The sequence below is a fragment of the Streptomyces sp. NPDC046197 genome, assembly GCF_040646295.1.
GTDB lineage: Bacteria > Actinomycetota > Actinomycetes > Streptomycetales > Streptomycetaceae > Streptomyces.
Map to the genome: position 1 here is coordinate 1 of NZ_JBEYZY010000016.1, position 48,654 is coordinate 48,654.

The following is a 48,654-nucleotide window of genomic DNA, read 5'->3' on the forward strand; positions in this document are numbered from 1 at the left end:
AAACGCCCGGTTACATTCCGAACCCGGAAGCTAAGCCTCACAGCGCCGATGGTACTGCAGGGGGGACCCTGTGGGAGAGTAGGACACCGCCGAACAATTCTTGAAAGGGTTGGACCTCGAACTTCGGTTCCGGGTCCAACCCTTTTTTGTTTTCCGTCACTTGAAGTTCACGTTGCGCAACCAGCATCCGCGGCATGGGTACTGCTGCACTGCTCAGGGCCGCCGGCGTCGGAGTCGGTGACGAGGTCGTCGTGCCTGCGTTCGGCAACGTGGAAGTCGCCGAAGCCGTGACCCAGGTCGGCGCGTTGCCGCTGTTCGCCGACATAGACCCGGTGACCTACTGTCTGGACGCGTTGGCCGTGGAAGCGGCCGTGACTCCGCGGACCGCGGCGGTGGTCGTCGTACACCGCTTCGGCCGGTCCGCCGACGTCGCGCGGTTGCACGGGGTCGGGCAGCGGCACGGGCTCCTGGTGCTGGAACAGGCGGAGTCCGAGGCGCCGTACGAGGAGATAGCCCGGCGCCGGGAGCGTGCGTCCTATCTCGACGCCAAGCTGAGGGGTGTGCGCACGCCCGACGGTGGCGACGGGCACACCTACCAGCAGTATGTGGTGCGGGTGCCCGGCAATGGACGGCCCGACCGGGACGCCTTCGCACGGGCCGTACGCCACAGGGGAGTTGAGTGCCGGGTGCCGGTGAAGACCCCTGTGCACCGGCTGCCCGAATTCCGGCGGTGTGTGTCCCTGCCGGAGACCGAGCGGGCCGCCGAGGAGACGCTGGCACTGCCCGTGGACGCCACGTTGACGCGGCGTGAGATGCAGCGGATCGTCTCCGCGTGCAACTCGCTCGGCGGACTGCTGCAGCCCGCCTTCTGAATGGCCGCCGTGAATGGACCGGCAGCAACCGACCGGTCGTGGTTGGGAGCACGGTTCTGTTCGGGGTATGATCTATTCCGTTGCCGCGAGGGAAACCTCGGAAAGCGACAGGCCCCTATAGCTCAGTCGGCAGAGCGTCTCCATGGTAAGGAGAAGGTCAACGGTTCGATTCCGTTTGGGGGCTCCATCACAAAGGCCCCGCCCTTTCGGGCGGGGCCTTTCGTATGCCCGAGTGGCGGGTCAGACCTTCCTGACCTCCGGCATCCGCATCGCCAGGATCGCCATGTCGTCCGACGGCGCGTCCGAGGCGAAGCGCTCCACCGCGCGCATGATGCGGGCCGCTACCGCGCCGGCCGTAAGACCGGTGCAGGTGGTCAGAACATCCGCGAGGCCGTCGTCGCCCAGCATGCGGGTGCCTTCGCGGCGTTCGGTGACGCCGTCCGTGACGCACAGCAGCACGTCGCCCGGGTCCAGCGTGACCGTCTGCTCGTACAACTCCAGGTCCTCCAGCACGCCGAGCAGCGGCTGCGGCTCGGCTGCCGGCTCGACCGTGCCGTCCTGGCGCAGGCGCAGCGGGAGCGGATGACCGGCGCAGACGACCTTCAGGAGTGCGCTGCCGTCCTCCTGTGGCCACAACTCGCCGTACAGGAGCGTCAGGAAGCGGCTGCGGGCGCCCTCGTCGAGGATGGCGGAGTTCAGGCGCTCCAGGACCGCGGGGCCGCCGAAGCCCTCGCGGGCGAGCAGGCGGAGGGCGTGCCGGGCCAGGCCCGTGACCGCCGCCGCCTCCGGGCCCGTGCCGCAGACGTCACCGATGGCGAAGCCGTAGGCACCGTCGCGGATGGGGAAGAGGTCGTAGAAGTCGCCGCCCACCTCGTTGCCCTCGCCGGCCGCGCGGTAGATGACCTCGACCTCCACACCGTCGATCTGCGGCAGGCCGGGCGGCAGCAGGCTGCGCTGGAGGGACTGGCTGATGGCCGTGCGTTCCGAGTACAGGCGGGCGTTGTCCAGGGCGAGCGCGGCCCGGCGGCTCAAGTCCTCGGCGAGTTCGAGGATTTCCTGCCGGAAGTGCTCGTCTGTCGGCTTGCCGAGGGTCAGCATGCCGATCACTCGGTTGCGGGCGACCAGCGGCAGCACGACCGTCTCGCCGCCGACTGCGGAGGCCGTGGCGAGGGTCGGTCCGATGGTCGTACCGATCCGTTGGTGCGAGTCGCCCAGGCTGAGGCTGCGCATGGAGGTGCGCAGCGCGGCCTGGTGGGCCGCCTCCGCCGGGGCGGTCCAGATGCGGGCGCCGGGGGTGGGTACGGGGTCGGGCGGGGCGACCTTCGCCAGCAGGGACTTGATGCCGTCGATCAGTTCCTCGTCCTCGTGCAGGACGTAGGACAGGTAGGGCTCGGAGGCCTGGTCGGCGATCGTGTAGACGGCGCACCAGGTGGCCAGGGTCGGCACGGTCATCTGGGCCATCAGGGCGAGCGTCTGGTCGCGGTCCAGGGTGCCGGCCAGCAGGTCGGAGGCCTCGACCAGGAAGCTCAGGGAGCCGCGGCGCAGCCGTTCGAGTTCGCCGAGGCGGGCCGACTCGACGGCCAGGGCGATGCGGTCGGCGGCGAACTGCAGGCGCAGGGCCTCTTCGTTGGAGTACCGTCCGGGGGCCTCGGCGGCGACGCCGAGGGAGCCGGTGAGACGGCCTTCGACCTTCAGCGGGACCGTGACGACCGACCGCATGCCCGTGGCGTTGAGGAGGGGCACGGCGCCAGGGACGGCGGTGAGGTCGTCGTGAACGGCGGGCATGCGGGCCGAGCCGTAGCGGCCGGGGCCCGCCTCGACCGGGACCCGGGCGAAGCGCTGGCGGGCGGAGGGCAGGCCGGTGGAGGCACGGACCTCCAGCTCCGTCTCGTCGTCGGTGGCCAGCAGCAGGAAGGCCGCGTCGGCGTCGAGCATGTCGCGGGCGCGTTCCACCGTCCGTTGCAGCAGGCCGTCGAGATCGTCGGGGGCCGGGGAGCCGATGAAGACCTCGAAGGGATCGGCGCTTGCGCCGTCGGTGGCGGCGCTGGTGTCGGCGGATGCCGCGACGCGCAGGGGCGTCTGCAGGACGGCCCGTTCGTGGTCCCGCACCAGCAGGCAGACGGTGGAGGGCTCGCCGCCCGTGTCGCGGACGCGCAGGTGGGAGGCGTACACGGGGATGACCCGGCCGTGCGCCCCGCGGATGCCGTAGCTGCCCTCCCAGCGGGAGAGCTGGAGCGCTTCGGCGATGCCCGTGCTGGTGCCCGGAGTGTGCGGCCAGGCCGCGAGGTCGGTGAGCGGCTTGCCGGTGACCTGCTCGGCGGCGTACCCGAACAGGTCTTCGGCGTCCTCGTTCCAGGCCGCGATGGATCCGGCGGGATCGATCTGGACGACCGCGACCCTGACCCGGCCGTCGGCGAGCGGGAGGAGGTCGGCGGGCAGGGAGGGGCCGGCGGCGCGGGTGCCGACCGGACGCTCGGGCATGTCCAGCTGGAACCAGACATTCTTGTGTGTCGGTGTGTACTCCACGCCCCAACGGCCGGCCAGGGCCGCGCACAGCTGGAGGCCGCGGCCGCCCTCGCGGTCGGGGCTGCCCATGTTGAGGGCCGCGCTCTGCAGCGGGATCTCGCGCTCCGGGTAGCGGTCGGAAACCTCGATCCGTACCCCGTCGTCACTGCGCAGGCACAGGACGTCGGCGGCGGTGCCGGCGTGTACGACGGCGTTGGTGACCAGTTCACTGGTGAGGACCACGGCGTCGTCGACGATGTCGCCGAACCCCCACCCCTGGAGGGTGTCCCGGACGAAGGACCGGGCGGTCGCGACCGATCGTCCGACGGGCTCGAAGCTGGCAGCCGCGCGCGCGGTGATCAAAGCACTCCTAGTCCGGTTGTCGACGTGCAAGGCTCCGGGGCCGACCGGCTCGCGCCGCTGCTCGGGGAGCTTCGGGCCGTTCGGCCCTGGCTCCGGGGTCTGTCCCCCGGGGATCACTCCGGTGGTCATGTGTGCGGCCGCCCTCCGATGCCCGCTCGTTCCCGTGCCACCGCCCAGGCCGGACGGACCGGCGCGGCTGGACAGCCGCATGCAAGGTTACTTACCTTCGCCGTCCGTGCGGATGCCGGTCACGGGTGTTTCCGCCCTGAGGGTGTGCGGACGATGTGCGAAGCTGCCGAACTGTTATGGCCTGGTTGGGCCGGGGTGAAACACTGGGCAAGCTTCTGGTGAAGGTCCGCGCAGGCTGCGTGTCTTCTCTGCACAGGGGGCAGCAGCCGTTCGTGTGGCCTGATTACATCAGGCAGATATACCGAGCAGTAACTGGTACGCCGAGCAGTAGTACCACCCGAGCACAGCAGTATCGGTCGACCCCTGCGGGAGGGACACAGTGGAGTCTGGCGCAGCGACGCGTGGCACCAAGACGCGCGCAAAGGGCGGACAGTCCCTGGACAACCAACGCAAACCACGCAATGGGACCACCGCAGTGGACACCGCCGCCCTCAACCGACTGCTGGCCGCGCTCCTGGCGATGCGGGACGGGAACTTCCGCAAGCGGCTCACGGTGTCCGGGGACGGCGTGATGGCGGAGATCGCGGCGGTCTTCAACGAGGTGGCCGACCGCAATCTCCATCTGACGGGAGAGCTGGCGCGGGTGCGGCGCATGGTGGGGCGTGAGGGCAAGCTCACGGAGCGCCTGGAGACGGGCGCCTGCGAGGGATCCTGGGCGGCCGCCGTCGACAACTCCAACGCGCTGGTGGACGACCTCGTGCGGCCCGTCTCCGAGGTCGGCCGCGTGCTGACCGCGGTCGCGGAGGGCGACCTGTCGCCCCGGATGGAACTGCGCACCCAGGCGCCCGAAGGCGCCGGGCACCCGCTGCGCGGCGAGTTCCTCAAGGTCGGCCGGACCGTCAACAACCTGGTCGACCAGCTGTCGACGTTCACCGACGAGGTGACGCGCGTGGCCAGCGAGGTGGGCACCGAGGGCAAGCTCGGCGGGCAGGCCCGGGTGCGCGGGCTGTCCGGTTCCTGGAAGGACCTCACGGACTCCGTCAACACGATGGCGTCCCGGCTGACGGCCCAGGTGCGGGACATCGCGCTGGTGACCACGGCGGTCGCCAAGGGCGACCTGTCACGGAAGGTCACCGTTCATGTGGCCGGCGAGATGCTGGAGCTGAAGAACACCGTCAACACGATGGTCGACCAGCTCTCCGCCTTCTCCTCGGAGGTGACGCGGGTCGCGCGGGAGGTCGGCACCGACGGCATTCTCGGTGGCCAGGCCCACGTTCCGGGTGTCGACGGCACGTGGAAGGAACTCACCGATTCGGTGAACCTCATGGCCGGCAACCTGACGGCCCAGGTGCGTGGCATCGCCCAGGTCACCACGGCGGTCGCCAACGGCGACCTGTCGCAGAAGGTGACCGTGCCGGCCCGCGGTGAGGTCGCGCAGCTCGCCGACACGATCAACCAGATGACCGAGACGCTGCGGATCTTCGCCGACGAGGTCACGCGTGTGGCCAACGAGGTGGGTGCCGAGGGCCGCCTGGGCGGTCAGGCGACCGTGCCGGGCGTGGCCGGCACCTGGAAGGACCTCACCGACTCCGTCAACACGGTGTTCCGGAATCTCACCACTCAGGTACGGGACATCGCCGCGGTGACGACGGCCGTGGCCAGCGGTGACCTGTCGCAGAAGGTCACCGTGGACGTGGCCGGCGAGATGCTGGAGCTGAAGAACACCGTCAACGGCATGGTCGATCAGCTGTCGTCCTTCGGTGCCGAGGTCACACGCGTGGCGCGGGAGATCGGGGTCGAGGGCGAGCTGGGCGGCCAGGCGCAGGTGGCGGGCGCGGCGGGCACGTGGAAGGACTTGACGGACTCCGTCAACACAGCGTTCCGCAACCTCACCGGTCAGGTGCGCAACATCGCCCAGGTGACCACGGCCGTGGCCAACGGTGATCTGTCGCAGAAGGTCACCGTCGACGTGTCCGGCGAGATGCTCCAGCTGAAGAACACCGTGAACACGATGGTGGACCAGCTGTCCTCCTTCGCCGATCAGGTGACCCGGATGGCCCGGGACGTGGGCACCGAGGGCCGTCTCGGTGGTCAGGCCCGGGTGGACGGCGTGTCGGGCACCTGGAAGGAACTCACCGACTCCGTCAACTTCATGGCCGGAAACCTCACCTCGCAGGTGCGGCAGATCGCCCAGGTGACGACGGCGGTGGCCCGCGGTGACCTGTCCCAGAAGATCGACGTGGACGCGCGCGGGGAGATCCTGGAGCTGAAGAACACCATCAACACGATGGTCGACCAGCTCTCGGCCTTCGCCGACCAGGTGACCCGGGTGGCCCGTGAGGTGGGCACCGAGGGCCGTCTGGGCGGGCAGGCGCAGGTGCCCGGTGTCGCCGGTGTGTGGCGGGACCTGACGGACTCCGTGAACGGCATGGCCGGCAACCTGACCGCCCAGGTGCGCAACATCGCCCAGGTCGCCACCGCCGTGGCCCGCGGTGACCTCTCCCAGAAGATCACCGTGGACGCGCGCGGGGAGATCCTGGAGCTGAAGAACACCCTGAACACGATGGTCGACCAGCTGTCGTCGTTCGCCCAGGAGGTCACGCGGGTGGCCCGTGAGGTGGGTACGGAGGGCATCCTCGGCGGCCAGGCCGAGGTGCAGGGCGTCTCCGGCACCTGGAAGGACCTCACGCAGTCCGTGAACTTCATGGCGAACAACCTGACCAGCCAGGTCCGCAACATCGCCGAGGTCACGACCGCGGTCGCCAAGGGCGACCTGTCCAAGAAGATCACCGTCGACGCCAAGGGCGAGATCCTCGAACTCGTCACCACCGTCAACACGATGGTGGACCAGCTGTCGTCGTTCGCCGAGCAGGTGACCCGGGTGGCCCGTGAGGTGGGCACCGAGGGCATCCTGGGCGGGCAGGCGCACGTGCAGGGCGTCACGGGCATCTGGAAGGACCTCAGCGACAACGTCAACCTGATGGCCAACAACCTGACCATGCAGGTGCGCAACATCTCCCAGGTCGCGGCCGCGGTCGCCAACGGCGACCTGACCCGGACGGTGACGATCGAGGCGCGCGGCGAGGTGGCGCAGCTGGCCGACACCTTCAACACCATGGTGAAGACGCTGAGTTCGTTCGCCGATCAGGTCACCAAGGTGGCCCGGGAAGTGGGTACGGACGGCATCCTGGGCGGCCAGGCGTACGTCCCCGGGGTGGCCGGCACGTGGAAGGACCTCACCGAGTCGGTGAACCAGATGGCGTCCAACCTCACCGGCCAGGTGCGCAACATCGCCATGGTCACCACCGCCATCGCCAAGGGCGACCTGACCAAGAAGATCGACATTGACGCGCGCGGGGAGATCCTGGAGCTGAAGACGACCATCAACACGATGGTCGACCAGTTGTCCTCCTTCGCCGAGGAGGTCACCCGGGTGGCCCGTGAGGTGGGCACGGAGGGCCAGCTGGGTGGTCAGGCACGGGTGCGGGACGTCGACGGCACCTGGCGGGACCTGACGGAGTCCGTGAACGAGATGGCCGGGAACCTGACCCGTCAGGTGCGCGCCATCGCGCGCGTGGCGACCGCGGTGACCCGTGGCGATCTGAACCTGAAGATCGACGTCGACGCGTCCGGGGAAATCCAGGAGCTCCAGGACTACATCAACAAGATGATCGCCAACCTGCGGGACACCACGATCGCCAACAAGGAGCAGGACTGGCTCAAGGGCAACCTGGCCCGTATCTCCGCGCTGATGCAGGGCCGCCGCGATCTGGAGGACGTGGCCTCGCTGATCATGAGCGAGCTGACGCCGGTGGTCTCCGCCCAGCACGGCGCCTTCTTCGTCGCCACGCAGCCGGCCGACGGCAAGGACCTGGGCGGCGACAGCGAGGACCAGTACGAGCTGCGGATGCTCGGCTCGTACGGCTACTCGATGGGTTCCATGCCGACGTCGTTCCGCCCGGGTGAGGCGCTCATCGGCACGGCGGCCCAGGAGAAGCGCACGATTCTCGTGGAGAACGCGCCCAGCGGCTATCTGAAGATCTCCTCCGGGCTCGGTGAGGCGCCGCCCGCGCAGGTGATCGTGCTGCCGGTGCTCTTCGAGGGCAAGGTGCTGGGCGTGATCGAGCTGGCGTCCTTCACGCCGTTCACGCAGATCCAGAAGGACTTCCTCAACCAGATCGCGGAGATGATCGCCACCAGCGTCAACACCATCTCCGTCAACACCAAGACGGAGCAGCTGCTGAAGCAGTCGCAGGAGCTGACCGAGCAACTGCGTCTGCGCTCCGAGGAGTTGGAGCAGCGGCAGAAGGCCCTGCAGGCGTCCAACGCCGAACTGGAGGAGAAGGCGGAGCTGCTGGCCCAGCAGAACCGGGACATCGAGGCGAAGAACTCCGAGATCGAGGAGGCGCGGCAGGTCCTGGAGGAGCGTGCCGAACAGCTCGCCGTCTCCATGCGCTACCGCAGCGAGTTCCTCGCGAACATGTCGCACGAGCTGCGTACTCCGCTCAACTCGCTGCTGATTCTGGCCAAGTTGCTCGCCGACAACGCCGAGGGCAACCTCTCCCCGAAACAGGTCGAGTTCGCCGAAACGATCCACGGCGCCGGATCCGACCTGCTGCAGCTGATCAACGACATCCTCGACCTGTCGAAGGTCGAGGCGGGCAAGATGGACGTGTCCCCGACGCGTATCGCGCTGGTCCAGCTCATCGACTACGTGGAGGCCACCTTCCGGCCGCTGACCGCGGAGAAGGGCCTGGACCTGTCGGTGCGGGTGTCGCCGGAGCTGCCCGCGACCCTGCACACCGACGAGCAGCGGCTGCTGCAGGTGCTGCGGAACCTGCTGTCCAACGCGGTGAAGTTCACCGACTCCGGTTCGGTCGAGCTGGTCATCCGCCCCGCGCGGCAGGACGTCCCGCAGGCGATCCGGGAGCAGTTGCTGGAGGCGGGCTCGCTGACCGATCCGGACGCGGAGATGATCGCGTTCTCGGTCACCGACACCGGTATCGGTATTGCGGCCAGCAAGATGCGGGTGATCTTCGAGGCGTTCAAGCAGGCCGACGGCACCACCAGCCGCAAGTACGGCGGTACGGGCCTCGGGCTGTCCATCTCGCGGGAGATCGCCCAACTGCTCGGCGGCGAGATCCACGCACAGAGTGAGCCGGGCCGCGGCTCGACGTTCACCCTGTACCTGCCGCTGCACCCGGGGGAACTGCCGCCGCACGGCTACCAGCAGGGCGGCTCCGCCCTGGAAGCCGACGAGCTGATGGTGTCGGAGTCGCGCAGGGCCGCCCTGTCCGAGGCGTCCGGGCTGTCCGCCGCGGAGATCGAGACGCCGGCCGAGGTGAAGTCGTACCAGGAGACCCAGAACGGCGCCGCCGCGCTCTTCCGGCGCCGCCGCAGGGCGCTGCCCTCCGTCGGCCGGCGGCCCGCGCAGCAGGGGCAGCAGGTGCCGGAGCAGTGGTCGGCGGGCGAGGCGGACACGGTGCCGCAGGGGCATCACGGCGTCCGGTTCGGCGGGGAGAAGGTCCTGATCGTCGACGACGACATCCGCAATGTCTTCGCGCTGACCAGCGTCCTGGAGCAGCACGGCCTGTCCGTGCTGTACGCCGAGAACGGCCGGGAGGGCATCGAGGTCCTGGAGCAGCACGACGACGTGGCGGTCGTCCTGATGGACATCATGATGCCCGAGATGGACGGCTATGCGACGACCACGGCGATCCGCAGGATGCCGCAGTTCGCCGGTCTGCCGATCATCGCGCTGACCGCCAAGGCGATGAAGGGCGACCGGGAGAAGGCGATCGAGTCGGGCGCGTCGGACTATGTGACCAAGCCGGTCGACCCCGACCATTTGCTGGCTGTGATGGAGCAGTGGATGCGGGCCGAGTGACCGGCAGGGGAACGTCCGGTGTGTGCGTGGAGTTGCTGACTCAGTGTGGCCGGGACCGTGTAGAAGTGCGGGATTCGGGGAACCTTCTGGTCTCCCGCTACGTTTCTGCTACGTGCACAGTGACATCGCGGTGACAGGGTGTGGCGACGGGCGGGGTGCGGCTACGATGACCGGCACAAGGACGGGCGGCGCAAGGGAGTCGTCCCCTGGGGCGGCACCCGTCGGTGCTTCCCCGGTTCCTGCGGACAGGGGCGGCCCCAAGCCGGGGCGAGGAGGGCGGGCCATGGTGCAGAAGGCCAAGATCCTCCTGGTCGATGACCGGCCGGAGAATCTGTTGGCGCTGGAGGCCATCCTCTCTGCGCTGGATCAGACGCTGGTGCGGGCATCGTCCGGGGAGGAAGCGCTCAAAGCACTGCTCACGGACGACTTCGCGGTCATTCTGCTGGACGTCCAGATGCCGGGCATGGACGGTTTCGAAACAGCCGCGCACATCAAGCGGCGGGAGAGGACCCGGGACATTCCGATCATCTTCCTCACCGCGATCAACCACGGCCCGCACCACACCTTCCGGGGGTACGCGGCGGGTGCGGTGGACTACATCTCCAAGCCGTTCGACCCGTGGGTGCTGCGGGCGAAGGTCTCCGTCTTCGTCGACCTGTACATGAAGAACTGCCAGTTGAAGGAGCAGGCGGCGCTGCTGCGGCTCCAACTGGAGGGCGGCGGCAAGGGCGGGGTCGGCGAGGGCAAGGAGTCGGCCGGACTTCTCGCGGAGCTGTCCGCTCGGCTGGCGGCCGTCGAGGAGCAGGCCGAGGCGCTGTCGAAGCAACTCGACGACGAGTCGGCGGACGCGGCGGCGGTGGCCACGGCAGCCCATCTGGAACGCAAGCTGACGGGCCTGCGCCGGGCGCTGGACGCGTTGGAGCCGGGCACGGGCAACCCTTCCTCGGTGCCGTCGAAGAACTGACGGCCCGTCGGGTCGGGGGTGAACGTGAGGTCATGTCAGTTCCGGGTCCGCAAAGGCACGACACGAACGGGTGAAGCCCTGGGCACACGTGTCCACCGCCGCCTCCACCGGTAATCTCACACCTATGGCCTCACGTCCCTCCGCAGCCAAGAAGCAGCCCGCCAAGAAGGCGGCCGCTCCCGCGAAGGCTCCGGCGAAGAAGGCCGCTGCGAAGAAGGCTTCGGCGAGGAAGGCGCCCGCCAAGAAGGCCGCGGCCAAGGCGCCCGCGCCCAAACCGGCGCCGAGTCCGACCGGGGGCGTGTACCGACTCGTACGCGCCCTCTGGCTGGGTCTCGCCCACGCCATCGGCGCCGTCTTCCGCGGTATAGGGCAGGGCGCCAGGAACCTCGACCCCGCCCACCGCAAGGACGGTGTCGCCCTGCTGCTGCTCGCCGTCGCCCTGATCGTCGCCGCCGGCACCTGGGCCGATCTGCGCGGCCCGGTGGGCGGCCTGGTCGAGATCCTGGTGACCGGGGCCTTCGGCCGCCTGGATCTGCTGGTGCCGATCCTGCTGGCGGTCATCGCCGTGCGCTTCATCCGCCACCCGGAGAAGCCCGAGGCCAACGGCCGTATCGTCATCGGCCTGTCCGCGCTCGTCATCGGCGTGCTCGGCCAGGTCCACATCGCCTGCGGAGCCCCCGCCCGCAGCGACGGCATGCAGGCGATAAGGGATGCCGGCGGCCTCATCGGCTGGGGCGCGGCGACCCCGCTGACGTACGCCATGGGTGAGGTCCTCGCCGTCCCGCTGCTCGTGCTGCTCACGGTCTTCGGTCTGCTGGTCGTCACCGCCACTCCGGTCAACGCGATCCCGCAGCGGCTGCGGCTGCTCGGCGTCAGGCTGGGCATCCTCCACGACCCGGAGGACGAGGCCGCCGAGTACGGTGAGGACGAGGCGCGGTACGAGGAACAGTGGCGCGAGGCGCTGCCCGCGCGCCCGCGCAAGCGCCAGGGCGCCCCTCAGAACGCACCCGAGGCGTACGACCCCGACGGCACGGAGCAGGAGGCGCTCTCCAAGCGCCGTGGCCGTCCTCGGCGTTCGGCCGTCCCGCAGCCCGACATGGAACGGCAGATGGACGCCGTGGACGTCGCGGCGGCCGCAGCCGCGGCGCTCGACGGTGCCGTGCTGCACGGCATGCCCCCGTCGCCGATCGTCGCCGACCTCACGCAGGGCGTCAGCGTGGGCGACCGGGTGGAGACGACGCCGACGCCGGTGCCGGCCGCACGCCCCAACCAGGACGGCCCGGCCGCACGCCCCAAGGACGACGGCCCGGCTTCCGGCCCCAAGCAGGAGAAGCTGTCGGCGGTACCCGACCTGACCAAGACACCGCCGGCCGAGACCCGCGACCTGCCGGCGCGCGCCGAGCAACTGCAGCTGTCCGGCGACATCACCTACTCCCTGCCCTCGCTCGACCTGCTGGAGCGCGGCGGCCCCGGCAAGGCGCGCAGCGCCGCCAACGACGCCGTCGTCGACTCGCTCACCACCGTCTTCACCGAGTTCAAGGTCGACGCCCGCGTCACCGGCTTCACCCGCGGGCCGACGGTCACGCGCTACGAGGTGGAGCTCGGCCCGGCCGTGAAGGTCGAGCGGATCACCGCGCTCACCAAGAACATCGCGTACGCCGTCGCCAGCCCGGACGTGCGGATCATCAGTCCCATCCCCGGCAAGTCGGCGGTGGGCATCGAGATTCCCAACACCGACCGGGAGATGGTCAACCTCGGTGACGTGCTCCGGCTCGCCGAGGCCGCCGAGGACGACCACCCGATGCTGGTCGCGCTCGGCAAGGACGTCGAGGGCGGCTACGTGATGGCCAACATCGCGAAGATGCCGCACGTCCTGGTCGCAGGCGCCACCGGCTCCGGCAAGTCGTCCTGCATCAACTGCCTCATCACCTCGATCATGATGCGGGCCACCCCGGAGGACGTCCGCATGGTCCTCGTCGACCCCAAGCGGGTCGAGCTGACCGCCTACGAGGGCGTCCCGCACCTCATCACGCCGATCATCACCAACCCCAAGCGGGCCGCCGAGGCACTCCAGTGGGTCGTGCGCGAGATGGACCTGCGCTACGACGACCTGGCCGCGTACGGCTTCCGGCACATCGACGACTTCAACGCGGCCGTGCGCAGCGGCAAGGTGACGGCCCAGGAGGGCAGTGAGCGGGAGCTGCAGCCCTACCCCTACCTGCTGGTGATCGTCGACGAGCTCGCCGACCTGATGATGGTCGCGCCGCGCGACGTCGAGGACGCCATCGTGCGCATCACGCAGCTCGCGCGCGCGGCCGGCATCCACCTGGTGCTCGCCACGCAGCGGCCCTCGGTCGACGTCGTCACCGGTCTGATCAAGGCGAACGTGCCCTCCCGGCTGGCGTTCGCCACCTCCTCACTGGCCGACTCGCGCGTCATCCTCGACCAGCCCGGCGCCGAGAAGCTGATCGGCAAGGGCGACGGGCTGTTCCTGCCGATGGGCGCGAGCAAGCCGGTGCGCATGCAGGGCGCGTTCGTGACCGAGGACGAGGTCGCGGCGGTCGTACGGCACTGCAAGGACCAGATGACGCCGGTCTTCCGGGACGACGTCGTCGTGGGCACCAAACAGAAGAAGGAGATCGACGAGGACATCGGCGACGACCTCGACCTGCTGTGCCAGGCGGCCGAACTGGTCGTCTCCACGCAGTTCGGCTCGACGTCCATGCTCCAGCGCAAGCTGCGGGTCGGCTTCGCCAAGGCGGGGCGGCTGATGGATCTCATGGAATCCCGGGGCATCGTCGGACCCAGCGAGGGTTCCAAGGCGCGGGACGTGCTCGTGAAGCCGGACGACCTGGACGGCGTGCTGGCCGTGATTCGCGGGGAGTCTGAGGGGTAGCAGGGACACGTCCGTCCGGCGGATCTGCTTACTGCGGGTGGGTGTTGTGCGTGCATCGTGATCCACCCGTTAGGGAGCAGCGGGCAACCGTTTCCCTCGGACGTACGTCAAGTTGAGCGAGAAGACAGGTACGGGCCGCACCATGGGCCGAGTGGCTGTCCCACCATCGGATTGTCCGGCCATCCCGATGGCGTACAAAGTCCCACCGCCGGGTCGCTCCACCTTTGGCACCACCCTAGACTGAACGTCCAGCACAGGCGGCTACACGCTCGAAAGGCGCCCCCGTGTCCATCGGCAACTCACCTGAAGACGAGCGTCCGTTCGAAGACGTTTCCGAGGAATTCCGCCCCTCCATCGGCCGTGCCCTGCAGCAGGCGCGGATCGCCGCCGGGCTGACCGTCGACGACGTCAGCAGCGCCACTCGGGTCCGCATCGCCATCGTGCACGCCATCGAGGCCGACAACTTCGCTCCCTGCGGCGGCGACGTCTACGCCCGCGGGCACATCCGGACCCTGGCGAAGGCCGTGCACCTCGATCCGGACCCGCTGCTCGCGCAGTACGAGGCCGAGGAGGGCGGCCGCCCGGCCCCCACCCCGGCCGCCCCCCTGTTCGAGGCGGAACGTATCCGCCCCGAGCGGCGCGGGCCCAACTGGACCGCGGCCATGGTCGCCGCGATCGTCGCCGTGATCGGCTTCGTCGGCTTCACCGCCTTCCGGGGCGGCGACTCCGGCAGCAGCGCCAAGACACAGGTCGCCGAGGGAACCACCCCCACGAGCAGCAAGCCCGCCTCGCCCACGCCGAAGAGCAGCAAGCCCGCCGAGCAGAAGCCCCAGCCGTCCGACAGCGCCATCGCGGCCGCACCGCAGGACAAGGTGACCGTGCAGGTGAGCGCCGCCAACGGGCGCAGCTGGATCAATGCCAAGGACCACAACGGACGGACCCTCTTCGACGGGCTCCTGAAGAAGGGCGAGTCCAAGACCTTCCAGGACAGCGCCAAGATCAACCTCATCCTGGGTGACGCCGGCGCGATCCAGCTCTATGTGAACGGCAAGAAGATCGAGGACCAGTTCCAGCCGGGCGCCGTGGAACGGCTCACGTACACCAAGGGCGACCCGCAGGTCGGCTGAGGGCTCCGAGCAGGGACGCGATCACGGGGTTGGCCAAGATCGGCCAACCCCGTCGACATGGGGTGTCGGCGGGACGAAGTACTCTTGAGCCCATGCCTGAACGCCGTACCGTCGCACTCGTCACTCTTGGCTGCGCCCGCAACGAGGTGGACTCGGAGGAGCTCGCAGGCCGTTTGGAGGCGGACGGCTGGCAGCTCGTCGAGGACGCCGCGGACGCGGACGTCGCCGTGGTCAACACCTGTGGTTTCGTGGAGGCCGCCAAGAAGGACTCCGTCGACGCCCTCCTCGAGGCCAACGATCTCAAGGGGCACGGCAGAACGCAGGCCGTGGTGGCGGTCGGCTGCATGGCCGAGCGGTACGGCAAGGAGCTCGCCGAGGCTCTCCCCGAGGCCGACGGCGTGCTCGGCTTCGACGACTACACCGACATCTCCGACCGCCTGCAGACGATCCTGAACGGCGGCGTCCACGCCCCGCACACCCCGCGCGACCGTCGCAAGCTCCTGCCGATCAGCCCGGCCGACCGGCAGTCGGCGACCGACGTGGCCCTGCCCGGACACGGCGCCCCGGACGACCTCCCCGAAGGCGTGGCGCCCCGCTCCGGCCCCCGTGCGCCGCTGCGCCGCCGCCTGGACGGCTCACCGGTCGCCTCGGTCAAGCTCGCCTCCGGCTGCGACCGGCGCTGCTCCTTCTGCGCCATCCCGTCCTTCCGGGGCTCCTTCATCTCCCGCCGTCCGAGCGATGTGCTGAACGAGACACGGTGGCTGGCCGAGCAGGGCGTCAAGGAGATCATGCTGGTCTCCGAGAACAACACCTCCTACGGCAAGGACCTGGGCGACATCCGGCTGCTGGAGTCCCTGCTGCCCGAGCTCGCCGAGGTCGACGGCATCGAGCGGGTCCGCGTCAGCTACCTCCAGCCGGCCGAGATGCGGCCCGGTCTGATCGACGTGCTGAGCTCCACCCCGAAGGTCGCCCCCTACTTCGATCTCTCCTTCCAGCACTCCGCGCCGCAGGTGCTGCGCGCCATGCGCCGCTTCGGAGACACCGACCGCTTCCTGGAACTGCTCGACACGATCCGGAGCAAGGCCCCTCAGGCGGGCGTGCGCTCCAACTTCATCGTCGGCTTCCCCGGTGAGAGCGAGGCCGACCTGGCCGAGCTGGAGCGCTTCCTGGGTGCTGCGCGGCTGGACGCCATCGGCGTCTTCGGGTACTCCGACGAGGAGGGCACCGAGGCGGCGACCTACGACAACAAGCTGGACGAGGACGTCGTCGCCGAGCGACTGGCCCGTATCTCCCGTCTCGCCGAGGAACTCGTCTCGCAGCGGGCCGAGGAGCGCATCGGCGAGACGGTGCAGGTGCTCGTCGAGTCCGTCGACGCCGAGGAGGGGGTGTACGGCCGTGCGGCGCACCAGGCGCCGGAGACCGACGGGCAGGTGCTGCTCACGAGCGGCGAGGGTCTGAGCGCCGGTCGTATGGTCGAGGCGAAGGTGGTCGGTACCGAAGGTGTCGACCTGGTGGCCGAGCCGCTCACGGGCTCGCTCGCGTGGGGTGAGGAGGCGGGCAGATGACCGGAGTCCCGGCATCCGCGGCGGGCGGCTCCTCCCGCGCGCAGGGAGCTGTCGCCGGGGCGGGCTCCGGCCGGGCCGGCGCGGACGGGTCTTCCGGGCCGGACGCCGTGTTCCGTGATTCCGGCGGTGTCTCCGGTACGTCCGGCGGTGCTTCCGGTACGTCCGGCGGTGCTTCCGGTACGTCTGGCGGTGCTTCCGGTACGTCTGGCGGTGCTTCCGGTACGTCTGGCGGTGCTTCCGGTACGTCTGGCGGTGCTTCCGGTGCGGTCGGCGGTGCTTCCGGTGTGGTCGGCGGTGCGTCCGGTACGTCCGACGAGCACGACGGTGCCCGGTCGGCGCGTGGCGGGAAGATCGCGGCGGCCGCCGTCAACCAGGCCAGCGTCTGGAATGTCGCCAATCTGCTGACCATGCTCCGGCTGCTTCTCGTGCCGGGCTTCGTGGCCCTGATGCTGGCCGGCGGCGGGTACGACCCGGCATGGCGCTCGCTCGCCTGGGCGGCCTTCGCCATCGCCATGATCACCGACCTGTTCGACGGTCACCTGGCGCGGACCTACAACCTCGTCACCGACTTCGGGAAGATCGCCGACCCCATCGCCGACAAGGCGATCATGGGGGCGGCGCTGATCTGTCTCTCCGGGCTGGGCGACCTGCCCTGGTGGGTGACCGCCGTGATCCTCGGCCGGGAACTCGGGGTCACGCTCCTGCGTTTTCTCGTCATCCGCTACGGAGTCATCCCCGCGAGCCGGGGCGGCAAGCTCAAGACCCTCACCCAGGGCGTGGCCGTGGGCATGTACGTGCTGGCACTGACCGGATGGCTGGCCACCCTGCGGTTCTGGGTGATGGCCGCGGCCGTCGTGCTGACGGTCGTCACCGGGCTCGACTATGTGAGACAGGCCATTGTGCTGCGCAGGCGGGGAATCGCCGAGCGCCGAGCAGCGTTGGAGGAGTCGCAAGCGTGAGTTCCCCCGCCGCCGAACTGGTGAGACTACTCACGGTGAGGGGCGAGACGGTCGCCGTCGCCGAGTCGCTCACCGGTGGCCTGGTCGCGGCGGAGATCACCTCGGTACCGGGTGCGTCCAAGGTCTTCCGGGGATCGGTCACCGCCTACGCCACCGAGCTGAAGCACGGACTGCTGGGCGTCGACGCCACCCTGCTGGCGGAGCGCGGACCAGTGGATCCGCAGGTCGCGGCCCAGATGGCGGCAGGGGTGCGCAAGGCCCTGGGTGCCGACTGGGGCCTTGCGACCACCGGTGTCGCCGGCCCCGACCCCCAGGACGGACAGCCCGTCGGGACGGTTTTCGTCGCCGTGGACGGGCCCTTCGGAGCCGCTACCGGCACCGACCCTGGCGGGAAAACGCTCTCGCTGCGGTTGAACGGCGGCCGGACGGAAATTCGTATGGAGAGTGTACGGAGCGTACTCGCACTGCTTCTCGAGCAGTTCGCGAGCGAACAGACCGGAAATGAGCGGGCACAGGATACGGAACGGAACGGGGGGTTTTGATGTTTGCAGCCCTGAGTGAACACGACATCGCTCCCCGCACGGCCGCGGCGCGAGGCGGTACGGTGGGGCGTGAAGGATGCGGCTACGCGGTCCGAGGAGGGAGCCACCGATGATTCTGCTCCGTCGCCTACTGGGTGACGTGCTGCGTCGGCAGCGCCAGCGCCAGGGCCGTACTCTGCGCGAAGTCTCCTCGTCCGCCCGAGTCTCACTCGGCTATCTCTCCGAGGTGGAGCGGGGGCAGAAGGAGGCTTCCTCCGAGCTGCTCGCCGCCATCTGCGACGCGCTGGACGTACGGATGTCCGAGCTCATGCGGGAAGTGAGCGACGAGCTCGCCCTCGCGGAGCTGGCCCAGTCTGCTGCGGCCACCGAGCCCGTGCCCACGCCGGTTCGTCCGATGCTGGGTTCCGTGTCGGTGACCGGTGTGCCACCGGAACGGGTGACCATCAAGGCGCCCGCCGAAGCGGTGGACGTGGTCGCCGCGTGACCTGCACGCGCGTGGGCGCGTGAACCGACGCATACGTCTGGATGCCCCGGCCGGGGCTCCTCCGGGAAGACCCGGAGGAGTACCGCCGGGGTTTTCGCGTGGTGCGCGCAGTGCCGCACGCGTTCACGGGGGGCTCATGCGCCCGTTTGCCGCTGTCCGCTGGTGCGGTCATGGTGGAGGACGGGCTGCGTTCGGCTGATCGGCGCCGAGAACGAAGGGTGCTGCTTCCGTGCGCCTCCACGCGTCCCGATGCGCCCTGCTGCGTGTGAGGGCGGCGTCCTAGCGTCGGGCTGGAGGTGGGTGCGTGGGTGCGACGGCGGGGCCGGCGGTGCGCTGGGGAATCGTTCTGGGGCTGGGAGCCGTGTGGTGGTGGGCCGTACTGCGGCTGGAACTCACCGACGACGCGGGAGTCCTGGAGGCGGCGGTCGCGGCCGGGGGATGGGGACTGAGCCTGCTGCCCGTGCACTGTGTACCGCAGGACGGGACGGCCGGGACCCTGGAAGAGGGACGATGGCGGCGAGCGTGGCGGGCGCCCGCTGAAGCGGAAGGTGAAGCGGAAGCGGAAGCGGGCATGGCGGAGCTGGATCCCTGCGCCGAGGCCGGATGGCCGCCCGGCGCCGAGGGGGGATGGCCGCCCGCGGACGCCGGGGCAGTGCCGGACCACGGCTCCGGGGGGCCGCCCACGAGGGCTGCCGGGCCGGGCGGCCCGTCCTTCGCGGAATCGGAGGGGTGGCCGTTCGGCGACACGGGCGGCCCGGGTGGCGTGCGGGACGGCGACGGTGCGGGATGGCCGTTCGGGGTCACCAAGGCATCGCCACCCCGCCGTTCGGACGGAGAATCTGGCCCGTCATGAAGCACGACGCGTCGGACGCCAGGTGAAGCACGGTGTGGGCGACGTCCTCCGGCTCGCCGACCCGCCCCAGCGGCGACATGCGGGCCATGACCGCCTCGGTGGGTGTCTGGGCCCCCGCGTCGTGGCGGTCGGTCATGGGCGTACGGATCCAGCCCGGCGCGATCGCGTTGACGCGGATCCCGTGCTGCCCCACCTCGGTGGCCAGCGTCTTCGTCAGCTGCACCACGGCCGCCTTGGCCGCCCCGTAGCAGAGCAGCCCGGGACCGCCGGTGTCCACGGCTCCGGAGGCCATGGTGATGATGCTGCCCCGGACGCCGTGGGCGAGCATCAGCCGGGCCGCCTCCTGGCAGGCGTACAGGACGCCCTTGAAGTTGACGTCCAGCACCCGGTCGAGGTCCTCGTCCCGGGTCTCCAGAACCGGGCTGCTGTGCATGATCCCGGCGATCGCCGCCATCACGTCCAGGCGCTCGCAGGACCGGACGGCCTGCCTCAGCTGCGCCCGGTCGGTGACGTCCAGGGCGTGGGCGAGGGCGGTGCCCCCGCGGTCCTTGATGAGGGAGGCCGTGTCGCGCAGGCCCCGCTCGTCGCGGTCGGCGCAGTGCACCGTCGCGCCCGCCTCGGCGAGCAGGACGGCCGAAGCCCGGCCTATGCCGCCGGCGGCGCCGGTGACGAAAGCGGTGCGTCCGGTGAGTTCGTACGCCTTGACGGACATGCAGGGACGGTACGAGTGTTTCTGACGGGTCGTCAATTGGTCGTGCGGTAGCGGTCCCGCCACTTCTGCGGGGAGCCCGGAGCGGGGGCGGGGCCCTGCTGGCAGGTCGGGCACCAGTAGGTGGGGCGCTCCTGGGAGCCGTCGCCCTGGTCGGCCACCCGGACCGAGGTGTGGCAGCGCAGGCAGGGGCGTGGCGCGCGGCCGTACACGAAGAGGTCGTGGTGGCGCAGGCCGGTGGTCTGCCGGACCACGCGGTCGCGGTTGGCCTCCAGCAGCTTCTTGGCGAGCGCGGGCAGCCTGGCGGCCCGGTCGGAGGGCAGCGCACCCACCGGGAGCCACGGGGTGGCGCCGAGCACGAAGCACAGCTCGCTCTTGTAGATGTTGCCGATGCCGGCGAGATTGCGCTGGTCGAGCAGGGCCTCGCCGAGCGGCCGGGCGGGGTCGGCGAGGAGGTTGGCCAGGGCCTGTTCGGGGTCCCAGTCGGGGCCCAGCAGGTCGGGGCCGAGGTGACCGACGACACGCTGCTCCTCGGCGCTGCGCAGCAGCTCCAGCACCTGGAGGCGGTAGCCGACGGCCGTACGGTCCTCGGTGCCCAGAATCGCGCGGATCTGGTGGGCGGGGCCGCCCCGCCAGCGTTCGCCGGGCCCGTACACCTTCCAGGCACCCTCCATCCGCAGGTGCGAGTGCAGTGTCAGGCCGCCTTCGATGCGGGTGAGCAGGTGTTTCCCGCGCGCGATCGTGTTCAGAACGGTACGGCCGGTGAGATCGACCGTGGCGTACTTCGGCACCCGGAAGTCGCTGCGGGTCAGCACCCTGGCCGCCAGGGCGTCGTGCAACCGTCTCGCGGCCTGCCAGACCGTGTCACCTTCGGGCATGAGTCAAGGGTGGCACGGCGCGGTCCGTGCCTGCCGGGGTCGGGCATCAGGGCCGCCGGCGCGGGCCGGGCCTCTCCTTCTCGCACCTGCTCGCTTCACGCCCGCAGGCGCAGCCCGCGCGGGGTCGCGACGAAGCCCGCCCCCTCCAGGAGGGAGCCGATGGGCGAGGTCAGCGCCGAGGCGCCGTTGACGCGCTCCACCGTGACCGTGCCGAGCGAGCCCGCGCGGGCGGCCACGGCGAGCGCCTCGGCCGCCTCCCGCAGACGCGGGTCGTCGGCGGCCGCGCCGTCCTGGTCGTTGGGCCAGGCCAGCAACGTTTTCCCGCCGCGCTCCATGTAGAGCGTCAGCTCGCCGTCCACGAGCACCACCAGGGAGCCCGCCTTGCGTCCCGGCTTGTGTCCGGCGCCGGTCGGCGGCTCGGGCCAGGGAAGCGCGGCGCCGTAGGCGTTCGCCGGGTCGGCCGCGGCGAGTACGACGGCTCGCGAGTCTGCGGGGGCGGTACGGCGTCGGCGGTCGCCGAATCCTGAGCCGTAGCCGGCGCTGTAACCCGAGCCCGTCCCTGAGCCGTACGGGGAGGCCGGGCCGCCCCGTGGGCCGCCGTAGCCGGGTGAGGAGAAGTCCCGGGGCGATATCCACTCGCCCGGAGGGCGCATGCCCTGGGCCGGACTCCAGTCGCCCGGTGAGGGCAGGTCCCGAGACGGGTCCCAGTCGCCCGGTGAGGGCAGATTTCGAGAGGGACCCCAGTCGTCCGGTGAGCTGCGGTCGTCGTCCAGCCAGGCGACGTCGCCGTCGAGGGCGGTGCCACCATCGGCGCCGTTGGTGACGGCGAATCCGGCATCGCGCCCGCGTTCACCGCCGGTGGGTGGGCCCGAGCCGTTGTTGGACGAGCCCGAGCCGTTGTCGGGTTGGCCGGGACCGGCGGTGGGGCCGAAGCCTCCGTGCGGGTCGAAGCCGTGCGTCGAGGCGGACGGGTCGAGCGCCGGGTGACCGCCGGGCGGGGCGAAGCTGTCGGCGCCGCCGGGCTGTTCGAAGCGATCGGAGCCGCTGGGTGCGCCGAAGGGGTCGGAGCCGCCGGGTGCGCCGAAGCCACCGTTGCTCACGACGCCCGTACCGGGCAGGCCGGAGCCCCGCTCACGGGCGTTGGCCACGGCGCGCAGGCGGTCGACCGCTCCGTCCATCGCGAACTGGGCGGCGCCCAGGCCCTCCACGACGTAGCCGCGCCGTGCCTGGCCGCTCTCCTCGAAGGCCGACAGCACCCGGTACACGGCCGAGAAACCGCCCTCGACGCCCTCCGCGGCCACCGCCCCCCGGGTGACCACACCGTGCCGGTCGAGGAGCGTACGGGCCAGGGCGTGGGCGCGCACGGTGGCGTCGGTGTCACGGCCGGGCAGCAGGGACCAGCGGCCCGCGACGGTCGGCGGGCCGCTGCGGGACGCGGTGCGGGCAGCGGCCGTCAGTGAGCCGTAACGCCCGCGCGGGACGGCGCGCTTCGCGCGGTGCGCGGTGGAACCCGCCGTACGGCCCGAACCGAGCAGGGAACGCATCGGGGCGAGCGTGTCGTTTGTCAGCCGCCCCGACCAGGCAAGGTCCCAGAGGGCATCGGCCAGTTGCGGATCGGTGGCCTCGGGATGGGTGGTGGCACGGACCTGGTCGGCGATCTGGCGGAAGAACAGACCGTAGCCTCCGGAGAGGACGTCGAGGACGGACTGGTGAAGAGCGGTCAGCTCCAGCGGGTGCGGCGGCGGGAGCAGCAACGGGGCCGCGTCCGCCAGGTATAGGGAGACCCAGCCGTCCTTGCCGGGCAGCGCGCCCGCACCCGCCCACACCACCTCACCGGCGGCGGTGAGTTCGTCGAGCATCGACGGGCTGTAGTTCGCGACGCGGGACGGCAGGACCAGTTTCTCCAGCGCGGAGGCCGGCACGGACGCGCCCTGCAACTGCTCGATGGCGCGCACCAGTCCGTCGACCCCGCGCAGGCCGTGCCCCTTGCCGATGTGCTGCCACTGGGGCAGGAACTGCGCGAGCGCGGCAGGCGGCACCGGCTCCAGCTCGTGCCGCAGTGCGGCCAGGGAACGGCGGCGCAGCCGGCGCAGCACGGCTGCGTCGCACCACTCCTGGCCGATGCCCGCCGGATGGAACTCCCCTTGGACCACCCGGCCGTTGGCGGCCAGCCGCTGCAGCGCGCCTTCCGTGACCGCCACGCCCAGTCCGAGACGTGCCGCCGCCGTGGCCGACGTGAACGGGCCATGGGTGCGGGCATGGCGGGCCAGCAGGTCGCCGAGCGGGTCCTTGACCGGTTCGGTGAACGCCTCCGGGACGCCCACCGGCAGCGGCGTGCCGAGCGCGTCGCGCAGCCGGCCCGCATCCTCGATCGCGGCCCAGTGGTCGGCGCCGGCGATCCGGACCCGGATGGCGCGGCGGGCTGCGGCCAGCTCCCGCGCCCAGTGCGGCTCGGCGCCCCGCTGTGCCAGTTCCGCGTCCCGGAGCGGGCCCAGCACGCGCAGCGCGTCCGCGACGCCTTCGACGTCCTTGACGCGGCGGTCCTCGGTCAGCCACTGCAGCTCCTGCTCCAGCTCGACCAGCACCTCGGCGTCCAGCAGCTCACGCAGCTCCGCCTGCCCCAGCAACTCGGCCAGCAGCCGCGAGTCGAGGGACAGGGCGGCGGCGCGGCGCTCGGCGAGGGGTGAGTCGCCCTCGTACAGGAACTGGGCGACGTACCCGAACAGCAGGGAGCGGGCGAAGGGGGACGGCTCGGGCGTGGTGACCTCGACCAGGCGCACCTTGCGGGACTCGATGTCCCCCATCAGCTCGACCAGACCGGGTACGTCGAAGACGTCCTGGAGGCACTCGCGGACGGCCTCCAGGATGATCGGGAACGAGCCGAACTCGCTGGCCACCTGGAGCAGCTGGGCCGCCCGCTGGCGCTGCTGCCACAGCGGGGTGCGCTTGCCGGGGTTGCGGCGCGGCAGCAGCAGTGCGCGGGCGGCGCACTCGCGGAAGCGGGACGCGAACAGGGCCGAGCCGCCGACCTGGTCGGTGACGATCTGGTCGACCTCGCCCTTCTCGAAGGCGACGTCCGCCGCGCCGACGGGCGCCTGCTCCGGGTCCATCGCCGTGCCGAAGGAAGTACCCGACGTCGTGGGTGCCTCGTCCAGCAGGTCCAGCCCCATCAGGTCGGCGTCGGGCAGGCGCAGCACGATGCCGTCGTCGGCGTGCATGACCTGCGCGTCCATGCCGTACCGCTCGGACAGGCGGGCGCCGAGCGCCAGCGCCCACGGGGCGTGCACCTGGGCGCCGAACGGCGAGTGCACCACGACCCGCCAGTCGCCCAGTTCGTCGCGGAAGCGCTCCACCACGATGGTGCGGTCGTCCGGGACGTGGCCACAGGCCTCGCGCTGCTCGTCCAGGTACGACAGGACGTTGTCCACGGCCCAGGCGTCGAGGCCGGCGGCCAGCAGACGCGGCCGGGCGTCCTCCTTGGGCATGGAACCCACCTCGCGCAGGAACGCGCCCACCGCGCGGCCCAGTTCCAGCGGGCGGCCCAGCTGGTCGCCCTTCCAGAAGGGCAGCCGGCCCGGCACGCCCGGCGCCGGGGACACCAGGACCCGGTCGCGCGTGATGTCCTCGATGCGCCAGGAACTCGTGCCGAGCGTGAAGACGTCGCCGACGCGGGACTCGTAGACCATCTCCTCGTCCAGCTCGCCGACCCGGCCGCCGCCCTTCTTGGGGTCGGATCCGGCGAGGAACACCCCGAAGAGGCCGCGGTCGGGGATCGTGCCCCCGGAGGTGACGGCGAGCCGCTGCGCGCCGGGGCGGCCCGTGACCGTGCCGGTCACGCGGTCCCACACCACGCGCGGGCGCAGCTCCGCGAACGCGTCGGACGGGTAGCGGCCCGCGAGCATGTCCAGGACGGCCGTGAACGCCGACTCCGGCAGCGAGGCGAAGGGCGCGGCCCGCCGGACCGCGGCGAGCAGGTCGTCGAACTGCCAGGTGTCCATCGCCGTCATCGCGACGACCTGCTGGGCGAGGACGTCCAGAGGATTGGCGGGCACCCTGAGAGCCTCGATGGCGCCGGAACGCATCCGCTCGGTCACCACCGCGCTCTGGACCAGGTCGCCGCGGTACTTCGGGAAGACCACACCGGTGGAGACCGCGCCGACCTGGTGCCCCGCGCGGCCGACGCGCTGCAGGCCCGAGGCCACGGACGGCGGCGACTCGACCTGGACGACCAGGTCCACCGCGCCCATGTCGATGCCGAGCTCCAGGCTGGAGGTGGCGACCACGGCCGGGAGGCGGCCGGCCTTGAGGTCTTCCTCGACGAGGGCGCGCTGCTCCTTGGAGACCGAGCCGTGGTGGGCTCGGGCGATGACGGCCGGCGCCCCGTGCGCGGCGCCCGAGCCGCCCATCAGCTCGGCCGGGGAGTGGTGCTCGTCGATGGACTCGCCGGTCACCCGCTCGTAGGCGATCTCATTGAGCCGGTTGCACAGGCGCTCCGCGAGGCGGCGGGAGTTGGCGAACACGATCGTTGAGCGGTGGGACTGGACCAGGTCGGTGATCCGCTCCTCGACGTGCGGCCAGATGGACGGCCGCTCCGCGCCGTCATTGCTGTCGGCGGCCGGGGAGCCGCCGAGTTCGCCCATGTCCTCGACCGGGACGACGACCGAGAGGTCGAACTCCTTGCCGGACTCCGGCTGGACGATCTCCACCTTGCGGCGGGGCGACAGGTAACGGGCGACCTCGTCCACCGGACGGACCGTCGCGGACAGACCGATGCGGCGGGCCGGCCGCGGCAGCAGCTCGTCCAGGCGCTCCAGGGAGAGCGCGAGGTGAGCGCCCCGCTTGGTGCCGGCGACCGCGTGCACCTCGTCCAGGATCACCGTCTCGATGCCGGTCAGCGCGTCCCGCGCGGCCGACGTGAGCATCAGGAACAGCGACTCCGGCGTGGTGATCAGGATGTCCGGTGGCCGCGTGGACAGGGCGCGGCGCTCGGCGGCCGGAGTGTCTCCGGAGCGGATCCCCACCTTGACCTCGGGTTCGGGCAGGCCGAGACGGACGGACTCCTGGCGGATGCCGGTGAGGGGGCTGCGGAGGTTGCGCTCGACGTCGACGGCGAGAGCCTTGAGCGGGGAGACGTACAGAACCCGGCAGCGCTTCTTCGGGTCGGCGGGGGGCGGGGTGGAGGTGAGCTGGTCGAGGGCGGCGAGGAAAGCGGCCAGGGTCTTGCCGGAGCCGGTCGGGGCGACCACCAGCACGTCCGAGCCCTCGTTGATGGCCTGCCACGCGCCCGCCTGGGCGGCGGTGGGCGCGGAGAAGGCCCCCGTGAACCAGCCGCGGGTCGCGGGGGAGAAGCCATCGAGGGCTCGGTGTGCGGAGCTGACCATGCGTCCATCCTGCACCCACGCACTGACAATGCGCGCTGAGCTGGGCTTTTGCCTTCGGCGTCAACGGCAGGCGCGGCCTGGGCCGGCAAGCGCTTGTCCTGCGGCGGACCACCGTGCTTCCTTCCGGGTGGTGGAAAATATATGCATGGCGGGGTCTGGTGAGGAGCGGGCGCGGCACTGGCGGTACCCGGAGCTGCCCGGTGTCGATCTGCTGCGCGCTCGGTACGTGCGCAAGACGTTCGTGCGGCATACGCACGAGCACTTCGTGATCGCCGCCATCGCCGACGGGGTCGAGGTGTTCCACCATCGGGGGGCGGACCAGTACGCGGGTGCGGGGGCGCTCGCGCTGGTCAATCCCGACACTCCGCACACGGGGCGCGCCGGGGTGCCCGAGGGCTGGCGGTACGGGGCGGTGTATCCGTCGCCGGAGCTCGTGGGGGAGATCGCCGCCGAGACCACCATGATCCGCGGGACGCCCGGGTTCGTGGCCCCGGTGCTCGACGATCCGTATGCCGTCGCACTGGTGCACCAGGTGCTGCGGGCCGCGGACGAGGGGAACGCACTGGCCGCCGACACGCTGCTGCGAGTCGCCGTGACCCGGCTGCTCCGGCTGAACGGCGGCCCGCTGCCGCAGCGCGAGGTGCGGACCGCGGGGGCGCGGATCGCGGCACGCGCGCGTGCCGTGCTGGAGGAGCGCCTGTCCGGGCCGCCGACCCTGGAGAAACTGGCCGCCGATCTCGGGACCAGCCCGTTCGCGCTGCTGCGGGCCTTCCGGCAGGCCTACGGGATGCCGCCGCACGCCTGGCTGACCGATGCCCGGGTGCGTCGGGCCAGACGCCTGCTGGACGCGGGTACCGTGCCGGCGGAGGCCGCCCTGGCCGTCGGGTTCACCGACCAGTCGCACCTCAACCGGCACTTCTCCCGGATCGTGGGCGTACCTCCCGGCGCCTACCAGCGGGAGCGCAAGAACGTACAAGACGCGCGGTCGAGGCTGCTCCTACCGTCGCAGCTGTGGCAGAACAGACAGCTCTCGCAGACATACGCGCAGACGACGGACGAAAGCCCGACGCCGCCGTCGTACGGGACGCCCTCGGAGTCGGGGTCGCCGTAGGACTGTCGGGGTTCGCCTTCGGGGTGACCTCGGCCGGCAGCGGGCTCACACTGCTCCAGACCTGCGCGCTGAGTCTGCTGGTGTTCACCGGTGCCTCCCAGTTCGCTCTCGTGGGGGCGCTGGCGGCCGGGGGCAATCCGTTCACGGCGGCCGCGGGGGCCTTCTTCCTGGGCGTGCGCAACGCCTTCTACGGGCTGCGTCTGTCACAGCTGCTGGCCCTCCCGCGCGGGATACGGCCGCTGGCCGCCCAGTGGGTCATCGACGAGACGACGGCGGTGGCGCTGGCACAGCCCACGCGGCGCGGCGCACGGATCGGCTTCACCGTCACCGGGCTCAGCCTGTACCTGTTGTGGAACCTCACCACGCTGCTCGGCGCCCTGGGCGCCAAGGCACTCGGGGACACCGACGCCTGGGGCCTCGACGCGGCCGGGCCCGCCGTCTTTCTGGCCCTGCTCGCGCCCATGCTGAAGTCCCTCACCGAGCGGGCCGTCGCCGGTCTCGCCGTGCTGCTGGGCCTCGGACTGCTGCCCGTGCTGCCGGCCGGTGCGCCGGTTCTGGTGGCCGCTCTCGCGGCACCGGCCGTGCTCTGTCTGGAGGGCCGTCGCAGGGGCGGCGCGCGTGCCGACGGGCAGGACCGGGGACCGCAAGGACGGCACGAAGACGACCAACACCACGATCAACACCAGGAACACCAGGAACACCACGAGCAGCACGAGCAGCCGGGGCAGTGGAGGCAGCCCGGGCAAACAGAGCAGCCGGAGCAGCCGGAGCAGCCAGGACAAGGTCGAGGAGAGGAAAGTTGTTGAACACCTGGATCGCGATCGCCGCGACCGCCCTCGGCTGCTACGCCGTCAAGCTCGCCGGGTTGCTGGTCCCGGCGGCCGCGCTGGAGCGGCCGCTGGTGAAGCGGCTCGCCGCGCTGCTGCCCGTCGCCCTCCTCGCCGCTCTCACCGCGCAGCAGACCTTCGCCCACGGACACGTGCTCGCGCTGGACGCGCGGGCGGCCGGGCTCGCGGCAGCCGCCGTGGCGCTGATCCTGCGGGCGCCTTTCCTGCTCGTCGTCGCTGCGGCCGTGGTGGTGACGGCCGGGGTGCGGGCGATGGGAGGGTGAGGCCCCGGCACACGCGCGCGTGCCGGGTCTGCCAGGCGCTCGGCAGCCGCCTCGGGACCTGCCTCAGCCGATGGCCCGGCCGTACGCCCTGAGCGTGCGCAGCGCCTCGATCGTCACCATGGGGCGCGCTTCCAGGGCGGTGCCCGGCGCCCACTGGCGCCAGGTGATCGGCCAGCCGCCGTCCTCCTGCTGCCGGCTCGCCAGGAAGTCCAGGGAGCGTGCCATCTCGTCGTCCGTGAACCACGCCCGTGCCAGGGAGTCGGGTGTCCTGGCGTAGTCGTGCGGGAAGTGGTGTTCCCCCGGGGCGTAGCCGGGTGCGACCGGACAGGCCTCCAGGTGTTCCGGGTCCAGCGCCACCAGGCGGTGTTCCCGGACCAGGCGGCCGAGCCGGCCGGCGGCAGCCTCCGCGCGCGGGCGGTCGGGAGCCGAGTCCAGGAAGGTGACGGCGGCCTCGATCGCGTACGGGTGGGTCTTCTCCAGGGACTCGATCCGCTGCCAGCAGAAGTCGGTCGCACGGAACAGCCAGGCGTGCCACACCTCGTTGCGGTGCAGCAGGCCCACCACGGGCCCGGTGGCCAGGAGCTCACCGGGCGCTTCGTCCGTGATCGGCAGGAAGGGTGCCGCCGGATAGCCGCGCTGGCTCGGATGGATCGCCGGCAGGGCTCCCTCCGGGGTGGAGACGGACGTGAGATAGCGGCACACCCGCTCCACCCGCTGTCCGCCGCAGCGTCCGATGGCGTCCAGGACGCGCAGGGCCCGGCCGATGTGCAGCGGCTGGCTGACGGGGCCGCGCAGATCGGGCTCCAGCGCGTGGCCGTACCCGCCGTCCTCGTTGCGGTAGGCGTCCAGCGCGGTCTCCACCGGGTCGGGGCCGCCGTTCAGGAAGTGGTACGCGAACAGCCGCTGCTCCAGCACACGCGCGGTGAGCCAGACGAAGTGCTCGGCACGGAAGAGCGGGGACAGCGCCGAGGGCGTGGCAGACGTGGCTGGCGGGGCTGGAGTGGCCCGCATGGCAGACCTGGCATGTGTGGCGTGCGTCGGGGGGAGTGGGGAAGCTCCGGTTTCGGCCATGCGTCAGACCGTAGGGCGGAAAGCGGTCTCGGCAAGCCGTCCGGCCGGGGCCCACCCCCGGAGGCGGGATACTGGTGGCATGCGGTTGACGGTCTTCTGGGAGCGGATGGCGGAGCACTTCGGTACGGGGTACGCCGACACCTTCGCGCGCGATCACGTGATGTCGGAGCTCGGCGGTCGCACGGTGCACCAGGCGCTGGCCGCGGGCTGGGCCGCCAAGGACGTGTGGCGCGTGGTCTGCAATGTCATGAACGTCCCTCTGGAGAGGCGCTGACCGCTCGGAATGATCGCGGGACCGGCGCGGACTGTCGGTGGCGTGGGCGAGACTTGCACCGTGGCACCCACTGACGACACCGGGCAGACGACCCAGCACGCATCTCCGTTCGGTTCGGCGCCGCCGCCCCGGCCGCCGGCCGAGGGCGGCGCCGGGCCGATCGCCCGCATGCCGCGCTGGCTGCCGCGCGCCATGGTGCTGGCACTGGCGCTCGTCGCCGCGTTCCAGCTGGGCAGCTGGGCCTTCCACCAGCTGACCGGCCTGCTGATCAACGTCCTCATCGCGTTCTTCCTGGCCCTCGCCATAGAGCCCGCGGTGAGCCGGATGGCCGCGCGGGGCATGCGCCGTGGGCTCGCCACCTTCCTGGTCTTCCTCGGTCTGGCGATCGCGACGGCCGGGTTCGTCACGCTGCTCGGCTCGATGCTCGCCGGCCAGATCATCAAAATGGTCGAGGGCTTCCCGGACTACCTCGACTCCCTCATCAACTGGGCCAACGTGAAGTTCCACACCGACCTCAGACGTGTGGACATCCAGGAGGGCCTGCTCCACTCCGACTGGCTGCGCAAGTACGCGCAGAACAGCGCCGCGGGCGTCCTCGACGTGTCCGCGCAGGTACTCGGCGGCCTGTTCCAGCTGCTTACGGTCGCGCTGTTCTCCTTCTACTTCGCCGCCGACGGGCCGCGGCTGCGCCGCGCCATATGTTCCGTGCTGCCGCCCGCACGGCAGGCCGAGGTCCTGCGCGCGTGGGAGATCGCCGTCGACAAGACCGGCGGCTACCTGTACTCGCGCGGCCTGATGGCGCTCATCTCGGGGATCGCGCACTACATCCTGCTGCAGGCGCTGGGTGTGCCGTACGCCCCCGTGCTCGGTGTCTGGGTGGGCCTGGTCTCGCAGTTCATCCCCACCATCGGCACATATCTCGCGGGGGCGCTGCCGATGCTGATCGCGTTCACGGTCAACCCCTGGTACGCGCTGTGGGTGCTGGTCTTCGTCGTGATCTACCAGCAGTTCGAGAACTACATGCTGCAGCCCAAGCTGACCTCGAAGACCGTCGACATCCATCCCGCGGTCGCCTTCGGGTCGGTCATCGCCGGCACCGCGCTCCTCGGTGCGGTCGGCGCGCTGATCGCCATCCCCGCGGTTGCCACGCTGCAGGCCTTCCTCGGGGCCTACGTGAAGCGGTACGCCGTCACGGACGACCCCCGGGTGCACGGCCACCGAAGCCGGGGCACGGGCCCCGGGCTGATCACGCGCGCGGGGCGGCTGTGGGGGCGGCGGGAGACGGAGCCGGAGGGAGTCTCGGTGGGGGAGGAGCCGAGCCAGTAGGCGCCGGGAGGCCGGGCCGACTCCCGGCGGCGAGGAGCAGGAGGTGTCCTCGGGGCCTCGTCAGCAGGTGAGCACCGCCCAGACACCGGCGCCGGCGACGGCGGCCGCGTAGACGGCGACCGCGGCGGTGACGATCCGCAGCCTGACCCGCTCGCTCCAGGAGGTACGGGACAGCAGCCAGGTCAGTGCGGGCAGCACCAGCACGGCATGCAGGCTCACCCCGTGCAGCGGTTTGAGCGGGGCCGTCGAGCGGTAGGCCGCCTGCTGGTGCCCGGTCCGGGTCAGCACCACACCGCGCGCGATCATCGCGGCACCCGACGCCAGGGCGACCAGCAGGATCGCGAATCCGGAGCGCACCGCGAGCGGCATTCCCGCGGGACCCGCCGGGCGGCGCCGGAAGGACACGACCGCGCACACGGTCAGCAGCACCACCAGGACACCTCCGCCCACCGCGAGTGTCATCGACACCGCCGAAGGGCGTCTCCATGTCGAGGTGCGAGGGCACCTGGCGCCACGCCTGCAGGGTGATGCCGCCGACCTCGACGACGCAGTCGGCGGCGAACACGACGAGCAGTGCCGTGCGCAGCCGTACCCCGATGTGCAGATACGACGTGACCCAGGTGAACGCGATCAGGGTCGCTCCGAAGGACAGCCCGAACATGACGGGCTTGCGCCAGGAGACGGGCCCGTCCCACGGGCCTCCGTCGACGGCGAACACGACCAGGTGGGCCAGGCCGGAGAGGATCAGCACAAGGCCGGTCGCGTGGCACAGCCGCTCCGCGGGACGCAACTGAATGGCGGGACGCAACCGGGCGGCGCGATGCAGCCGGGCCGCTTGATGCGGCCGGGTCCGCGGGGCGGGAGGCGTCGTCCCGCCGATGTGACGGATCCTCTGTGTGTGCGTCTGCGAGTGCGTGTGCCTCTGCATGGGCCAAGGCTCCCGAGCGCGCCCCCGCGCCGTCGTCGTCCGGCCGAAGACAGCCGCCGTAGGCCGGGAGGAATAGCGGCGGGCCGCCCCGGACGACTGGGACGGCCGGACGGTCGGGACCGCCGTCCGCCCCGCGCCGCCGGACAACCCGCGCCCGGCGGGCCGCGGGACGCGCTTGACACGAAAATCGAACATCTATTCTTATAGGGGCTCCGGCGAGTCCCAACGAAGGGGATTCTGCCCCGGTTTGGGGTAGTGCGCCCCTAAGTTATCCACAGGCCGGACGTGCGTCGGGGCGCATTGTCAGTGGCAGGCGTTAGCGTCTTTGACGTGAAGCGATCGACTCAAGCAAATCGGGTGGAACCCATGGCAGGAACCGACCGCGAGAAGGCGCTCGACGCCGCGCTCGCACAGATTGAACGGCAGTTCGGCAAGGGCGCGGTCATGCGCATGGGCGAGCGGTCGAAGGAGCCCATCGAGGTCATCCCGACCGGGTCGACCGCGCTCGACGTGGCCCTCGGCGTCGGCGGTCTGCCGCGCGGCCGTGTTGTGGAGATCTACGGACCGGAGTCCTCCGGTAAGACGACCCTGACCCTGCACGCCGTGGCGAACGCGCAGAAGGCCGGCGGCCAGGTGGCCTTCGTGGACGCGGAGCACGCCCTCGACCCCGAGTACGCGCGCAAGCTGGGCGTCGACATCGACAACCTGATCCTCTCCCAGCCCGACAACGGTGAGCAGGCCCTGGAGATCGTGGACATGCTGGTCCGCTCCGGTGCCCTCGACCTCATCGTCATCGACTCCGTCGCCGCGCTCGTCCCGCGCGCGGAGATCGAGGGCGAGATGGGCGACTCGCACGTGGGTCTGCAGGCACGCCTGATGAGCCAGGCCCTGCGGAAGATCACCAGCGCGCTCAACCAGTCGAAGACCACGGCGATCTTCATCAACCAGCTCCGCGAGAAGATCGGCGTGATGTTCGGCTCCCCGGAGACCACGACCGGTGGCCGGGCGCTGAAGTTCTACGCCTCGGTGCGCATCGACATCCGCCGTATCGAGACCCTGAAGGACGGCACGGAGGCGGTCGGCAACCGCACCCGCTGCAAGGTCGTCAAGAACAAGGTCGCGCCGCCCTTCAAGCAGGCCGAGTTCGACATCCTCTACGGGCAGGGCATCAGCCGCGAGGGCGGCCTGATCGACATGGGTGTGGAGCACGGCTTCGTCCGCAAGGCCGGCGCCTGGTACACGTACGAGGGCGACCAGCTCGGCCAGGGCAAGGAGAACGCGCGCAACTTCCTGAAGGACAACCCCGACCTGGCCAACGAGATCGAGAAGAAGATCAAGGAGAAGCTGGGCGTCGGCGTACGGCCGGAGGAGCCGGCCGCAGAGCCGGGCGCGGACGCGGCGGTCACCGCCCCCACCGACGACGCCGCCAAGACGGCTGCTGCCCCGGCGGCCGCCAAGACGACCAAGCCCAAGGCCGCGGCAGCCAAGAGCTGACCCGTGACACGACGAACCGACTGGGCCGAGTACGAGCACTCCGTTCCCGGTGCCCCACGGGGGAGGGGCACCGGGAACGGCCCGGGCTCCGCCGCGGACGGTGATGGCGCATACAGCAGTGACGGGACGTACGGAGGTAACGGGGCGTACGGCACTGGCGGGGCGTACCGGACGGACAGTGATCCGGACGACTCCGCGCCGGGCGGTCCGTCCGCCGCGTACGGCGACCAGCCGGCCGGGGTCCGGAGTCGTGGCGACGGCGGGCCGCGTGGCGCGCGGGGCTCCCGCGCGGGCGGCTCGCGTGACGGCGGGCCGCAGGGCGGGCGCGGGCGGCGGCGTGGTTCTGGCCGGGCGTCCGCCGAGGACGGAGACACCTCCCCCTTGTCGAGGGCCGAGCGGGAGGAGCCTCCTGGGGACCCGGTGGAGCGGGCGCGTGCGATCTGTCTGCGCCTGCTCACCGGGACCCCGCGCACCCGCAAGCAGCTCGCGGACGCCCTGCGCAAGCGGGAGATCCCGGACGACGCGGCGGAAGAGGTGCTGTCGCGGTTCGAGGAGGTCGGGCTGATCAACGACGGTGCGTTCGCGGACGCCTGGGTGGAGTCCCGGCACCACGGGCGGGGACTGGCCCGGCGTGCCCTCGCCCAGGAGCTGCGGACCAAGGGCGTCGACGCGGCGCTGATCGACGAGGCCGTGGCCCAGCTCGACACCGAGCAGGAGGAGGCGACCGCGCGCGAGCTCGTCGCCCGCAAGCTGCGCTCCACCCGCGGCCTCGACCGGGACAAACGGCTTCGCCGCCTGGCCGGCATGCTCGCCCGCAAGGGCTACTCCGAGGGCATGGCCCTGAGGGTGGTCCGCCGGGCCCTGGAGGAGGAGGGCGAGGACACGGAGTTCCCCGGGGACGAGGGGATCTGAGTACACCGGTCGGCCGTCACCCTGACACGCGGCCCCGGGCGCACCGGGGACCCGCGTTGCCCTACGGCGTCACCGGCAACCCCGCCGCCCGCCACGCCTGGAACCCCCCGACCAGGTCGGTCGCCCGGTGCAGGCCCAACCGGTGCAGGGACGAGGCCGCCAGGCTCGACGCGTAGCCCTCGTTGCAGATCACGACGATGCGCAGGTCGTGGTCGGTGGCCTCGGGGGTGCGGTGGCTGCCCTGCGGGTCGAGCCGCCACTCCAGCTCGTTGCGTTCGATGACCAGGGCACCGGGGATCAGACCGTCCCTGTCACGCAGCGCGGCGTAGCGGATGTCCACCAGGAGGGCCTCACCGGCCTGGACGGCGGCGTGGGCCTCGGGCGCCTCGATCCGCTCGTAGTCCCGGCGCACCCGCTCCAGCAGCTCGTCGATTCCGGTGGGCGACCGCTTCGCGCTCACTGCCAGTCCTCCGGGCGCTCGACCTGCTCCAGGCGCAGTACCTGCCCCGTGCGACTGTAACGGCGGATCCGCGGCAGCGGCGGGTAGTAGGCGTGCACGGAGATCGCGTGGAGGTCGGGAGACTCGTTCAGCACCTCATGGACGTGGTGGTGGCCGAAGGAGCGGCCCTGGCCGGCCCGGAGCCGCCGCCGGCGGTCCACCCCGTCGGTGAGTTCGAGGGTCTTCCAGCCGTCGGTGGGCAGCCGGGCGGCGAGCGAGTTCTCCTTCAGCTCGCCGACAGCGGTGTGGAAGGCGCCGACCGACTCGGCGTGGTCGTGCCAGCCGGTGCCGGTGCCGGGAGGCCAGCCGATCAGCCAGGCCTCACTGCCGCCCGGCCCCTGCAGGCGCACCCAGGTGCGGCCCTCCGGGTCGACCGGCAGGGACGCGATCAGCTCGGTGTCGGCGGCGGTGCGCCGGACGAAGTCGAGAAGGTCCGCCTGCGTGGGCGCCGGGTCGGCGGGTGCGGACCCGGGACCGGACGGGGCGGACGTGGAAACAGGCGTGGAAACGGGCGTGGAGGAAGAGACAGACACGTACACCGTCCTGAAGAGCGTTCGCGGAGGGCGCGCGGCAGCACGGGCGCGGCGCGCGGGTGTTGAGGAAGGCGAATTCAGCAGGACGGGCGACACACGCAGCCCGCATAGCGGACGAGGTCCATATGGACCCTCCGCCACAGGCGCACATTGGTGTCGGTCACGATCCGGAGTACACCATGGGGGTGCGAAACGGTCAACTCACCGTCACCATGTGGACCGCGCAGTGACGGTGACCCCACACGGGTCAGTGCGCCCCCGCCCCGGCCCGCGCCTCGGACTGCACGGTGCCGCCCAGCGTCGCCTCCGCGGCCGCGTACAGGTCGGCGGGCCGCACGCCGTTCAGCGCGGTGACCAGGTGACCGTCGGGCCGGACCAGGAGCACGGTGTGGGCGGCCGCGCCCGGGTAGCTCTCGGCGACCAGCAGTTCGGCGGGGTGCGGCAGCGCGGTCACCGCCGCCGCCAGCCGGGGCATGATCCCCGCGGTCACCCAGTGCTTGCGCTCCCACACGACGGTCCCCGGCGCGACCAGCAGCACCACCAGCGCCCCGCGGCCCAGCCGGTCCCGCAGCCGTACGAAGGAGCCGTCCTCCGCGGTCACCACCACATCCGCGACCGGGGCGCCGACCGGCGTGTCGACGGGGGCCTCCGCCTCGTTGCGCGGGGGCGCGAGCGGCGAGTCGGCGTACGCCCCCGGCGCGCCCAGCGGCCCGCGCCCCAGATGGCTGTCCATGAAGAGGGCGTCGTGCCCACGGGACCCCCCGGGGACGTACGACCGCAGTCCGCCACCGCCGCGCAGCAACGGCAGCACCTGGTCCGCGGCGCGCAGCCGGGCGGCGACGATGCCCCGCCGCTCCGTCTGGTAGCTGTCCAGCAGTGCTTCGTGCGGCCCGTGGTGCCAGGCCACCGCCAGCTTCCAGGCCAGGTTCCCGGCGTCCCTGAGCCCCTCGTCCAGCCCGTGGGTGCCGAACGCGCCCAGCAGGTGTGCCGCGTCCCCGGCGAGGAAGACCCGACCGGCGCGCCAGCGGCGGGCCAGCCGGTGGTGGACCGTGTGCACCCCGGTGTCCAGGAGTTCGTAGGAGGGGTTGGCCTCGCCGGTCCAGCCCGTGAGGGTCTCCCGGATACGGGCGACCAGCAGTTCGGGCGTGACCAGGTCCTTGCCGGGCGGCAGCAGCCAGTCCAGCCGCCACACGCCGTCCGGAAGCGGGCGGGCCGTGATCTCCCCGGACGAGAGGCCGGTCGTCCGCCAGGGCGGCAGGCGGTGGAGGAACGCTTCGTCGCCCCGGGGAAGTTCCGTGCGCAGGGCGGCGACGGCGTGACGCTCGACAGCCGTACGGCCGGGGAAGCGGATGTCCTGGAGCTTGCGCACGGTCGAGCGCGGCCCGTCGCAGCCGACAAGGTAACTGCCTCGCCACCACGTGCCGTTGGGACCGCGGGTGTGCGCCGTGACGCCCGAGGACTCCTGCTCTATGGTGTCCAGGCGGCTGTCCACGGCGAGCTCGATCATCGGCTCGCGGGTGACGGCGGCGCGCAGGGCAGTGGTCAGGACGTGCTGGGCGATGTGCAGCGGGGCGGGCTCGGCGTCGCCGAAGGCGACCTCGCGCATCACCTGTTTGCGCCGCAGCGACCGCCATCCGGCCCAACGCAGCCCGGCACCACCGAGCGGCACACCGGCCAGCCGCTCCGCGACGGCCGCCGTGTCCTCGCGCAGCACGACGGTGCGCGCGGCACGCGGCGCGTCCCTGCCCGGTCCCTCGTCGAGGAGGACGGACGGCACTTCCTGACGCGCCAGCGCCAGGGCGAGCGCAAGCCCGACGGGCCCCGCTCCGACGATGATCACCGGATCCACGGCGCGGCGCCCCCTGCCCGCAGCGGTGCCCTGAGGGTCGTGTGTGAACAGGAAGTTGGAGCAGGCTGCACGATCACAAAACGTATGCAACAGACTGTCGGCCAGCCGGTCAAGCGGGACTCACGCCCGGTGTCCTTCGCATGGGGGTGCTGTGCCCCCCGGGGCGGCTCGTGCGACGGCCGGCCGTCTCCCCGCGCCGCCGGCCGCGCCCGCGACCCCCGCGGGCGGAACGCACGCCGGTGGCAGCGGCACCCCGGCCGCCGCCTCCGGCGTGCGCCGCCTCACTGGGCGGTGCGTCAGATCGTCCCGCCGGCGCCCGTCCCGAAGGTTCCCCCCACCTGGGCGGGGTTGACCTCTTCGAGTTCCTCGGCGGCGAGGACCACGCCCGTGCTCCGCTTGCTGCGGCGCAGCCTGCCCTCGAGCCAGGAGGCGAAGCTGGTGAGGACGAAGTTCAGCACGATGTAGACGATTGCCACCACGATGAAGCTGGCGATGACGTCGGCGTAGTTGGCGGCGAGCGTGCTGCGCGAGTTCAGCAGCTCGGGGAACCCGATGATCACGCCGCCCAGCGCGGTGTCCTTCACGATGACGACCAGCTGGCTGACGATCGCCGGCAGCATCACCGTGACCGCCTGCGGGAGCAGGATGCCGGTCATCGTCTGCCCCTTGCGCAGGCCGATCGCGTACGCGGCCTCCGTCTGCCCCCTGGGCAACGCGAGGATGCCGGCGCGTACGACCTCGGCGAGGACCGAGGCGTTGTAGAGCACCAGGCCGGTCACGACCGCGTACAGCGGCCGATCGTCGCTGCTGATGCCCTCGAAGCTGACGTAGAACTGGTTGGCGAAGAGCATCAGCAGCAGCACCGGGATGGCCCGGAAGAACTCGACCACCACACCGGCCGGAACACGGACCCACCGGTGGTCGGACAGCCGGGCGATGCCGAAGACCGCGCCCAGCGGAAGGGCGATGATCATGGCGAGGGCCGCGGCCTTCAGGGTGTTGCCCAGGCCGGGCAGCAGGTACGTCGTCCAGGCCTCGGAAGTGGTGAAGGGCTGCCACAGGGCCCACTGCAACTGGCCCTTGTCGTCCATCGTCTGCCAGACCCACCCCAGGAGCAGGGCGAGCAGGCCGAGGAAGACGACCGAGAACACCACATTGCGCCGCTTGGCCCGGGGGCCGGGGGCGTCGTAGAGAACGGAGGTCACCGCTTCACCGCCAGTCGCTTGCCGAGCCAGCCGAGGAGGAGGCCGACCGGCAGGGTCAGGATCACGAACCCGAAGGCGAAGACGGCGCCGATGGCGACCAGCTGGGCCTCGTTCTCGATCATCGTCTTCATCAGGGCGGCGGCCTCGGCCACGCCGATCGCGGCCGCCACGGTCGTGTTCTTGGTCAGTGCGATCAGGACGTTGGCCAGCGGTCCGATGACCGCCCGGAACGCCTGCGGCAGCACGATGAGCCGCAGCGACTGGGTGAAGCCGAGCCCGATCGCGCGGGCCGCCTCCGCCTGGCCGACGGGCACGGTGTTGATGCCGGAGCGCAGCGCCTCGCAGACGAAGGCCGCGTGGTAGGCGACGAGGCCGAGCACCGCGAGCCGGAAGCCCTGGAGCTTGAAGTCGGACACGCCCATGGTGACGCCGAAGATGTCGGCGAGGCCGAGGGAGGTGAAGACGATGATGACCGTCAGGGGGATGTTCCGGACGATGTTGACATAGGCGGTGCCGAAGCCGCGCATCAGCGGAACCGGGCTGACCCGCATCGCGGCCAGCAGAGTGCCCCAGACCAGGGAGCCCAGGGCGGAGAAGACGGCGAGTTTCACCGTCATCCAGAACGCCCCTAGGACGTCGTAACCTTGAAGAAAGTCGAACACGATCTCCCGCGCTTCCGGGTGTGTGGCGTACGAGGAGGCGTGGCGCGCCGCCGCCGTGATCGCGGCGGGCGACGGCGCGCCTGCGGAATCCTGCGGTGCCCGCGGATCCCTGCGTTACCGGCTGATCCGGGTCACCGGCTGATCCGGGTCACCGGCCGATCCGGTTTACTTGACGATCTGGCCGATCTTCGGGGCGGGCTCGTTCTTGTAGTCGGCCGGGCCGAAGTTCTTCTTCACGGCCGCCTCCCAGGAGCCGTCGCTGACCATCTTCTCCAGCGCGGCGTTGATCTTGTTGACGGTGGCGGTGTCGCCCTTCTTCACACCGATGCCGTAGTTCTCGTTGCTGAGCTTGAGCCCGGCGAGCTTGAACTGGCCCTTGTACTTGTCCTGCGAGGCGAAGCCCGCGAGGATCGAGTCGTCGGTGGTCACCGCGTCCACGGCGCCGCTCTGCAGGCCGGCGATGCACTCCGAGTAGCCGCTGTACTGACGCAGGTTGGCCTTCGGGGCGATCGTGTCGTGGACGTTCTGCGCCGAGGTGGAGCCGGTCACCGAGCACAGCTTCTTGCCGTTGAGGTCCGTGCCCTTGGAGATGTCCGACTTCGCCTTGACCAGCAGGTCCTGGTGGGCGAGCAGGTAGGGGCCGGCGAAGTCGACCTTCTGCTTGCGCTTGTCGTTGATCGAGTAGGTCGCCACGATGAACTTCACGTCGCCGCGGGCGAGCGCGTTCTCACGGTCGGCGCTCTTGGTCTCGACGAACTGGATCTGGTCGGGCTTGTAGCCGAGCTGCTTGGCGACATAGGTCGCCACGTCCACGTCGAAACCGGAGAAGGTGCCGTCCGGCTTCTTCAGGCCGAGACCGGGCTGGTCGTACTTGATACCGATCTTGATCTTGTTGCCGCCACCGGACGAACCGCTCTCGTTCTTGTTGCCCGAGCCGCATGCCGTCGCCGTGACGGTCAGGGCGAGCACGACGGCCGAGGCGGCGGTGACCTTGCGGAGCTTCATGGTGAACTTCCTTTGAATGATGAGGAGTTGAAGCCGTCAGGGGCTGAACGGAGGTGTTGTCGCAACCGATCCTGTCGGCTCGGCTCGGCTCGGTTCGGCTCAGTGATGGAGGATCTTCGACAGGAAGTCCTTGGCCCGGTCGCTGCGCGGATTGCTGAAGAACTGGTCGGGCGCAGCCTCTTCGACGATCCGGCCGTCGGCCATGAAGACCACCCGGTTTGCAGCCGATCGGGCGAAGCCCATCTCGTGGGTGACGACGATCATCGTCATGCCGTCCCGCGCGAGCTGCTGCATGACCTCGAGGACCTCGTTGATCATCTCGGGGTCCAGGGCCGAGGTCGGCTCGTCGAAGAGCATGACCTTCGGGTCCATGGCCAGCGCACGCGCGATGGCCACCCGCTGCTGCTGGCCGCCGGACAGCTGGGCGGGGTACTTCTCCGCCTGCGCGCCGACGCCGACCCGGTCCAGCAGGGCCCGGGCCCGCTCCTCGGCCTTCTTCTTGTCCGTCCTGCGGACCTTGACCTGGCCCAGCGTCACGTTCTCCAGCACCGTCTTGTGCGCGAAGAGGTTGAACGACTGGAAGACCATGCCGACGTCGGCCCGCAGCCGGGCCAGCTCCTTGCCCTCCTGGGGCAGCGGCCGGCCGTCGATCGTGATCGTGCCCGCGTCGATGGTCTCCAGGCGGTTGATGGTGCGGCACAGCGTGGACTTTCCGGACCCGGACGGTCCGATGACCACGACGACCTCGCCGCGGGCGATCGTCAGGTCGATGTCCTGGAGCACGTGCAACGCGCCGAAGTGCTTGTTGACGCTCTTCAGGACGACCAGATCGCCGGTCGAGGCCACGTCTTCCTTGGCCACCGATACTTCGGTCATCGCTTTCAGGCTCCGTCCTCCTCGGTTTCGGAGGACAGTAATAACGCCGTGCGACCAGCGTCATTACATCTGAGGGAGATCTGAGCATCACGATCCGATAGCGATCGGACACGGGTCGTAGCAGGAGGTGTCCGGGGCGCGTACCGGCTGCATAACGGAAGCGGTGCGCAACCCGAAGCCTCTTGACGCCGTCCTCATCCATCGGCGTGACTGCACATGGTGCACGCGCGCGTGCATTACCTACACAGAGAGATCGTACGACCGATGAACCGGAGGGGGCCGGGATGAGACTGCTCCTCGTCGAGGACGACAACCACGTCGCAGCCGCTCTGTCCGCGGTCCTGGCCCGGCACGGTTTCGACGTCACGCACGCGCGCAGCGGCGAGGAGGCCCTTCAGGCGCTCGTTCCCGGAGGCCCCGGCTTCGGCGTCGTCCTGCTCGACCTGGGCCTGCCCGACCAGGACGGCTACGAGGTCTGCGGCAAGATCCGCAAGCGCACCGGTACCCCGGTGATCATGGTCACCGCCCGCTCCGACGTGCGCTCCCGCATCCACGGCCTCAACCTCGGCGCCGACGACTACGTGGTGAAGCCCTACGACACCGGTGAGCTGCTCGCCCGTATCCACGCGGTGAGCCGGCGCACCGCCCACGAGGACACGGGCGGCGGCGCGGAGACCGCGCTGCACCTCGGCCCGGTCCGCATCGAACTGCCCACCCGGCAGGTCAGCGTGGACGGCACGGTCGTCCAGCTGACCCGCAAGGAGTTCGACCTGCTCGCGCTGCTCGCCCAGCGTCCCGGGGTGGTCTTCCGTCGCGAGCAGATCATCAGCGAGGTGTGGCGTACCAGTTGGGAGGGGACCGGACGCACCCTGGAGGTGCACGTCGCGTCCCTGCGCTCCAAACTGCGCATGCCCGCGCTGATCGAGACCGTACGCGGCGTCGGCTACCGCCTCGTTGCCCCGGCCGCGTAGCGGGGACGGGTGCGCACACGTCTGCTGCCGCTGCTCATCGTCCTGATGGCGGCCCTGCTGCTCGCGCTCGGCCTCCCGCTCGCCCTCAGCGTGGCCGCGGCCCAGCAGCAGAAGGTGGTCGTCGACCGGATCGACGACACGGCACGTTTTGCCGCCCTGGCCCAGTTCGTCACCGACCGGCCCACCGGCTCCCGGCAGACGGTGCCGGACGAGCGCGGCGAGACCCTCGGCCGCGAACTCGCCAGCTACTACGAGGTCTACGGCATCCGGGCCGGCGTCTTCTACCGCACCGGTACCCCCATGGCCAACGCGCCCGACGACTGGTCCCTGCCCGGCGCGGGCGAGGTCCGCGAGGCGTTCGACGAGGCGCTGCTCAGCCGCCGCAGCCACGACCCCGAGCAGGTCTGGCCCTGGCAGCGGAACCGGCTCGTGGTCGCCTCGCCGGTCATCAGGGACGGTGACGTCGTCGCCGTCGTCGTCACCGACTCGCCCACCGGGCAGATGCGGTCGCGGACGCTGCACGGCTGGCTGCTCATCGGCGCCGGTGAGATCGCCGCGATGCTGCTCGCCGTCGGCGCGGCCCTCCGGCTGACCGGCTGGGTGCTCCGGCCCGTACGGATCCTCGACGCCACCACGCACGACATCGCCACCGGGCGGCTGAAGTCCCGTGTCGCCGTCGGCGGCGGGCCGCCGGAACTGCGCAGGCTGGCCCGGTCGTTCAACGAGATGGCGGACAACGTCGAGGAGGTGCTGGAGCAGCAGCGTGCCTTCGTCGCGGACGCCTCGCACCAGCTGCGCAACCCGCTCTCGGCGCTGCTGCTGCGCATCGAACTGCTCGCCCTCGAACTGCCCGAGGACAACGAGGAGATCGCCTCCGTCCGCACCGAGGGCAAGCGCTTCGCGCAGGTCCTGGACGACCTGCTCGACCTGGCGCTCGCCGAACACGCCGCGGCGGACCTGCGGCTCACCGACATCGGCGCGCTGGCCGCGGAGCGCGTCGCGGCCTGGGCGGCGGCCGCCGAGGCGAAGGGGGTACGGCTGGTCGGACACTGCCCGGCCACCACGGCGTGGGCCGACCCGGTGACGCTGTCGTCCGCGCTGGACGCGGTGATCGACAATGCCGTGAAGTTCACGCCGGGGGACGAGTGCGTCGAGGTCACGGTCTCCTGCGACGGCGACACCTCGACGGTGGTCGTCGCCGACCGCGGACCGGGCCTGACCGACGACGAGCTGGGCCGCGTCGGCGACCGGTTCTGGCGCAGCGGCCGCCACCAGAACGTCAAGGGCTCCGGCCTGGGCCTGTCCATCTCCCGGGCGCTGCTCGCGGCGGGCGGCGGTTCGATCGCCTACGAGCATCACGAGCCGCACGGGCTGAAGGTCACGCTGACGGTGCCGAGGTCGGGACCTGTGGCGCCGTAAGGAGTGCCACGTCGTAAGGGGTGCCGCGTCGTAGGCGGTGCCGCGTCGTGGGGAGTGCCGTGGCGTGGGGAGTGCCGCGTCGTGGGGAGTGCCGGGGCGTGGACGGCGCCGAGTCGTGGTGGCGCTACGGCTTGACCGAGCGGTAGTAGCGGCGGGCGCCCTCGTGCAGGACCAGGGGGTCGGTGTAGATGGCGGTGCGCAGGTCGACGAGCTGGGCGGAGTGGACGTGGGCGCCGATGCCGTCACGGCTCTTGATCACGGTGCGGGTCACCCACTCGGTGAGCCGGGGGTCCGTGTCCGTGCGGGTGATCAGCACGTTGGACACCGCGATCGTCGGCACGGTCGAGCCGTTCTGCACCGAGGGGTAGGCCGACTCCGGCATGTTGGTGGCGCGGTAGTACCGCGTGGCGTCGCCCTCGGCATGCAGCTTGGCGACGAGATCGGCTTCGATCGGCACGAATCGGAAGGCGAACTTCGCGGCCAGCTGTCTCAGGCCGTCCGTCGGCAGCCCGCCCGACCAGAAGAACGCGTCGATCGCGCCGTGCCGCAGCCGTTCCGGTCCGGTGTCGATGCCGTCATCCTGGGGCCGGATGCCCTTCTTCGGGTCGATCCCGGTAGCCTTGAGCACCCGCTCGGCGATCAGCCGGACGCCCGACTCCGGCGGACCTATGGCCACCGTACGGCCCCGCAGATCCGCGACGGACGCGATGCGCGAGTCGCGCGGCACGACCAGCTGGACATAGTCGTCGTAGAGGCGGGCGACGCCACGCAGCCGCGTGGCGCCGGGCCCGTTGTACAACTGGTACGTCTCCACCGCATCGGCCGCGGCGATCGCGAAGTCCGCCTTGCCGGTCGCCACCCGTGCCACGTTCTCCTGGGAGCCGTCGCTGGTCAGCAGCCGGACCTTCAGGTCCGGCATGTCCCTGTCGAGCTCGGTGCGCAGCATCGTCCCGTACTCCTGGTAGACCCCGCGCTGTGTCCCGGTGCTGAAGACGATCGTTCCGCCGGGCGGGTCCTCGCCCAGTGGCAGCAGCCACCACAGCAGCAGCCCGAGGGCGACGACGCCGGCCCCGGCGCCCTGCAGGGCCCGGCGCCTGCCGATACGGGGGAAGACCTTGGACATGCGCGCGATCCTGCCAGCCGGGGCGCGGTGCTGACCAGGGCGGGGTGCGGACGGCGACCGTGCGGGGCGGTCGGTGGCGGCGGATAGAGTCGCGGTATGAGTTCCTCGCCCGCCGATTTCGTCCGTGAGTTCCACCGTGCCTTCGGTCTCGACAGCCGCAGCACACCGACGGAGGTGTCGCCCGAACTCGCCGCGCACCGTGGTGAGCTGCTCGCCGAGGAGGCCGCGGAGGTGGCCGAGGTCTCGGTCGGGGGCCCGCTCGACCGGCTGGCGCACGAGCTGGCGGACGTCGTCTACGTGGCGTACGGCACCGCCCTGGTGCACGGCATCGACCTCGACGAGGTGATCGCCGAGATCCACCGCTCCAACATGACCAAGCTCGGCCCCGACGGACGGGTGGCCCGCCGGGCCGACGGCAAGGTGCTCAAGGGCGACCACTACCGGGCCCCGGACGTGTCGGCCGTGCTGCGCCGCCAGGGGTGGACCTCCGGCGGCGCCTGACCCACCCGGCGTGCTACGACTTCAGGGTGCCGCCCGCCAGCTTCCACTCGCGGTGCAGCGCGCCCAGCGGGATGGACCGCTCGAAGGCCGGAGTACCGAAGATCGACAGCTGCAGACGCAGGGTTCCGCTGAGGTCGACGCCGCCGTAGACGCCCCAGGAGAGGTCGGCCCTGGGGGCGCTGCCGGTCGACGTGGTGACCGTGCCGGAGGCCTCGCCGCGCAGGTACGGCGCCAGGTCCGCGCTGACGCCGACCGTGCCGTACAGACCGACCGTGGCCTGCGCACCGAGTGCCGCCTTCACACCGCCCGCGGTGGCCACCGAGGCGCGCACCGGGGTGCTCGTCATGTCCGACGAGCTGACCGGGGTCCATCCCCGGCCCAGGCCGAAGGTGCCGCCCGCCGTGAAGTCGCCCTTGAGGCTCTGCTCCACGTCGACCGTGACCTTGCCGTCGCCGCTGATCTGGACGTAGCAGGTCAGGTCGAGGTTGACCACGACGGGGACCGGGCCGACCTGGAGCACCGGGTCGGCGTGCAGCTTGGCGAACGGTATCCGCAGCGGGGCGGCGGAGGCGGCGGCCCGGCCCCTGAGGGCCCAGCCCGAGGTCCAGTTGCCGGAGACACCCAGGTAGGCCGAGCCGGGCGCGGAGTCGTTGCCCGCGCCGCCGTACTCGAAGTCGACCTGCGGGGCGACCTGGACGTAGCCGGAGACGGACGCCGCGGCCGGCACCGGCGCGCCCGGGGGCGTGGGCACCGTCGTGTCGACGTCGAGCCGCAGGCTGCCCAGCGGCACGGTCGCGCCCTTCGGTCCCACGTGCACGTCGCCGGACTTGGCCCAGGAGACCTTGACGTCCGGGAGCAGCTTGTCGACGGCGAAGGAGGCGGGGTCGACCGGGACCTTGCCACGGGCGGTCTCGTTGCCGAGTACGGAGTTGAGGGCGGCGGGTTCGGTCTGCACCTCGGTGCCCCGGCCGGTCTCGCCGATCACCTTGGTGACCTTGGCGAGCAGACCGTGCGGTGCCCCGGGGGCCGGGGCGCTGGCGATGACGTCACCGACGACGGCGCCGTGCGGCCTGGCGGTGGCGCCGGGGGAGGACGTGGAACTCCCCTTGCTTTTACCGGAGATGACGGCGCGTCGGGTCCCGCTGTCGTACGAACTGACGGTGAGCGGGGTGTGGTGCGCTCGCCTGCCCGGTCCGTCCGCGCTGCCCGTGGCGGTGGCCGTGGCGGCGGGGGCCGCCGCGACGGCGACGGAGCGATCGGCGGCCGCCGTCGAGTCGGCGGGCTCCTGCTGTACCTTCTCGCTCCGGACGGCGGTCCGGTCGGCCGACGGCGGGGGCGAGGAGCAGCCGGCGGCGAGGAGGAGAGCGGTGACGGCGAAAGCGGGCATCAGGGCACGCGATCGCCTCATGCGTCTGCGCAAGGTCGGTCCTGAAAGGTGAGTGGGGGGTGGCCTGAAAGACCGGCATGCCGAAGCAACGGCCCGTGGGCCGGTCGACTACCGGTGAGTAACCAGCCATGAGCATCCCACGGCCGACCCACCGGAGCTCCACATTCCGGCCAGCTCCCGAAGTGACCTGAGCCACGGCGTCTTTCGGACCGCGAGGAGTGCGCCGTCAAGGGGACGAGGAGAGTGAGCCGTCAAGGTGACGAGGAGTGAGGCCGCAAGGTGATGTTCGGGAGGCCCGCCCGCTCCGGCGCCCCGCACGCCGGCCGGACCGGTGCTACTGACCTTCCGTCATGAGATCGCGTATGTGGCGGATCGGGCTCAGCAGCAGAACCACCGGCGCAATGGCGATCACCAGGCAGGTGAGCCAGAACGCGTCACGGGGGCCGAAGGCGGTGGCCGCCAGGCCCGCCGAGAGGGCTCCGACCGGGATGGCCCCCCAGGAGATGAAGCGCACCGTCGCCATGACGCGGGGAAGCAGGTCCGGCGGTGCGACGGTCTGGCGGTGCGTCCGGGTCAGGACACTGACGACCACCACGCCGACGGTGAACCCCGCGTTGCCCAGGGCGAAGAGGACGGTGAGCCAGCCGTGGCCGGCCAGCGGTATGAGCACCGAGGCGCCGGCCGTCACCAGGCTCGCGACAATGAGCGCGCGGGCACTGCCGAGACGGGTGCTGACCTTGGGGGTCAGGGCCGCGCCGATCAGGCTGCCCACGCCACCGGAGGCCATCAGGACACCGACGAGGGCCGCCGGCGCGCCCAGGGTGCGCACGAGGAAGACGGGCGTGAGGGCCATCTGGGCGCCCGCCACGAAGTTGATGAGGGTCGCCACCACGACGCACGGAGCGATGAACCGGTGCCGGACGACATAGCGGACGCCGTCCTTGATCAGGACCACGAACGAGGTCTGCGCCTGCGGGGGCGGGGTCGGGGCCGGCCGGGGCAGGCTCCACAGCAGCACTGCCGAGGCGACGTAGCTGACGGCATCGACGACGAGGCTGCTGGCGGCCCCGAAGAGCTGCACGAGGAAGCCGCCCAGTGACGGGCCGCCGAGGTCGGTCGCCGCGCCGGAGGCGGAGGTGAGGCTGTTGCGCGCGGTCAGCTCCTCCTTGCTCACGATCGAGGGGAGGAAGGAGGAGTTGCCGACGTCGAAGACGACGTTCGCCAGCCCGATCACGAGTGCGACCAGGACGACCTGGGCGAGGGACAGCACCCCGAGGGCGGCGGTCACGGGAATCGACAGGATCGCGGCCGCGCGCAGCAGGTCCATGGCGACCTGGGTGCCGCGCAGCGGCAGGCGCTGGACGACGACCCCGGCCGGCAGGCCGATGAGGAGCCAGGCCGCATAGCTTGCAGCTGCAATGAGGCTCACCTCGAAGTTCGAGGCGTCCAGTGTCTTCACCGCGACGAGAGGCAGCGCCACCGCGGTCACCGCGCTGCCGACCTGGCTGGCGGTCGACGCCGTCCAGAAACGCCAGAAGATTCCGGTGGCTGTTGCTTTGTCCGGTGCGCTCTGTTCCGAGGCCAGCTCGGTCATGTCCCCCTCCGGTGCTCAGTTTTCCCGCGCGATCAGCAGCGCGGGAGGGCTCACTCTACTGATCTTCAGACCCGTGACAAGAGTTCCGTCGTGCCACCGCATTTTTCGACCAGGCGGAGGGGGGCGCTATGAGGCCAGTGCTGGAATGTTGAATTCCTGATGGGTGGGGGTCGAGAACCAGCCATCGCTGTCCTGAATTGATCGACGAGCGGCGGTAATAGCGGGACCAGCGGCCTCAACTCGGACATATCGACGTTGTGAATTGAATGAAGAGGGTTGACTGGCGAGTAGCTGTGGTGATCGACTTACGGCCAAGCAGCTGAGCTGCAACGGGGATAGGGCACCACTGAAGGTGTGACGGGGGAAGAATCCACGCCGACGTGTCGGCGTGACGTTCCATGATTTCGTCCGAAGGCTTGACCGCGCTCTGTGCGGCTGCCTTCTTCTTTGGTCTGCCTCTGCCGCGATCGGCGGCGCTTCCACGGAACCGCTCGGCGTGTCCCAAGAGGAGGTGGAAAACCATGCGCAAGTACACCAAGCCGGTGGCCAAGAAGGTCGTCTTCGGCACCGTTCTGTCGAACGTCTGCTGATGACCCGGTCGTGGGGCCCCCCCCCCGGGGGGGGGGGCCCCCCCCCGACAAAAACATATGTTGACATATTGAGGGGGGGGGGGGCGGGTTTTGGGTGTT

The 48,654-nt window shown here is 71.0% G+C and carries 35 protein-coding genes, 1 tRNA gene, 1 rRNA gene and 1 pseudogene; 21 read left to right on the forward strand and 17 right to left on the reverse strand.

Features of this window, described 5'->3' with window-relative positions:
- From rrf to AB0A61_RS22550, 3 genes are all read left to right on the forward strand, one after another.
- Window positions 1-95 (forward strand): 5S ribosomal RNA (rrf, locus tag AB0A61_RS22540); the annotation flags it as partial.
- A 114-nt stretch (window positions 96-209) separates the two neighbouring features.
- Window positions 210-872: a DegT/DnrJ/EryC1/StrS family aminotransferase gene (locus AB0A61_RS22545; protein ID WP_361295326.1), complete on the forward strand. Its 663-nt coding sequence runs from the start codon at window positions 210-212 to the stop codon at window positions 870-872.
- Between the two features lie 111 nt (window positions 873-983).
- Window positions 984-1,059, forward strand: a tRNA-Thr gene (locus AB0A61_RS22550).
- 53 nt (window positions 1,060-1,112) lie between these two features.
- Here AB0A61_RS22550 and AB0A61_RS22555 read toward each other — a convergent pair.
- Window positions 1,113-3,869 (reverse strand): SpoIIE family protein phosphatase, encoded by a 2,757-nt coding sequence (locus tag AB0A61_RS22555; RefSeq protein WP_361294882.1) that lies wholly within the window; start codon window positions 3,867-3,869, stop codon window positions 1,113-1,115.
- A 379-nt stretch (window positions 3,870-4,248) separates the two neighbouring features.
- Here AB0A61_RS22555 and AB0A61_RS22560 point away from each other — a divergent pair, with 379 nt between their 5' ends.
- The 8 genes from AB0A61_RS22560 to AB0A61_RS22595 all read left to right on the forward strand — a co-directional run bounded on the left by AB0A61_RS22560 (window position 4,249) and on the right by AB0A61_RS22595 (window position 18,293).
- Window positions 4,249-9,756, forward strand: a complete 5,508-nt coding sequence (locus AB0A61_RS22560) for a HAMP domain-containing protein (protein ID WP_361294885.1) — start codon at window positions 4,249-4,251, stop codon at window positions 9,754-9,756.
- Between the two features lie 283 nt (window positions 9,757-10,039).
- A complete protein-coding gene (locus AB0A61_RS22565) occupies window positions 10,040-10,720 on the forward strand; it encodes a response regulator (protein WP_361294888.1) in 681 nt (226 codons plus the stop codon).
- Between the two features lie 124 nt (window positions 10,721-10,844).
- Window positions 10,845-13,616 carry a DNA translocase FtsK gene (locus tag AB0A61_RS22570; RefSeq protein WP_361294891.1) on the forward strand — a complete coding sequence of 924 codons (2,772 nt, stop codon included), beginning with the start codon at window positions 10,845-10,847 and terminating at the stop codon, window positions 13,614-13,616.
- Between the two features lie 284 nt (window positions 13,617-13,900).
- Window positions 13,901-14,743: a RodZ domain-containing protein gene (locus AB0A61_RS22575; protein WP_361294894.1), complete on the forward strand. Its 843-nt coding sequence runs from the start codon at window positions 13,901-13,903 to the stop codon at window positions 14,741-14,743.
- Window positions 14,744-14,835: 92 nt separating this feature from the next.
- Window positions 14,836-16,308, forward strand: a complete 1,473-nt coding sequence (gene rimO / locus AB0A61_RS22580) for a 30S ribosomal protein S12 methylthiotransferase RimO (protein WP_361294897.1) — start codon at window positions 14,836-14,838, stop codon at window positions 16,306-16,308.
- Entirely contained in the window at window positions 16,305-17,267 is a 963-nt protein-coding gene (gene pgsA, locus AB0A61_RS22585) for a CDP-diacylglycerol--glycerol-3-phosphate 3-phosphatidyltransferase (RefSeq protein ID WP_361294900.1), read from the forward strand. The genes rimO and pgsA overlap by 4 nt, the downstream gene beginning before the upstream one ends.
- Window positions 17,264-17,809 carry a CinA family protein gene (locus tag AB0A61_RS22590; RefSeq protein WP_361294903.1) on the forward strand — a complete coding sequence of 182 codons (546 nt, stop codon included), beginning with the start codon at window positions 17,264-17,266 and terminating at the stop codon, window positions 17,807-17,809. Before pgsA ends, AB0A61_RS22590 begins: the two co-directional genes overlap by 4 nt.
- Before the next feature lie 109 nt (window positions 17,810-17,918).
- Window positions 17,919-18,293, forward strand: coding sequence for a helix-turn-helix transcriptional regulator (locus tag AB0A61_RS22595; protein ID WP_053666341.1), 375 nt, complete (start codon window positions 17,919-17,921; stop codon window positions 18,291-18,293).
- 800 nt (window positions 18,294-19,093) lie between these two features.
- On the opposite strand, the gene AB0A61_RS22600 is transcribed toward AB0A61_RS22595, so the two are convergent.
- From AB0A61_RS22600 to AB0A61_RS22610, 3 genes are all read right to left on the reverse strand, one after another.
- Window positions 19,094-19,858: an SDR family NAD(P)-dependent oxidoreductase gene (locus AB0A61_RS22600; protein WP_361294906.1), complete on the reverse strand. Its 765-nt coding sequence runs from the start codon at window positions 19,856-19,858 to the stop codon at window positions 19,094-19,096.
- A 32-nt stretch (window positions 19,859-19,890) separates the two neighbouring features.
- On the reverse strand, window positions 19,891-20,733 hold the full coding sequence (locus tag AB0A61_RS22605) for a DNA-formamidopyrimidine glycosylase family protein (protein ID WP_361294909.1): 843 nt from the start codon (window positions 20,731-20,733) through the stop codon (window positions 19,891-19,893).
- 95 nt (window positions 20,734-20,828) lie between these two features.
- Entirely contained in the window at window positions 20,829-26,114 is a 5,286-nt protein-coding gene (locus AB0A61_RS22610) for an ATP-dependent helicase (RefSeq protein ID WP_361294912.1), read from the reverse strand.
- Window positions 26,115-26,259: 145 nt separating this feature from the next.
- Between AB0A61_RS22610 and AB0A61_RS22615 the strand changes: the two genes are divergently transcribed.
- From AB0A61_RS22615 to AB0A61_RS22625, 3 genes are read left to right on the forward strand one after another with little or no spacing between them, the layout of a single operon-like run.
- On the forward strand, window positions 26,260-27,225 hold the full coding sequence (locus AB0A61_RS22615) for an AraC family transcriptional regulator (RefSeq protein WP_361294915.1): 966 nt from the start codon (window positions 26,260-26,262) through the stop codon (window positions 27,223-27,225).
- On the forward strand, window positions 27,126-28,031 hold the full coding sequence (locus AB0A61_RS22620; protein ID WP_361294918.1) for an AzlC family ABC transporter permease: 906 nt from the start codon (window positions 27,126-27,128) through the stop codon (window positions 28,029-28,031). Before AB0A61_RS22615 ends, AB0A61_RS22620 begins: the two co-directional genes overlap by 100 nt.
- The gene (locus AB0A61_RS22625) at window positions 28,028-28,336 is read left to right on the forward strand and encodes an AzlD domain-containing protein (RefSeq protein ID WP_361294921.1); all 309 of its coding nucleotides are present in this window, start codon (window positions 28,028-28,030) and stop codon (window positions 28,334-28,336) included. Before AB0A61_RS22620 ends, AB0A61_RS22625 begins: the two co-directional genes overlap by 4 nt.
- A gap of 63 nt (window positions 28,337-28,399) precedes the next feature.
- On the opposite strand, the gene AB0A61_RS22630 is transcribed toward AB0A61_RS22625, so the two are convergent.
- Complete coding sequence (locus AB0A61_RS22630) at window positions 28,400-29,347, reverse strand: hypothetical protein (protein ID WP_361294924.1); 948 nt, start codon at window positions 29,345-29,347, stop codon at window positions 28,400-28,402.
- A gap of 139 nt (window positions 29,348-29,486) precedes the next feature.
- On the opposite strand from AB0A61_RS22630, the gene AB0A61_RS22635 reads away from it, so the two are divergent.
- Together AB0A61_RS22635 and AB0A61_RS22640 are read left to right on the forward strand one after the other, a co-directional pair.
- Window positions 29,487-29,681: a DUF3046 domain-containing protein gene (locus tag AB0A61_RS22635; RefSeq protein ID WP_361294927.1), complete on the forward strand. Its 195-nt coding sequence runs from the start codon at window positions 29,487-29,489 to the stop codon at window positions 29,679-29,681.
- 60 nt (window positions 29,682-29,741) lie between these two features.
- Window positions 29,742-31,007 (forward strand): AI-2E family transporter, encoded by a 1,266-nt coding sequence (locus tag AB0A61_RS22640; RefSeq protein WP_361294930.1) that lies wholly within the window; start codon window positions 29,742-29,744, stop codon window positions 31,005-31,007.
- 60 nt (window positions 31,008-31,067) lie between these two features.
- On the opposite strand, the pseudogene AB0A61_RS22645 reads toward AB0A61_RS22640, so the two are convergent.
- Window positions 31,068-31,815: pseudogene (locus AB0A61_RS22645) on the reverse strand (hypothetical protein).
- Window positions 31,816-32,301: 486 nt separating this feature from the next.
- On the opposite strand from AB0A61_RS22645, the gene recA reads away from it, so the two are divergent.
- Together recA and recX are read left to right on the forward strand one after the other, a co-directional pair.
- Complete coding sequence (gene recA, locus AB0A61_RS22650; RefSeq protein ID WP_361294933.1) at window positions 32,302-33,429, forward strand: recombinase RecA; 1,128 nt, start codon at window positions 32,302-32,304, stop codon at window positions 33,427-33,429.
- Window positions 33,430-33,432: 3 nt separating this feature from the next.
- A complete protein-coding gene (gene recX / locus AB0A61_RS22655; protein ID WP_361294935.1) occupies window positions 33,433-34,341 on the forward strand; it encodes a recombination regulator RecX in 909 nt (302 codons plus the stop codon).
- Window positions 34,342-34,402: 61 nt separating this feature from the next.
- Here recX and AB0A61_RS22660 read toward each other — a convergent pair whose 3' ends face one another.
- From AB0A61_RS22660 to AB0A61_RS22695, 8 genes are all read right to left on the reverse strand, one after another.
- On the reverse strand, window positions 34,403-34,801 hold the full coding sequence (locus tag AB0A61_RS22660; protein WP_361294938.1) for a rhodanese-like domain-containing protein: 399 nt from the start codon (window positions 34,799-34,801) through the stop codon (window positions 34,403-34,405).
- A complete protein-coding gene (locus tag AB0A61_RS22665) occupies window positions 34,798-35,373 on the reverse strand; it encodes a cysteine dioxygenase (RefSeq protein WP_361294941.1) in 576 nt (191 codons plus the stop codon). The genes AB0A61_RS22660 and AB0A61_RS22665 overlap by 4 nt, the downstream gene beginning before the upstream one ends.
- Before the next feature lie 77 nt (window positions 35,374-35,450).
- On the reverse strand, window positions 35,451-35,615 hold the full coding sequence (locus AB0A61_RS22670) for a putative leader peptide (protein ID WP_361294944.1): 165 nt from the start codon (window positions 35,613-35,615) through the stop codon (window positions 35,451-35,453).
- Between the two features lie 5 nt (window positions 35,616-35,620).
- Entirely contained in the window at window positions 35,621-37,222 is a 1,602-nt protein-coding gene (locus AB0A61_RS22675) for an FAD-dependent monooxygenase (protein WP_361294947.1), read from the reverse strand.
- A 296-nt stretch (window positions 37,223-37,518) separates the two neighbouring features.
- Window positions 37,519-38,427 (reverse strand): amino acid ABC transporter permease, encoded by a 909-nt coding sequence (locus tag AB0A61_RS22680; RefSeq protein WP_361294950.1) that lies wholly within the window; start codon window positions 38,425-38,427, stop codon window positions 37,519-37,521.
- The gene (locus tag AB0A61_RS22685; protein ID WP_361294953.1) at window positions 38,424-39,089 is read right to left on the reverse strand and encodes an amino acid ABC transporter permease; all 666 of its coding nucleotides are present in this window, start codon (window positions 39,087-39,089) and stop codon (window positions 38,424-38,426) included. Before AB0A61_RS22685 ends, AB0A61_RS22680 begins: the two co-directional genes overlap by 4 nt.
- A gap of 165 nt (window positions 39,090-39,254) precedes the next feature.
- Window positions 39,255-40,094: a glutamate ABC transporter substrate-binding protein gene (locus AB0A61_RS22690; protein WP_361294956.1), complete on the reverse strand. Its 840-nt coding sequence runs from the start codon at window positions 40,092-40,094 to the stop codon at window positions 39,255-39,257.
- A 99-nt stretch (window positions 40,095-40,193) separates the two neighbouring features.
- Window positions 40,194-40,970: an amino acid ABC transporter ATP-binding protein gene (locus AB0A61_RS22695; protein ID WP_361294959.1), complete on the reverse strand. Its 777-nt coding sequence runs from the start codon at window positions 40,968-40,970 to the stop codon at window positions 40,194-40,196.
- A 284-nt stretch (window positions 40,971-41,254) separates the two neighbouring features.
- On the opposite strand from AB0A61_RS22695, the gene AB0A61_RS22700 reads away from it, so the two are divergent.
- Together AB0A61_RS22700 and AB0A61_RS22705 are read left to right on the forward strand one after the other, a co-directional pair.
- On the forward strand, window positions 41,255-41,941 hold the full coding sequence (locus tag AB0A61_RS22700; RefSeq protein WP_361294961.1) for a response regulator transcription factor: 687 nt from the start codon (window positions 41,255-41,257) through the stop codon (window positions 41,939-41,941).
- A 9-nt stretch (window positions 41,942-41,950) separates the two neighbouring features.
- Entirely contained in the window at window positions 41,951-43,360 is a 1,410-nt protein-coding gene (locus AB0A61_RS22705) for a HAMP domain-containing sensor histidine kinase (RefSeq protein WP_361294964.1), read from the forward strand.
- Window positions 43,361-43,484: 124 nt separating this feature from the next.
- Here AB0A61_RS22705 and AB0A61_RS22710 read toward each other — a convergent pair whose 3' ends face one another.
- Window positions 43,485-44,483 (reverse strand): TAXI family TRAP transporter solute-binding subunit, encoded by a 999-nt coding sequence (locus AB0A61_RS22710; protein WP_361294967.1) that lies wholly within the window; start codon window positions 44,481-44,483, stop codon window positions 43,485-43,487.
- Between the two features lie 96 nt (window positions 44,484-44,579).
- Between AB0A61_RS22710 and AB0A61_RS22715 the strand changes: the two genes are divergently transcribed.
- Window positions 44,580-44,984: a MazG nucleotide pyrophosphohydrolase domain-containing protein gene (locus AB0A61_RS22715; protein ID WP_361294970.1), complete on the forward strand. Its 405-nt coding sequence runs from the start codon at window positions 44,580-44,582 to the stop codon at window positions 44,982-44,984.
- 13 nt (window positions 44,985-44,997) lie between these two features.
- Here AB0A61_RS22715 and AB0A61_RS22720 read toward each other — a convergent pair whose 3' ends face one another.
- Both AB0A61_RS22720 and AB0A61_RS22725 read right to left on the reverse strand, forming a co-directional pair.
- Window positions 44,998-46,371: a hypothetical protein gene (locus tag AB0A61_RS22720; protein WP_361294973.1), complete on the reverse strand. Its 1,374-nt coding sequence runs from the start codon at window positions 46,369-46,371 to the stop codon at window positions 44,998-45,000.
- A gap of 334 nt (window positions 46,372-46,705) precedes the next feature.
- Window positions 46,706-47,965 carry an MFS transporter gene (locus AB0A61_RS22725; protein ID WP_361294976.1) on the reverse strand — a complete coding sequence of 420 codons (1,260 nt, stop codon included), beginning with the start codon at window positions 47,963-47,965 and terminating at the stop codon, window positions 46,706-46,708.
- Window positions 47,966-48,654 lie beyond the last annotated feature (689 nt).

Excerpts from the sequence above, each read along its gene's own strand:
- AB0A61_RS22555 (WP_361294882.1), bottom strand. The coding sequence starts at position 3,869 with ATGACCACCGGAGTGATCCCCGGGGGACAGACCCCGGAGCCAGGGCCG.
- AB0A61_RS22565 (WP_361294888.1), top strand. The coding sequence starts at position 10,040 with ATGGTGCAGAAGGCCAAGATCCTCCTGGTCGATGACCGGCCGGAGAAT.
- AB0A61_RS22570 (WP_361294891.1), top strand. The coding sequence starts at position 10,845 with ATGGCCTCACGTCCCTCCGCAGCCAAGAAGCAGCCCGCCAAGAAGGCG.
- rimO (WP_361294897.1), top strand. The coding sequence starts at position 14,836 with ATGCCTGAACGCCGTACCGTCGCACTCGTCACTCTTGGCTGCGCCCGC.
- pgsA (WP_361294900.1), top strand. The coding sequence starts at position 16,305 with ATGACCGGAGTCCCGGCATCCGCGGCGGGCGGCTCCTCCCGCGCGCAG.
- AB0A61_RS22595 (WP_053666341.1), top strand. The coding sequence starts at position 17,919 with ATGATTCTGCTCCGTCGCCTACTGGGTGACGTGCTGCGTCGGCAGCGC.
- AB0A61_RS22600 (WP_361294906.1), bottom strand. The coding sequence starts at position 19,858 with ATGTCCGTCAAGGCGTACGAACTCACCGGACGCACCGCTTTCGTCACC.
- AB0A61_RS22605 (WP_361294909.1), bottom strand. The coding sequence starts at position 20,733 with ATGCCCGAAGGTGACACGGTCTGGCAGGCCGCGAGACGGTTGCACGAC.
- AB0A61_RS22610 (WP_361294912.1), bottom strand. The coding sequence starts at position 26,114 with ATGGTCAGCTCCGCACACCGAGCCCTCGATGGCTTCTCCCCCGCGACC.
- AB0A61_RS22615 (WP_361294915.1), top strand. The coding sequence starts at position 26,260 with ATGGCGGGGTCTGGTGAGGAGCGGGCGCGGCACTGGCGGTACCCGGAG.
- AB0A61_RS22630 (WP_361294924.1), bottom strand. The coding sequence starts at position 29,347 with ATGCGGGCCACTCCAGCCCCGCCAGCCACGTCTGCCACGCCCTCGGCG.
- AB0A61_RS22635 (WP_361294927.1), top strand. The coding sequence starts at position 29,487 with ATGCGGTTGACGGTCTTCTGGGAGCGGATGGCGGAGCACTTCGGTACG.
- recA (WP_361294933.1), top strand. The coding sequence starts at position 32,302 with ATGGCAGGAACCGACCGCGAGAAGGCGCTCGACGCCGCGCTCGCACAG.
- AB0A61_RS22690 (WP_361294956.1), bottom strand. The coding sequence starts at position 40,094 with ATGAAGCTCCGCAAGGTCACCGCCGCCTCGGCCGTCGTGCTCGCCCTG.
- AB0A61_RS22695 (WP_361294959.1), bottom strand. The coding sequence starts at position 40,970 with ATGACCGAAGTATCGGTGGCCAAGGAAGACGTGGCCTCGACCGGCGAT.
- AB0A61_RS22700 (WP_361294961.1), top strand. The coding sequence starts at position 41,255 with ATGAGACTGCTCCTCGTCGAGGACGACAACCACGTCGCAGCCGCTCTG.
- AB0A61_RS22710 (WP_361294967.1), bottom strand. The coding sequence starts at position 44,483 with ATGTCCAAGGTCTTCCCCCGTATCGGCAGGCGCCGGGCCCTGCAGGGC.
- AB0A61_RS22715 (WP_361294970.1), top strand. The coding sequence starts at position 44,580 with ATGAGTTCCTCGCCCGCCGATTTCGTCCGTGAGTTCCACCGTGCCTTC.
- AB0A61_RS22720 (WP_361294973.1), bottom strand. The coding sequence starts at position 46,371 with ATGCCCGCTTTCGCCGTCACCGCTCTCCTCCTCGCCGCCGGCTGCTCC.
- AB0A61_RS22725 (WP_361294976.1), bottom strand. The coding sequence starts at position 47,965 with ATGACCGAGCTGGCCTCGGAACAGAGCGCACCGGACAAAGCAACAGCC.